At 50.3% G+C, this 51,594-nt stretch carries 53 protein-coding genes, 1 pseudogene and 1 riboswitch; of the genes and pseudogenes, 30 read left to right on the forward strand and 24 right to left on the reverse strand.

Annotated elements, in window-relative coordinates; all coding sequences use genetic code 11:
- Nucleotides 1-119: 119 nt before the first annotated feature.
- The gene (locus QZF50_RS05010; RefSeq protein ID WP_001472298.1) at nt 120-1,781 is read right to left on the reverse strand and encodes a flotillin family protein; all 1,662 of its coding nucleotides are present in this window, start codon (nt 1,779-1,781) and stop codon (nt 120-122) included.
- Between the two features lie 26 nt (nt 1,782-1,807).
- Nucleotides 1,808-2,437: an OB-fold-containig protein gene (locus tag QZF50_RS05015; RefSeq protein WP_000599947.1), complete on the reverse strand. Its 630-nt coding sequence runs from the start codon at nt 2,435-2,437 to the stop codon at nt 1,808-1,810.
- A gap of 268 nt (nt 2,438-2,705) precedes the next feature.
- On the opposite strand from QZF50_RS05015, the gene glgS reads away from it, so the two are divergent.
- The gene (gene glgS / locus QZF50_RS05020; protein ID WP_000350095.1) at nt 2,706-2,906 is read left to right on the forward strand and encodes a cell surface composition regulator GlgS; all 201 of its coding nucleotides are present in this window, start codon (nt 2,706-2,708) and stop codon (nt 2,904-2,906) included.
- A gap of 42 nt (nt 2,907-2,948) precedes the next feature.
- Here glgS and QZF50_RS05025 read toward each other — a convergent pair whose 3' ends face one another.
- From QZF50_RS05025 to ubiK, 5 genes are all read right to left on the reverse strand, one after another.
- Nucleotides 2,949-4,013 carry a fimbrial protein gene (locus QZF50_RS05025; RefSeq protein ID WP_001269793.1) on the reverse strand — a complete coding sequence of 355 codons (1,065 nt, stop codon included), beginning with the start codon at nt 4,011-4,013 and terminating at the stop codon, nt 2,949-2,951.
- Between the two features lies 1 nt (nt 4,014).
- A complete protein-coding gene (locus QZF50_RS05030) occupies nt 4,015-4,764 on the reverse strand; it encodes a molecular chaperone (RefSeq protein WP_001269825.1) in 750 nt (249 codons plus the stop codon).
- Nucleotides 4,765-4,779: 15 nt separating this feature from the next.
- On the reverse strand, nt 4,780-7,284 hold the full coding sequence (locus QZF50_RS05035; protein ID WP_000277116.1) for a fimbria/pilus outer membrane usher protein: 2,505 nt from the start codon (nt 7,282-7,284) through the stop codon (nt 4,780-4,782).
- A 59-nt stretch (nt 7,285-7,343) separates the two neighbouring features.
- Complete coding sequence (locus tag QZF50_RS05040; RefSeq protein WP_001272149.1) at nt 7,344-7,895, reverse strand: fimbrial-like protein; 552 nt, start codon at nt 7,893-7,895, stop codon at nt 7,344-7,346.
- A 282-nt stretch (nt 7,896-8,177) separates the two neighbouring features.
- On the reverse strand, nt 8,178-8,468 hold the full coding sequence (ubiK, locus tag QZF50_RS05045) for a ubiquinone biosynthesis accessory factor UbiK (RefSeq protein WP_001297598.1): 291 nt from the start codon (nt 8,466-8,468) through the stop codon (nt 8,178-8,180).
- Nucleotides 8,469-8,589: 121 nt separating this feature from the next.
- A riboswitch (FMN riboswitch) is annotated at nt 8,590-8,738 on the forward strand.
- Nucleotides 8,739-8,841: 103 nt separating this feature from the next.
- Here ubiK and ribB point away from each other — a divergent pair.
- Together ribB and yqiD are read left to right on the forward strand one after the other, a co-directional pair.
- Nucleotides 8,842-9,495: a 3,4-dihydroxy-2-butanone-4-phosphate synthase gene (ribB, locus tag QZF50_RS05050; RefSeq protein WP_001076997.1), complete on the forward strand. Its 654-nt coding sequence runs from the start codon at nt 8,842-8,844 to the stop codon at nt 9,493-9,495.
- Between the two features lie 260 nt (nt 9,496-9,755).
- Nucleotides 9,756-9,926, forward strand: coding sequence for a protein YqiD (gene yqiD, locus QZF50_RS05055; protein ID WP_000469266.1), 171 nt, complete (start codon nt 9,756-9,758; stop codon nt 9,924-9,926).
- A gap of 57 nt (nt 9,927-9,983) precedes the next feature.
- Here yqiD and zupT read toward each other — a convergent pair whose 3' ends face one another.
- Nucleotides 9,984-10,757: a zinc transporter ZupT gene (gene zupT, locus QZF50_RS05060; RefSeq protein WP_001295627.1), complete on the reverse strand. Its 774-nt coding sequence runs from the start codon at nt 10,755-10,757 to the stop codon at nt 9,984-9,986.
- 142 nt (nt 10,758-10,899) lie between these two features.
- On the opposite strand from zupT, the gene ygiD reads away from it, so the two are divergent.
- Entirely contained in the window at nt 10,900-11,688 is a 789-nt protein-coding gene (ygiD, locus tag QZF50_RS05065; protein WP_001299419.1) for a 4,5-DOPA dioxygenase extradiol, read from the forward strand.
- Between the two features lie 37 nt (nt 11,689-11,725).
- Here the strand turns inward: ygiD and QZF50_RS05070 are convergent, their stop codons facing one another.
- From QZF50_RS05070 to tolC, 3 genes are all read right to left on the reverse strand, one after another.
- Nucleotides 11,726-12,886, reverse strand: a complete 1,161-nt coding sequence (locus QZF50_RS05070) for a glutathionylspermidine synthase family protein (protein WP_000442860.1) — start codon at nt 12,884-12,886, stop codon at nt 11,726-11,728.
- Nucleotides 12,887-12,891: 5 nt separating this feature from the next.
- Complete coding sequence (locus QZF50_RS05075) at nt 12,892-13,563, reverse strand: DUF1190 family protein (RefSeq protein WP_000831543.1); 672 nt, start codon at nt 13,561-13,563, stop codon at nt 12,892-12,894.
- 147 nt (nt 13,564-13,710) lie between these two features.
- Nucleotides 13,711-15,192, reverse strand: coding sequence for an outer membrane channel protein TolC (tolC, locus tag QZF50_RS05080; RefSeq protein WP_000735278.1), 1,482 nt, complete (start codon nt 15,190-15,192; stop codon nt 13,711-13,713).
- Between the two features lie 204 nt (nt 15,193-15,396).
- Here tolC and nudF point away from each other — a divergent pair, with 204 nt between their 5' ends.
- Genes nudF through parE form a run of 5 tightly spaced genes read left to right on the forward strand, consistent with a single transcriptional unit; the run spans nt 15,397 to nt 19,803 of the window.
- Complete coding sequence (nudF, locus tag QZF50_RS05085) at nt 15,397-16,026, forward strand: ADP-ribose diphosphatase (protein ID WP_000917117.1); 630 nt, start codon at nt 15,397-15,399, stop codon at nt 16,024-16,026.
- Nucleotides 16,027-16,449, forward strand: coding sequence for a DUF1249 family protein (locus tag QZF50_RS05090; protein ID WP_000833393.1), 423 nt, complete (start codon nt 16,027-16,029; stop codon nt 16,447-16,449).
- A gap of 24 nt (nt 16,450-16,473) precedes the next feature.
- Nucleotides 16,474-17,301 carry a 3',5'-cyclic-AMP phosphodiesterase gene (gene cpdA, locus QZF50_RS05095; RefSeq protein ID WP_000444747.1) on the forward strand — a complete coding sequence of 276 codons (828 nt, stop codon included), beginning with the start codon at nt 16,474-16,476 and terminating at the stop codon, nt 17,299-17,301.
- Nucleotides 17,301-17,882, forward strand: coding sequence for an esterase YqiA (gene yqiA, locus QZF50_RS05100; protein ID WP_000105733.1), 582 nt, complete (start codon nt 17,301-17,303; stop codon nt 17,880-17,882). The genes cpdA and yqiA overlap by 1 nt, the downstream gene beginning before the upstream one ends.
- A gap of 28 nt (nt 17,883-17,910) precedes the next feature.
- Nucleotides 17,911-19,803 (forward strand): DNA topoisomerase IV subunit B, encoded by a 1,893-nt coding sequence (gene parE / locus QZF50_RS05105; RefSeq protein ID WP_000195296.1) that lies wholly within the window; start codon nt 17,911-17,913, stop codon nt 19,801-19,803.
- Between the two features lie 47 nt (nt 19,804-19,850).
- Here parE and QZF50_RS05110 read toward each other — a convergent pair whose 3' ends face one another.
- On the reverse strand, nt 19,851-20,165 hold the full coding sequence (locus tag QZF50_RS05110) for a putative quinol monooxygenase (RefSeq protein ID WP_000958598.1): 315 nt from the start codon (nt 20,163-20,165) through the stop codon (nt 19,851-19,853).
- A 30-nt stretch (nt 20,166-20,195) separates the two neighbouring features.
- Nucleotides 20,196-20,777 (reverse strand): NADPH:quinone oxidoreductase MdaB, encoded by a 582-nt coding sequence (gene mdaB, locus QZF50_RS05115; protein WP_290388830.1) that lies wholly within the window; start codon nt 20,775-20,777, stop codon nt 20,196-20,198.
- A gap of 318 nt (nt 20,778-21,095) precedes the next feature.
- On the opposite strand from mdaB, the gene QZF50_RS05120 reads away from it, so the two are divergent.
- The gene (locus tag QZF50_RS05120) at nt 21,096-21,428 is read left to right on the forward strand and encodes a DUF2645 family protein (protein ID WP_000912120.1); all 333 of its coding nucleotides are present in this window, start codon (nt 21,096-21,098) and stop codon (nt 21,426-21,428) included.
- 45 nt (nt 21,429-21,473) lie between these two features.
- Here QZF50_RS05120 and qseC read toward each other — a convergent pair whose 3' ends face one another.
- Nucleotides 21,474-22,823 carry a quorum sensing histidine kinase QseC gene (gene qseC, locus QZF50_RS05125; protein ID WP_000673354.1) on the reverse strand — a complete coding sequence of 450 codons (1,350 nt, stop codon included), beginning with the start codon at nt 22,821-22,823 and terminating at the stop codon, nt 21,474-21,476.
- Nucleotides 22,820-23,479, reverse strand: coding sequence for a quorum sensing response regulator transcription factor QseB (gene qseB / locus QZF50_RS05130; RefSeq protein WP_001221502.1), 660 nt, complete (start codon nt 23,477-23,479; stop codon nt 22,820-22,822). The genes qseC and qseB overlap by 4 nt, the downstream gene beginning before the upstream one ends.
- A gap of 151 nt (nt 23,480-23,630) precedes the next feature.
- Between qseB and ygiW the strand changes: the two genes are divergently transcribed.
- From ygiW to QZF50_RS05160, 6 genes are all read left to right on the forward strand, one after another.
- The gene (gene ygiW, locus QZF50_RS05135) at nt 23,631-24,023 is read left to right on the forward strand and encodes an OB fold stress tolerance protein YgiW (protein ID WP_000712658.1); all 393 of its coding nucleotides are present in this window, start codon (nt 23,631-23,633) and stop codon (nt 24,021-24,023) included.
- 52 nt (nt 24,024-24,075) lie between these two features.
- Nucleotides 24,076-24,558, forward strand: coding sequence for a GyrI-like domain-containing protein (locus QZF50_RS05140; RefSeq protein ID WP_000183494.1), 483 nt, complete (start codon nt 24,076-24,078; stop codon nt 24,556-24,558).
- Between the two features lie 545 nt (nt 24,559-25,103).
- The gene (gene parC / locus QZF50_RS05145; protein WP_001281881.1) at nt 25,104-27,362 is read left to right on the forward strand and encodes a DNA topoisomerase IV subunit A; all 2,259 of its coding nucleotides are present in this window, start codon (nt 25,104-25,106) and stop codon (nt 27,360-27,362) included.
- A 233-nt stretch (nt 27,363-27,595) separates the two neighbouring features.
- Complete coding sequence (gene plsC / locus QZF50_RS05150) at nt 27,596-28,333, forward strand: 1-acylglycerol-3-phosphate O-acyltransferase (RefSeq protein WP_000965712.1); 738 nt, start codon at nt 27,596-27,598, stop codon at nt 28,331-28,333.
- 74 nt (nt 28,334-28,407) lie between these two features.
- On the forward strand, nt 28,408-29,820 hold the full coding sequence (gene ftsP / locus QZF50_RS05155; protein ID WP_000059395.1) for a cell division protein FtsP: 1,413 nt from the start codon (nt 28,408-28,410) through the stop codon (nt 29,818-29,820).
- Between the two features lie 110 nt (nt 29,821-29,930).
- Nucleotides 29,931-32,150 (forward strand): YgiQ family radical SAM protein, encoded by a 2,220-nt coding sequence (locus QZF50_RS05160; RefSeq protein ID WP_061892535.1) that lies wholly within the window; start codon nt 29,931-29,933, stop codon nt 32,148-32,150.
- Nucleotides 32,151-32,192: 42 nt separating this feature from the next.
- On the opposite strand, the gene yqhH is transcribed toward QZF50_RS05160, so the two are convergent.
- The 4 genes from yqhH to yqhD form a co-directional block, all read right to left on the reverse strand.
- On the reverse strand, nt 32,193-32,450 hold the full coding sequence (yqhH, locus tag QZF50_RS05165; protein ID WP_000848528.1) for a lipoprotein YqhH: 258 nt from the start codon (nt 32,448-32,450) through the stop codon (nt 32,193-32,195).
- 50 nt (nt 32,451-32,500) lie between these two features.
- Nucleotides 32,501-33,427: a YbjP/YqhG family protein gene (locus QZF50_RS05170; RefSeq protein WP_000691598.1), complete on the reverse strand. Its 927-nt coding sequence runs from the start codon at nt 33,425-33,427 to the stop codon at nt 32,501-32,503.
- A 199-nt stretch (nt 33,428-33,626) separates the two neighbouring features.
- A complete protein-coding gene (gene dkgA / locus QZF50_RS05175) occupies nt 33,627-34,454 on the reverse strand; it encodes a 2,5-didehydrogluconate reductase DkgA (RefSeq protein ID WP_000013149.1) in 828 nt (275 codons plus the stop codon).
- 104 nt (nt 34,455-34,558) lie between these two features.
- Nucleotides 34,559-35,722: an alcohol dehydrogenase gene (gene yqhD, locus QZF50_RS05180; protein ID WP_001058807.1), complete on the reverse strand. Its 1,164-nt coding sequence runs from the start codon at nt 35,720-35,722 to the stop codon at nt 34,559-34,561.
- Nucleotides 35,723-35,915: 193 nt separating this feature from the next.
- Between yqhD and yqhC the strand changes: the two genes are divergently transcribed.
- Nucleotides 35,916-36,815, forward strand: a complete 900-nt coding sequence (gene yqhC / locus QZF50_RS05185; protein WP_001298382.1) for a DNA-binding transcriptional regulator YqhC — start codon at nt 35,916-35,918, stop codon at nt 36,813-36,815.
- 39 nt (nt 36,816-36,854) lie between these two features.
- Here the strand turns inward: yqhC and yghB are convergent, their stop codons facing one another.
- Both yghB and metC read right to left on the reverse strand, forming a co-directional pair.
- Nucleotides 36,855-37,514 carry a DedA family general envelope maintenance protein YghB gene (gene yghB / locus QZF50_RS05190; protein ID WP_000268414.1) on the reverse strand — a complete coding sequence of 220 codons (660 nt, stop codon included), beginning with the start codon at nt 37,512-37,514 and terminating at the stop codon, nt 36,855-36,857.
- Between the two features lie 139 nt (nt 37,515-37,653).
- On the reverse strand, nt 37,654-38,841 hold the full coding sequence (gene metC, locus QZF50_RS05195) for a cystathionine beta-lyase (RefSeq protein ID WP_000763933.1): 1,188 nt from the start codon (nt 38,839-38,841) through the stop codon (nt 37,654-37,656).
- Nucleotides 38,842-39,091: 250 nt separating this feature from the next.
- On the opposite strand from metC, the gene exbB reads away from it, so the two are divergent.
- Both exbB and exbD read left to right on the forward strand, forming a co-directional pair.
- Nucleotides 39,092-39,826 carry a tol-pal system-associated acyl-CoA thioesterase gene (gene exbB / locus QZF50_RS05200; protein WP_000527844.1) on the forward strand — a complete coding sequence of 245 codons (735 nt, stop codon included), beginning with the start codon at nt 39,092-39,094 and terminating at the stop codon, nt 39,824-39,826.
- Between the two features lie 6 nt (nt 39,827-39,832).
- Nucleotides 39,833-40,258, forward strand: coding sequence for a TonB system transport protein ExbD (exbD, locus tag QZF50_RS05205; protein WP_001240712.1), 426 nt, complete (start codon nt 39,833-39,835; stop codon nt 40,256-40,258).
- A gap of 271 nt (nt 40,259-40,529) precedes the next feature.
- On the opposite strand, the gene yghA is transcribed toward exbD, so the two are convergent.
- Nucleotides 40,530-41,414 carry an NADP(+)-dependent aldehyde reductase gene (yghA, locus tag QZF50_RS05210; protein ID WP_000018758.1) on the reverse strand — a complete coding sequence of 295 codons (885 nt, stop codon included), beginning with the start codon at nt 41,412-41,414 and terminating at the stop codon, nt 40,530-40,532.
- A gap of 190 nt (nt 41,415-41,604) precedes the next feature.
- Here yghA and QZF50_RS05215 point away from each other — a divergent pair, with 190 nt between their 5' ends.
- Entirely contained in the window at nt 41,605-42,099 is a 495-nt protein-coding gene (locus QZF50_RS05215) for a TIGR00645 family protein (protein ID WP_000439331.1), read from the forward strand.
- Nucleotides 42,100-42,138: 39 nt separating this feature from the next.
- On the opposite strand, the gene gpr is transcribed toward QZF50_RS05215, so the two are convergent.
- Nucleotides 42,139-43,179, reverse strand: a complete 1,041-nt coding sequence (gene gpr, locus QZF50_RS05220) for an L-glyceraldehyde 3-phosphate reductase (protein WP_000262156.1) — start codon at nt 43,177-43,179, stop codon at nt 42,139-42,141.
- A gap of 156 nt (nt 43,180-43,335) precedes the next feature.
- Here gpr and yghX point away from each other — a divergent pair, with 156 nt between their 5' ends.
- The 10 genes from yghX to hybG all read left to right on the forward strand — a co-directional run bounded on the left by yghX (nt 43,336) and on the right by hybG (nt 51,363).
- Entirely contained in the window at nt 43,336-44,223 is an 888-nt protein-coding gene (gene yghX, locus QZF50_RS05225; protein ID WP_001297303.1) for a YghX family hydrolase, read from the forward strand.
- Nucleotides 44,224-44,341: 118 nt separating this feature from the next.
- Entirely contained in the window at nt 44,342-44,629 is a 288-nt protein-coding gene (yghW, locus tag QZF50_RS05230) for a DUF2623 family protein YghW (RefSeq protein ID WP_001059136.1), read from the forward strand.
- 188 nt (nt 44,630-44,817) lie between these two features.
- Nucleotides 44,818-45,936 carry a hydrogenase 2 small subunit gene (hybO, locus tag QZF50_RS05235; RefSeq protein ID WP_000145410.1) on the forward strand — a complete coding sequence of 373 codons (1,119 nt, stop codon included), beginning with the start codon at nt 44,818-44,820 and terminating at the stop codon, nt 45,934-45,936.
- A 2-nt stretch (nt 45,937-45,938) separates the two neighbouring features.
- A complete protein-coding gene (hybA, locus tag QZF50_RS05240; protein ID WP_001081870.1) occupies nt 45,939-46,925 on the forward strand; it encodes a hydrogenase 2 operon protein HybA in 987 nt (328 codons plus the stop codon).
- Nucleotides 46,915-48,093, forward strand: coding sequence for a Ni/Fe-hydrogenase cytochrome b subunit (gene hybB / locus QZF50_RS05245; protein WP_000017680.1), 1,179 nt, complete (start codon nt 46,915-46,917; stop codon nt 48,091-48,093). The genes hybA and hybB overlap by 11 nt, the downstream gene beginning before the upstream one ends.
- Nucleotides 48,090-49,793: a hydrogenase 2 large subunit gene (hybC, locus tag QZF50_RS05250; protein WP_061892534.1), complete on the forward strand. Its 1,704-nt coding sequence runs from the start codon at nt 48,090-48,092 to the stop codon at nt 49,791-49,793. Before hybB ends, hybC begins: the two co-directional genes overlap by 4 nt.
- Entirely contained in the window at nt 49,793-50,287 is a 495-nt protein-coding gene (locus QZF50_RS05255; protein WP_001221953.1) for a HyaD/HybD family hydrogenase maturation endopeptidase, read from the forward strand. The genes hybC and QZF50_RS05255 overlap by 1 nt, the downstream gene beginning before the upstream one ends.
- Nucleotides 50,280-50,768, forward strand: a complete 489-nt coding sequence (gene hybE / locus QZF50_RS05260; RefSeq protein ID WP_000134014.1) for a hydrogenase-2 assembly chaperone — start codon at nt 50,280-50,282, stop codon at nt 50,766-50,768. Before QZF50_RS05255 ends, hybE begins: the two co-directional genes overlap by 8 nt.
- Nucleotides 50,761-51,102: a hydrogenase maturation nickel metallochaperone HypA gene (gene hypA, locus QZF50_RS05265; RefSeq protein ID WP_000544952.1), complete on the forward strand. Its 342-nt coding sequence runs from the start codon at nt 50,761-50,763 to the stop codon at nt 51,100-51,102. Before hybE ends, hypA begins: the two co-directional genes overlap by 8 nt.
- Nucleotides 51,103-51,114: 12 nt before the next feature.
- Nucleotides 51,115-51,363, forward strand: a complete 249-nt coding sequence (gene hybG, locus QZF50_RS05270) for a hydrogenase maturation factor HybG (protein WP_000334896.1) — start codon at nt 51,115-51,117, stop codon at nt 51,361-51,363.
- Between the two features lie 121 nt (nt 51,364-51,484).
- Here the strand turns inward: hybG and QZF50_RS05275 are convergent.
- Nucleotides 51,485-51,594, reverse strand: a pseudogene (locus tag QZF50_RS05275) (IS110 family transposase); the annotation flags it as partial.

The raw sequence follows: 51,594 nt of genomic DNA on the forward strand, positions 1-51,594 counted from the left end.
TGCCTTCCCCGAGCGGTCACGCAAAACGTTGCAACGACCTGATCATTTGCAGTTTTTAGCGGAACGCAGATATAAAAAATCCCCGGCTTTTTGTGCCAGGGACGTTCATAGCTGAAAATTTATTCTACGTTTTCGGCGACGGGAGTTGTTGAGGTTAAGGGTGAAGTCAATGCCGCCAGTGAGCCGCCTGAAACGCCAATTTCATTGAGCAAGGAGTCAATCAGCGGTGCCTGTGTGCGGTAAGAGAGAGCGGCTGATAATGCTTGTTCCGCCAGGTTTCCGCCCCCCACATTACCCGTGTTTGCATCACCCGCAGCGCTGCCACGATTCAGACCATCGACCTGAATAATCTTGATACCGTCAATAGATTTCATCGGCTCAACGGATTTTTCTATTACCGCAGGTAGCGCCTGCAACAAGGCCAGTTTGAATTTAAGGCTGGTTTGTTCATCAGAAAGTACGTTGATAGCATCGTTCAGCGCACGTTGTGCTTCTGCTTCCGCCAGACCCTTTTTACGTGTAGCTTCGGCTAACTCAACGATAGCCGCCGCCTGCATCTCTGCGGCTTCTTTTTCTGCTTTCGCCCGCACGGTCAGTTCAACCGCTTTGGTTTCTGCATCCTGCGCGGCAGCGATTAGGGCAACTTGTTTAGCACGATCGGCTTCTGCGGTCTGGCGAGTGGTTTCTACGTTTTGTTGCGCACTTACTGCTTCTGCGAGTGCAAGGTTAGCACGCGCTTCTGCCTGGGACTGTTGTTCCGATTTGGCGGCAATAGCGATCGATTTCGTCTGGTTGGCGATTTCGGTGACCTGCTGTTGTTCGATCTCTTTAATACGAACTTCACGTTCAGCCTCAACCTTTCTTGAGCGGACGGCCTGCTCGCGCTCGATCTCCGTTTCCTGAATTTGTCGTTGAGCCAGAATTCGCGTCTGCTCTGCTTCACGACGACGTTCAGCTTCAAAAGCCGCAATACGTGCATTCTGTTCGGCAGTACGGGTTTTAACCTGCTGCTCCTGCTCAAGCGTCATAAACGCTTCTTGTTGTTCAATCTCCAACTTGCGCGAAAGTGCATCACGGTTTTTCTCACGCACCGCAACTTCTACATCCTGTTCAACTTCGTTACGTTCGCGACGACGGCGCTCCGTCTCCTGAGTCAGTTTGGTTAAACCTTCGGCGTCAAAGGCATTGTTCGGATTGAAATGTTCTTTCGAGGTCTGGTTAAAGTTGGTAAGTGAAACGCTTTCCAGCTCAAGACCGTTTTTCGACAGGTCTTCTGCGACAGTATTTTGTACTCCCTGCACGAAGTTCTCGCGGGTATCCTGTAACTCATGCATGGTCATTTGTGCAGCTGTTGCACGGAGGGCATCGACAAATTTATCTTCAACCAACATACGTAAGTCTTCTGGTGATAGCGTGCGTTGCCCCAACGTCTGCGCCGCAGTGGCGATGCCTTCTACAGACGGTTTTACCCGTACAAAGAAAGCGACTACTACATCAACACGCATACGATCTTTCGTAATCAGGCTATCAATGGTTGAGCGGCTGACTTCCAGCTTCAGAGTATTCATATTGATGGGGATTATTTCATGAAAGATCGGCATCACGATTGCGCCACCGCTCATCACCACTTTTTGCCCACCTAAACCAGTACGAACAAAAGCTTGCTCTGCCGAAGCGCGACGATAGAGCCTGGCGAAAATAATTCCAATAATAAACAGAATGCATACGGCAATAATCGCGGTAAACATCCAGGAGGGCACAGAATTAACAATATCATCCATTATTAAATTTCCTTTTGATTAATAAATTACAATATTTGTGGCCAGGGATTGTTTTCCGCCAAATATCGCGTTGCAGAAAGTCGGCAAATAATTAACACTTTGTCTCCTTTAGTGAAAAATTTTCCTTCTTCAGGCTCCAGTAGTAAATAATGTATTTGGCCAAATTGATCGGTGAGTTTTCCTTCGCAGGGATTACCTGAAGTGGCTTGATGACCGGTAATTAATGCCATGCTACCAATATATTCTTCTTCTGTAATAGCTGAACTATGGTCGCGTGGAATCCAGGGCGCAACTATTTTACCGGTATAATGCACCGCAATAATCGTAAACAGTAAACTGACAGGAACCACGAACAGGTTCGACAGTGGTGATTGCCAGACCATGATGCAGGCATGCTGCAACAGGATGCCAATAAGACCAAAAAAACCAGCCAGCAAGCAGAGAACGACGAGAGCTGGCAATCTTCCGATATTGAGATAATGAAGTGCCTGGCTAATATGACCTGTGGTTATGGAATCATAATGGTCAAGATGTGCATCAAGAGCACCGGAGAGCATGTGACCGCAGATAAGCGCTAAAATTTCTAAAAGGCCGATCAACAGTACAAAGGAAATAGCGAAAAGATAAGGGGTATTATAGTCGGCGAATAAAATCATATGTCACTCCAATGTCCATTTAGTGACGCAATATTTACTTTGGGATAGTTTCCTTGCTTACATTTATCTTTGTTAATAATAACACATGTTAGAGAAGTTCTGGAAGAGAAAGTTTTTTAATATGGTTTTTTATTTTTCACTAAAAAGTGTGATCGGGGACAATATATTTACGCACGTTATGTTTAAAGGCACTACACTGATTGGGGAATACTGAAATCAGAAAAAGCATATGGCCTTAAAAGGTATGCGATAACCGGAGGATGTGCTTATGGATCATAGTCTTAATTCTTTAAATAATTTCGATTTCCTGGCGCGTAGTTTTGCCAGAATGCACGCAGAAGGTCGCCCGGTCGATATTCTTGCCGTTACTGGTAACATGGATGAAGAACATAGAACCTGGTTTTGCGCACGTTATGCCTGGTATTGTCAACAGATGATGCAGGCAAGAGAGCTGGAGTTAGAGCACTGATATAACGGGCCTGATGGCCCGTTTTAGTGTTTGTATTAGATGCTAGTTATAGGTGATTTTGAGGATGACGTCTTTACTAAACGGTCCCTCAACAACAGTCTCTGCCGGATTCGCACTAAGTTCTGCCCTGAATGGTGCGGTGACCGAAGGTGCACTAGACGATGAAAAAGAAGCAAATTGTGAGAAGCGGTTAAATTCCGTTGCTGTTCCATCTTTATGAAATATCTTCAATAGCAGTCCATTACCCATATCCAGATGGCTATAATCACTCAAAATATCCGTAGTGAAAAAGCTCCCTAAAATATTGAATTGCTCAGTACAGGCCGCACCAGGATCTTTTGTCATGACTACACTAAACGTCTCACTAACGCTGGTATTTTTAATTGTTCGGGAATTTATTTTACCAAAGTCAACAACGCCATCAGCTGGTTCCAGTGCGACATTAACAAAGCAGTCAAGGACATGAATATTATTTAATCCACGAATCCTGAAGGTCAAATTTTTGTCTACTTCTATAGCTCCTGCGCCACTCATACCTTTAAACTCTAGAGCGATATATTCATCAGGTAACACCAGGTTTTTATTAACTCTATTGGCATTTTTTGCTAATTTAATATAGAGTTGTACGCGAGCTGGAAAGGTTACTGATAATTGAGGCTCAGGACCTCCACTACAGACAGCGGGGTTTTTATAGTGATTATTAAAGGTACCCGCTCCTTTTATATCAATGCATTCTGGTGCTGCGATAGCATTAGGGGCAGTCGAATCATAATCAACTCCATTGTATGTTACGCCAAAAATATAGGAGTTCTGATTATAAAAGTCCTGACCGCCTGGTAAAAACATCATTATATTAGTCCAGGCTGATGGGTATTCTTCTCCAGGTGATGGGGCAGGTAATGCATTATTACAGAAGACATTCATAAAATACTCACTGCTTTGCCAGATCTTATCACCTTTTTTACCATTACTGGGGATAGAAATTCTTGGTACGTAACCAATGACTACGGTATTTCCCCCTTCATGTTCAGCATAGCAGTCCATTGCCCATACAGGTAATGCACTAAAACCTATAATAAATATAATTACAATTAATAAGTAGCGCATATTATTTATCTCGTTTGGCTACGGAAACATTACAAGAGTTATTAACCGTCGGGCAGTTTATTTCATAAAAACTTAATCCACCAAAATCATTGATATAACCAACCTGAAAAGCTGACGGAACATTTTTAAACTGCGTATCTGCATGGCTATAAGGGGTTACCATTAAACTTTGCGTTTGTGGCAACATTGTGATTCCGTTTGTTCCGATATAACCCAGCGTAACGTGATAAGGCATCTTATTGTTAAAGCGGATCGAACCATCATTTCTACGGATGATTTCAACTTTTTCGTAAGACATTACCCCATCATCTTCTAATTCAATAGCTTTTGGTCGCCAGAATAGTTTCAATGCGTGCTGCATAGTGACTTGCATCACATTTTTTTTATCTGTTTTTGGCGGTATTTCTCGCACGTTAAAATAGAAGAGCGTTTCTCTGTCATTAGGCAGTTGAGCAATTTTTTCCTGACTTATCATTCTTATTTGAATTTGCTCACTGGGATTTAAACGTACCATAGGGGGAACCGTGACAATAAAGTCACGTGATTTATTGCCTTTCGTATCTTCTATCCATGTTTGCGCCAGATAGGGTAGATTTTTGCTTTGATTAGTAAGTTTTAATGCTTCCCCTTTATCTGACTCATTCATTATGATACGGGTACGGTCCGGGATGATGGCACCCCAGGCAATGCTGCTCATGCAGGCGAGTAATACTCCTGCTGCAATGAGATTCTTTGTGTTTAAGTAGCGCATTAGTTTCATCCTGAATTAATTTTGGCTAATACACGGTAAAATAACCGTTCCGGTGGTTAAGTTGCTGCTATTGGGTGGTTGAATAAAACAGGATTTATCACCCCAGCGTAAAGTAAGTTTGCTGTCATCCTGAATGCCGTTGAGGTATACAAAGCCGCCATCAGCAACCAGTCCTAATTCTTTATGGCTGGTTTTATCTTTTACGCTAATCCCCAGTGGTGGGTGACTACCATCTGCCAGGCGAATAACCCCCATGATTTGATAGCCCTTGCGGGTATCAAGTTTGGCGTAGCCAATAGCACCTTCGGTTAAGGTGGTGGTGATAACCGAGTTTTCGATATCCACATTTTCTGGAAGATTTCGGGTATCAACGCTTAATGATGTTGTTATGTAACTGCTGACTGATGGAATAACTCCGATGCCATACCGATTAGTTACCGCGCGTTTATTGTTCAACGGAATATCTTCTGCACCATCTGCGTCGATCATAAAACGCGAGTCAGCACTACCACTATAGTCATGGAAAGCGGCTCCGTGACGAGTCGCCGTGAATGAACCATTCCAACTGGCATTCAGAGAATAATAATTGTCTCGCTGTGATGTCCCGGAGAGATAGAGACGACCGTTCTCGGTATTATGCTGATAACTGGCGCGTAGTGACGCTTTCATATCTTTGAATTCATCATTGTCGCCTGAAGCAGAAACGCTCCAGGAATTATTTCGATCGGAAGAGTCATACCACGAAGCAGTATGCGAAATCTTGTTATCCTGATTTCGTTGCATACCATAGCTCAATGTTCTACTGGTTCCCCAGGGAATCGAAATATTTAGGTACAGTTGATCCTGGTTGTCTTCTTCCCAGTTTATTCGGCTAAATGTTAGAGAAGTGGAGACGTTTTTTAATGGCCCGATATCAAAATCGCGGCTAAGTGAAAATGAATAATTCACATTACTGCTGGCGTCCCAGTAAGTATTACGAGCCAAACTTACGTATGTATTTAACCTTAATGATTCAAGATACTGGTTAAACGTGACAATATAACTCTCTTTTTCATTCTGATAATTCGTGTAATGGTTAGTGTCATTGATATATTCATTCATTGTCACAAAGTTTTTATCAGAGAAACGGTAACCAGCGAAAGTGAGCTGGCTACCGGTAGATTCAAAACGTTTTGAATAGTTAGCGCGGTAGCTATAACCCGTTTCTTTATCCTGATTATGCAACTGAGCATCAGATCGTGTGACATCAAAAGATAATGAACCCAATGAGTTAAGGTTAAAGCCAACGCCGGCAGCCAGAGATTGATAATCACGGTTTGTTAAAACTGAACCACCATACAGGGATACATTGTTCAGCCAACCCCATGAGAATTCACCAGTCCAGAAGAAGGGTTGTTGTAAGGAATCACCACCAACGCTGGTCGGTTTACCCATAGCAGTGGTGTAGCGAATCTGCCCTTTACGCGTCAGATAAGGAATACTATTAGATGCAACTTGCCATTGCGTGACTTGCCCGTCCTCTTCTTCAACCTTGACGTCCAGTTGCCCCTGTAATGTATTGAATAAATTAGTAATAGCAAATGGGCCAGGAGGAACATTTTCTTGATAAATAATACGGTTGTTCTGTGAGACAGTGACCTTTGCATTCGTTTGTGCAACACCCGTGATTTGCGGTGCGTAACCACGTAGATCAGGCGGCAACATATTCTCATCGCTTTTCAACGAAACGCCAGAAAAATGGAAAGAGTCGAAAATAGAGGATTCAGTATCGTATTGACCTATAGTTAGTTTTGCATTAATTGCTGGGATTGGGCGAAACAAATAAATACGCGGAAAATCCAGGTTGTTCGCCTGGCTTTTGCCATTGTTAAATGACTGATCGTACTGGTAATCAGTACGCAGGCGCCAGGCCCCAAGATTAACCCCAGCCTGCCCATAGGAACTTATATTTTGTGAATTATCGCCCTGATGTGGTGCATAATGAGAGGCATATAAATTGTAGTCAAGAAATGCCCCAGCAATACCATGATCCCAAAGTTCAGGAGGCGTCCAGTTTGCATCTTTGTATTTTAACCATGCCTGAGGTGCAGATATGGATAATTGCATTTTCCCTTTATCGAGATAAGTTGTAATTTGTTTTTCTTTTTCGATAGGGTAACAACCATCGATCAGGTTTTGCTGAGCCTCTTCAATAATCTCATCAGTAAAGCCTAATAATGTTAATTGCTCTGGAGTCAGACAAACTGCAGTTTGGTTATCAATTAATACCCATTGCAGGTCCAGATGGATTGGCGTCCTTTTATTATTAATAAGAGCGTTTAATGAGTATTTACCTACGGGTAATTGGCCATCAGTTTCAAATTGGGAAAGGTTAACGTTTTCACGATCTTCGGCTTCGATTAAATCTTTGTTGAATTCAACGGCATAAGCTGACGCACAACCAATGATGAGAACGGATAATGAACAATAAATATTTTTAATCAATTCGCTTATTGTGGTTAATTTTAATTTTTTATACATCTGTTCCACTTATCATTAATCCGTTAATGATGTGGCCGGGCGAACCCGGCCTAATGTGATTACTCGTAAGCAATCTTATAGTCAGCCTGAGCGTAAACGTTGCCCGGGGTAGCATCTTTGCTTGGGGATTCCATACGAGCTTTGAAGTTCAGTTCCTGATAGCTGTTAGTATTGTTGAATGTAATTACTACCGGAGTACCTAAAGTCACTTCGCCGCTCTGGCTATCCAGAATACGTACGCCAACGCCTGTGGCACCACCGATTTCAGTTTCTTTGGTGTTTTTCAGCAGGTCAGTCTGACCCGTCATAGTATTCGCTGTGGTGAAAGTAACCTTCGCTTTTGAATAAGTGGTTCCACCCTGGCTCAACATGCAGTCTTGCAGGTGAATAGTGAAAGGCTCAGCCAAAGATTTCTGGTCGCTTTTCAGAACGGTATCTGCTACTTCACCCAGATTTACAGTTAAGTCTTCGTCACCTGGTTTAATTGAACATGGAGCAGAGATAACTTCACCTTTAAATTTAACAATGCCGTGACCTTCGTCAGCAAATACGTTATTGGAAAGAATCATTGCTACGCCAGCAACAAGAAGTGACTTTTTAAAAGCAGACATAATATTCCTTTATATAAATATAAGTAGAAAATGAATGATTAGTAACTGTTATTTAAGGATTGCTAATCATTCAAATATTATATTTTACTTTTCGGGTTTTATGAAATTAGTTTATCTAAATATGGATTAAGTAAAACTTAAAAAATACATAACAATTATATTTTCAATTGCACTCATTCATTTTTGTGATGATATTCTGAATGGAATTAAGCGATAAGGTAATAGAAAGCACTGTAAATTAGAGGATTAATTCATAATTTACAGTGCATTAAAGACAAATGTTTACAGCGTTGGGGGGAGAGTCTCTGGATCTGGCTGCTTTTTAATCTCAGTACTGCGATTTTCCAGTTCGCTCATTCTTTGTTCAAGCAGCGCCAGTTTCTCACGAGTCCGTAACAGGACTTGCGTTTGGACGTCGAACTCTTCACGGCTTACAAGGTCGAGGCGCGTCAGCTGAGCTTGTAGGGTTTGGCGGATTTTTTTCTCCACATCTTCCCCGAACTCCCTGATTCCTTTAGGCATTGATTCGTGAACCTGGCGAGCGATTTGCTCAATTTTTTTCGGGTCAATCATTGTAGTTTCCCTGTACTGATAGGTGTTGAGTACCATTGTAGTGCGATAAGGGTAAGTCATAAACCAGAATTATGTGAAGCTATGCGTTGCTGCCGCTAATCATTAGCGTTATAGTGAATCCGCTTATTCTCAGGGCGGGGCGAAATTCCCCACCGGCGGTAAATCAACTCAGTTGAAAGCCCGCGAGCGCTTTGGGTGCGAACTCAAAGGACAGCAGATCCGGTGTAATTCCGGGGCCGACGGTTAGAGTCCGGATGGGAGAGAGTAACGATTCTGTCGGGCATGGACCCGCTCACGTTATTTTGGCTATATGCCGCCACTCCTAAGACTGCCCTGATTCTGGTAACCATAATTTTAGTGAGGTTTTTTTACCATGAATCAGACGCTACTTTCCTCTTTTGGTACGCCTTTCGAACGTGTTGAAAATGCACTGGCTGCGCTGCGTGAAGGACGCGGTGTAATGGTGCTTGATGATGAAGACCGTGAAAACGAAGGCGATATGATCTTCCCGGCAGAAACCATGACCGTTGAGCAGATGGCGCTGACCATTCGCCACGGTAGCGGTATTGTTTGCCTGTGCATCACTGAAGATCGCCGTAAACAACTTGATCTGCCAATGATGGTAGAAAATAACACCAGCGCCTATGGCACCGGTTTTACCGTGACCATTGAAGCGGCTGAAGGTGTGACTACCGGTGTTTCTGCCGCTGATCGTATTACGACCGTTCGCGCAGCGATTGCCGATGGCGCAAAACCTTCTGATCTGAATCGCCCGGGCCACGTTTTCCCACTTCGCGCGCAGGCAGGTGGTGTACTGACGCGTGGCGGTCATACTGAAGCGACTATTGATTTGATGACGCTGGCAGGCTTTAAACCGGCTGGTGTGCTGTGTGAGCTGACTAATGACGATGGCACGATGGCGCGTGCACCAGAGTGCATTGAGTTTGCCAATAAACACAATATGGCGCTCGTGACTATTGAAGACCTGGTGGCATACCGTCAGGCACATGAGCGTAAAGCCAGCTGAAAACCGCTGCTTAATTACTGCCTTAATCAAGAAACCGAAGTTGTAGCTGGCTTCGGTTTTTATTTTGCCCCGCTATGCAAGATGTTAATTCCGCTTCTCTTTCTATGAGAAAATTTCATTAATATCAGGCATTCTTTTTCATTATGATCAAAATCATATAATTGTTCCGTTATTATGCGACCATATGAATATATCCGAAAAAGGATATGTGAAATTTATGCGCTAAATGTTTAGTATTGTTAAATATTAAGGGTAAAAGGATGTTTATCGCCTGGTACTGGATTGTATTGATTGCTCTGGTTGTGGTGGGTTATTTCCTGCATTTGAAACGTTATTGTCGGGCGTTTCGCCAGGACAGAGACGCACTGCTTGAAGCGCGGAACAAATACTTAAACAGTACGAGAGAAGAGACAGCCGAAAAGGTAGAATAAGGCTTTCGTGAAGCTGGCAGAAGTTGTCCATGTGCTGGACAACTTCTGATGTTGTTTTTAACCAATTCCCGCCGTTTGTAGCAGCACTAAACTGAATCCCATCACTGACATTCCACATAGTACGCCATAGCTGGGGTTATTATTAGGGTCAATCTCTTTGGCGAGCGGCATTAATTCATCAACCGAGAGCGCCACCATAATTCCTGCAACCGCCGCCATGATTGCCGCCATGACCACCGGGGAAATCATGCTACCGAGGATTAACCACGCCAGCACACCACCAAGAATTTCTGCTAGTCCAGAAATCCCCGCCCACAGAATCGCGGTGCGTTTAGACCCCGTTGCCGCATAAACCGGGCCTGCCACTGCCAGACCTTCAGGGATATTGTGCAAAGCGACGGCCAGTGCGATGCCAAATCCCAGCTCCAGGTTGCTGCTCGCCGTGACAAAGGTGGCAATCCCTTCCGGGAAGTTATGCAGACTGATGCCGAGAGTGAGCAGAATGGCTGTGCGCTTGATCGATTTTGGCAACGGCTGCACCGATTTTTGCATTAAATCCTGCGGATGCGCATGTGGCAACATGCGGTCCAGGCCAAAATAGCCAAGCAGACCGAAGATAAACATTCCATAACCCAACACAGGCGACATTCCTTCAGCTGCTAGTGCGGCAGGAAGCATTTCCATTAATGAGATGAGCAACATGATCCCCGCCGCAAATCCTAGCGAAAACGCCAGTAAGCGGTTCGAGGGTTTTTGCCCGAGAACGCCGAGAAACGCGCCAATAAACGTGGCTGCCCCCGCCAGTATGGTCAGAATGAGAGGTACTGACATCGACAACTCCTTATAAATCTTCACCTTCAGGCAGATCGTCAAAATAACTGATGATCATCATCATTGTTATCCGGGTTCTTACTCCGCCGAACAAGCGTATTGTGAGGATATCAAAATGACACCTTTAGTTAAGGATATCATCATGTCTTCAACACGTATGCCAGCATTGTTTTTAGGTCACGGTAGTCCGATGAACGTGCTGGAAGATAATTTGTATACCCGCAGCTGGCAGAAGTTGGGGATGACATTGCCACGCCCGCAAGCGATTGTGGTGGTTTCGGCTCACTGGTTTACCCGTGGAACAGGAGTGACCGCGATGGAGACGCCGCCCACGATTCATGACTTTGGTGGCTTCCCGCAGGCGCTGTACGATACGCATTATCCTGCTCCGGGTTCGCCTGTGCTGGCACAGCATCTGGTTGAGCTGTTAGCGCCGGTCCCGGTGACGCTGGATAAAGAAGCCTGGGGCTTTGACCACGGTTCCTGGGGCGTGCTGATTAAGATGTATCCTGACGCCGATATCCCGATGGTGCAGTTGAGTATCGACAGTAGCAAACCTGCCGCCTGGCATTTCGAAATGGGGCGCAAACTGGCAGCGCTGCGAGATGAAGGAATAATGTTGGTCGCCAGTGGCAACGTGGTGCATAACCTGCGTACAGTGAAGTGGCACGGTGATAGTTCACCATATCCTTGGGCGATGTCGTTTAATGAGTATGTGAAAGCGAATCTGACGTGGCAAGGGGCGGTAGAGCAGCATCCTCTGGTGAATTACCTCGACCATGAAGGTGGCGCGTTATCGAACCCAACGCCGGAGCACTATCTGCCGTTGTTGTATGTCTTAGGTGCGTGGGATGGGCAGGAGCCAATTACCATTCCGGTCGATGGTATAGAAATGGGCAGCCTGAGTATGCTGTCGGTGCAGATAGGTTAACAATTACCGGATGGCGAATGCCATCCGGCATCATTGATTACTCAACAAAAATATGTGGATAAAACCGAGACATATCCTGGGTGATCAATGCACGGTCTTCACGAATGCCAATTCCGGCGGGTTGATCGTTCACCAGCCAGCTACCAATCAGCATATAGCTGTCGCCGAATTTCGGTAACGGGTGGAATTGCTGAACAATCATCCCTTCTTCGCCATACGGACCTTCCGCTGCTTCAATGGTTTTGCCGTTTTCAATGATCGACACGTTTGCGCCTTCACGGGAGAAGATCGGTTTAACCACATATTTTTCCATTTGCGGATGATCATCTTCCGCAAAATAAGCGGGCAGCAGGTTCGGGTGATTCGGGAACATCTCCCACAGTAGCGGTAGAAGTGCCTTGTTGGAGATAATGCTCTTCCACGCCGGTTCCAGCCAGCGTACGCCTGCATCCTCCAGCTTGGTGGAAAACATCTCACGCAACATAAATTCCCACGGATACAGCTTGAACAGGTTGGAAATTACCTGATCCTGTAAATCCGTGAACTGACCTTTTTCACCTAACCCGATATCATCGATGTAGAGGAACTCAGTAGCAATTTCAGCTTCCGTTGCGCAGTCCTGCAAATACTGAATGGTTCCGCGATCTTCCACCGTGTCGCGACAGCAGGTGAGATGCAGCAACTGGAAGCCATACTGTTCACGCAGCTCAACGAAGCGATCGATCAGTTTTTCTTGCAGACTGTTAAACTGGTCGCTGCCCTCCGGCAAGTTACCGGCGTTAAGCTGATCTTCCAGCCAGATCCACTGAAAGAACGCCGCCTCGTATAGTGACGTTGGCGTATCGGCGTTATTTTCCAGAAGTTTAGGTTCGCCAGTGCCATCCCACGCCAGATCAAGACGCGAATAAAGCGATGGCTGGTGCGTCAGCCATGACTGGCGCACAAAACTCCAGGTGTGTTTTGGAATGCGGAATTTGGTCATCAGCTCATCGCTGGCGATCACTTTTTCCACCACTTTCAGGCACATCTGGTGCAGTTCGGCGGTGACTTCTTCCAGCTTTTCAACCTGGGCGAGGGTCAACTTGTAGTAAGCATCTTCACACCAGTACGGCTCGCCGTACATGGTGTGAAAATTGAAACCGTATTCGTGGGCTTTCTCACGCCAGTCCGGGCGCTCGGTAATACTGACTCTTTCCATCGGTATCAGCCACCCATTGAACGAGAAGAGGTGCCAGTTGCGCTACGCTGCATAGTGCTTTGTTTGGCAACAGATTCACCAAAACCGCCACGGGTAACGGTAGTGGTGGTCGCCGGTTTTGGTGCCATGGCTGTCTTCGGTACGGTCATGGTGCGGCCTGGCTGGGCTGCGCCATAGTTTTTACCCGTCGCGTCGGTATATTTACCGTAAGCCGGGCTGGCTGGGTTTTTCGAGGAGAACAGCGGCTGCTGTGCAAATCCCGCGCCGCCGCCCATCAGACGCCCCATCATGTAACCGGCCATCAGCGGCATCCAGAAACTCCCGCTGGATTGCTGGGCCTGCGCCTGGTTTTCTGGTGCCATGCCAGCCTGGGCTGGTGCCTGCTGGCACTGACCTTCACCAAATTCAGCAACACAGTCTTCACGGGTGGCGTATTTCGGCGCAGTACGTTCGGCTTCTTTCAGCGCATTGTTGTACGCGGTGGTACATTCGGCGCTTTTGCCTGGGTTTGCAGCTGAACAGTCGTCAGCATTTTGATAGAGAGACACCGTTTCATCACTCTTTTCACAGCCAGCCAGCATAAAAACAGTGGCAACCGCGAGAGCGACTGGTGTCAGATGGCGCGCGCTCCAGTTTTTGCGGAACGATGCGTGGCGTATGGATTTTGTCCGTTTCATTTTTGTCTTCCGGGACCAGTGGTAAATACCCATCAGAATAGAGGATGGCTGGTCGAAATTGAAGCGAGAAGGGGGAAGAATGCGGCAGATAACCCGTATCTTTACGTTGCCTTACGTTCAGACGGGGCCGAAGCCCCGTCGTCGTCATCAGTTACGGAAAGGGTTATGACCGTTACTGGTGGTAGTGCGTGCGGATGTTTGCTGAACGACGGGTGCCGGGCTATCAGGCGCATAACCATCAGCAATAGCATTCTGTTCCGGCGTTTGCGGGGCAACGTTTTCCGGATTAGTGGAAACCGGTTTGCTCAGCGCATTGTTCAGTGCCAGCAGATCCTGCTCGTTCAACGTACCCAGGGCTGACTTAATATTCAGCTGATTAATCAGGTAGTTATAACGCGCATTTGCCAGCTCTTGCTTAGCGTTGTACAGCGTGGTGGTTGCATCCAACACATCAACAATGGTACGCGTACCGACCGAGTAGCCCGCTTCCATCGCGTCTAATGAGCTTTGAGCGGAAACTACGGCTTGTTTGTAGGCGTTAATGCTACTGATAGATGCATTAATGTTGTTGAAGGAGGAACGTACGGTTTGCACGACGCTACGATGCGCGCTTTCCAGTTGCTCGCTGGCACCGACAAAGTTGTACTGTGCCTGTTTCACCTGCGAGTTAACCATTCCGCCCTGATAAATCGGCAGCGAGAAGCTCAGGCCCACTTTGTTCTGGCCCATATTGCTGTCGTCATACTGGGTACCAGCGGCACCACGGGTTTTCGAACCGCTATAAGAGGTGTCAGAAATCCCGGTAGAAGCCGTTAAATCCAGCGTCGGTAAGTGACCATCCTGCGCCTGGCGAATTTGCTCGCGCGCCAGGTCCTGGCTCAAGCGTGCCTGTAACAGCGACAGGTTGCGTTTTTCGGCTTCTTTCAGCAGCGCGTTAACCGGCTGTGGTTTGTCGGTTTTAAAGTTTTCGACATTCAGCGCTGCCAGTTCTGGATAGTAGTTACCGGTGATCTGGCGCAGCTGCTCTACCGCGTTATCAAGGTTATTACGTGCGGTCACTTCGTTCGCCAGCACGGTATCGTACTGCGCGCGGGCGTTCTGCACGTCGGTTATCGCTACCAGGCCCACGTTAAAACGTTGGGTGGTTTGATCTAATTGACGGTAGATCGCTTCTTTTTGTGCCTGTGTATAGGAAAGAACGTCAATAGCATTCAACACGTTAAAATAAGCGGTCGCGGTGTTGAGGATCAAGGTTTGCTGATCGGTCTGATATGTGACGTCCTGAATCCCTGCTGCTTTTTCCTGCAGCGTTAACGCACGCCATTTCGACATATCAAAAATGGATTGAGTTAACTGCAGGGACGCACTGGTCGCGTTAGAGTTGATGCCGTTCGCGTCGCGGTAGCCGTTGCTATAGGTGTAATCTGCACCTAAACCTAGCTGTGGCAGTAATGGACTGCGCGCTTCATTAATTTTTTCAAAGGCAGCATCACGATCGGCGGCAGACTTACGCAATTCCGGGTTACTAAGGCGTGCTTGCTGATAAACTTGCATCAGGTTCTCGGCCTGGCTCAACGAACTGAACCCAGAAAGGCTCAGGCCGATAAGAATGGGGAGCAATTTCTTCATTTGCATTCCTTGTGGTGAAGCAGTATTTAGCGCGATCAAACTGTAAAATTATTGCGGATTCTAGCAGAAGCCGCTACCGCAAAAGGTTGGCGTTACGTGCCATAGGGCGTTAATGTGCCTCAATTTAACACATGACTGCTCAAACGGCAGTCAAACGTCGCTGAAATTCACATTTAATTCACTATTAGTGCCAGGACATTAACAATGCTTAAGCCAGACAACCTGCCCGTTACATTTGGCAAAAACGATGTAGAAATTATTGCACGAGAAACACTTTATCGCGGCTTTTTTTCATTAGATCTTTATAGATTTCGTCATCGTTTATTCAACGGGCAAATGAGTCATGAGGTACGGAGGGAAATTTTTGAGCGCGGTCACGCCGCAGTCTTGCTACCCTTTGACCCAGTGCGTGATGAAGTTGTGCTGATTGAGCAGATTCGGATTGCCGCATACGACACCAGTGAAACCCCCTGGCTACTGGAGATGGTTGCCGGGATGATAGAAGAGGGTGAAAGTGTGGAAGATGTTGCCCGTCGCGAAGCGATTGAAGAGGCGGGACTGATAGTCAAACGGACCAAACCGGTGTTAAGTTTCCTGGCAAGCCCGGGGGGCACCAGTGAGCGTTCGTCAATTATGGTGGGCGAAGTGGACGCCACGACCGCAAGCGGTATTCATGGTCTGGCTGATGAAAACGAAGATATTCGCGTTCATGTGGTAAGCCGGGAACAGGCATACCAGTGGGTAGAAGAGGGGAAAATCGACAACGCAGCGTCGGTCATCGCTTTGCAATGGCTGCAGCTGCATCATCAAGCGTTAAAAAATGAGTGGGCATAAATGAAGCGTTACACACCTGACTTTCCTGAAATGATGCGCCTGTGCGAGATGAACTTTTCACAATTGCGCCGTTTGTTACCGCGCAATGACGCACCCGGCGAAACTGTAAGCTATCAGGTGGCAAACGCACAATATCGGCTGACGATTGTGGAATCGACCCGATACACTACCCTGGTGACAATAGAACAGACTGCGCCCGCGATCAGTTACTGGAGCCTTCCGTCAATGACGGTGCGTCTGTATCATGACGCGATGGTGGCTGAAGTGTGTTCAAGCCAGCAGATTTTTCGCTTCAAAGCGCGGTATGATTATCCTAATAAAAAGTTGCATCAACGCGACGAAAAGCATCAAATTAACCAGTTTTTAGCGGACTGGTTGCGATACTGTTTAGCACATGGAGCGATGGCGATTCCGGTTTACTAGCGTCGTGAAACCTAAGGACACCATTTGGAAAGCCTGTTAACCCTTCCTCTGGCTGGTGAGGCCAGAGTCAGGATTTTACAAATTACCGATACTCACCTGTTTGCACAAAAGCACGAAGCCCTGTTAGGGGTAAACACCTGGGAAAGCTACCAGGCGGTGCTGGAGGCGATTCGTCCACATCAGCACGAATTCGACCTGATTGTCGCGACAGGTGATTTAGCGCAGGATCAATCCTCTGCGGCCTATCAGCATTTCGCTGAAGGCATCGCAAGTTTTCGTGCGCCCTGCGTCTGGCTGCCGGGCAACCACGATTTCCAGCCCGCGATGTACAGCGCGTTACAGGATGCGGGTATCTCCCCGGCGAAGCGCGTGTTTATTGGTGAGCAATGGCAAATCCTGTTGCTGGATAGCCAGGTGTTTGGCGTGCCGCACGGTGAGCTGAGCGAGTTTCAGCTTGAGTGGCTGGAACGTAAACTGGCCGATGCGCCAGAACGCCATACGTTGCTGCTGCTGCATCATCATCCGCTACCTGCGGGTTGTAGTTGGCTCGATCAACACAGTCTGCGTAACGCGGGCGAACTGGATACCGTGCTGGCGAAGTTTCCGCACGTCAAATACTTGCTGTGCGGTCATATTCATCAGGAGCTGGATCTCGACTGGAACGGTCGCCGCCTGCTGGCAACGCCGTCGACCTGTGTGCAGTTTAAGCCGCACTGTTCCAACTTTACGCTGGACACCATCGCGCCCGGCTGGCGTACTCTCGAGTTACATGCTGATGGCACGCTGACCACCGAGGTGCATCGCCTGGCGGACACACGTTTCCAACCTGATACCGCTTCAGAAGGCTACTGATGTCTACGCTTCTTTATTTACACGGTTTCAACAGCTCGCCGCGCTCTGCAAAAGCGAGCTTGTTAAAAAACTGGCTGGCGGAACATCACCCTGACGTTGAGATGATCATTCCGCAGTTGCCGCCGTATCCTTCCGACGCGGCAGAGCTGTTGGAATCCATTGTCCTGGAACATGGCGGCGATTCGCTGGGTATTGTCGGTTCGTCACTGGGGGGATATTACGCCACCTGGTTGTCGCAATGTTTTATGCTGCCCGCAGTGGTGGTAAACCCGGCGGTACGCCCGTTTGAACTGCTGACGGACTATCTCGGTCAGAACGAGAACCCCTACACCGGGCAGCAATATGTGCTAGAGTCACGCCATATTTACGATCTCAAAGTCATGCAGATTGACCCGCTGGAAGCGCCGGATTTGATCTGGCTGCTGCAACAGACGGGAGATGAAGTGCTGGATTACCGCCAGGCGGTGGCGTACTACGCTTCCTGCCGCCAGACTGTCATAGAAGGCGGCAACCACGCATTCACGGGCTTCGAAGATTATTTCAACCCGATCGTCGATTTTCTTGGTCTGCACCATCTCTGACGATCAACTCGAATTGCTAACTTAAACCATGACGCAAACTTATAACGCTGATGCCATTGAGGTACTCACCGGGCTTGAGCCGGTTCGCCGCCGTCCGGGGATGTATACCGATACCACTCGCCCTAACCATTTGGGGCAAGAAGTTATTGATAACAGTGTCGATGAAGCACTGGCGGGTCACGCAAAACGCGTGGATGTAATCTTACATGCTGACCAGTCGTTAGAAGTTATTGACGATGGGCGCGGGATGCCGGTGGATATTCACCCGGAAGAGGGTGTACCGGCGGTTGAACTGATTCTTTGCCGTCTGCATGCAGGCGGTAAATTCTCTAACAAAAATTACCAGTTCTCTGGCGGCCTGCATGGCGTGGGGATTTCGGTGGTTAACGCCCTGTCGAAGCGCGTAGAAGTTAACGTGCGCCGCGATGGTCAGGTTTATAACATCGCCTTTGAAAATGGCGAAAAGGTGCAGGATTTACAGGTTGTCGGCACTTGCGGTAAACGCAATACCGGTACCAGCGTGCACTTCTGGCCGGATGAAACCTTCTTTGACAGCCCGCGTTTTTCTGTTTCACGCCTGACGCATGTGCTGAAGGCCAAAGCAGTACTGTGCCCCGGCGTTGAGATTACCTTTAAAGATGAGATCAACAACACCGAACAGCGCTGGTGCTATCAGGACGGTCTGAATGATTACCTGGCGGAAGCGGTAAACGGTTTACCGACGCTGCCAGAAAAACCGTTTATCGGTAATTTCGCTGGCGATACTGAAGCTGTGGACTGGGCGCTACTGTGGCTGCCGGAAGGCGGTGAACTGCTGACCGAAAGCTACGTCAACCTTATCCCAACGATGCAGGGCGGTACCCATGTTAATGGTCTGCGTCAGGGCCTGTTGGACGCGATGCGTGAGTTCTGTGAATACCGCAACATTCTGCCGCGCGGCGTGAAGCTGTCGGCGGAAGATATCTGGGATCGCTGCGCCTATGTTCTGTCGGTGAAAATGCAGGATCCGCAGTTTGCCGGGCAGACCAAAGAGCGTCTCTCTTCGCGTCAATGCGCGGCATTCGTTTCAGGCGTGGTGAAAGATGCCTTTATCCTGTGGCTGAACCAGAACGTTCAGGCGGCGGAGCTGCTGGCGGAGATGGCGATTTCCAGCGCCCAGCGCCGTATGCGTGCGGCTAAAAAAGTGGTGCGCAAAAAGCTGACCAGCGGCCCAGCACTGCCTGGCAAACTGGCTGACTGTACCGCGCAGGATCTTAACCGTACCGAACTGTTCCTTGTGGAAGGTGACTCCGCAGGCGGATCTGCCAAGCAGGCGCGCGATCGCGAATATCAGGCGATCATGCCACTGAAAGGTAAGATCCTTAACACCTGGGAAGTTTCTTCCGACGAAGTGCTGGCCTCGCAGGAAGTGCATGATATTTCGGTAGCGATCGGTATCGATCCTGACAGCGACGATCTGAGCCAGCTTCGTTATGGCAAAATCTGTATCCTCGCGGATGCGGACTCTGATGGTCTGCACATTGCCACGCTGCTCTGCGCTTTGTTCGTAAAACACTTCCGCGCGTTGGTGAAACACGGTCACGTTTACGTCGCACTGCCACCGCTCTACCGTATTGATCTCGGGAAAGAGGTTTATTACGCGCTGACGGAAGAAGAGAAAGAGGGCGTACTTGAGCAATTAAAACGCAAGAAAGGCAAGCCGAACGTCCAGCGTTTTAAAGGTCTGGGGGAAATGAACCCGATGCAATTGCGTGAAACCACGCTTGATCCGAACACTCGCCGTCTGGTGCAGTTGACTATCGATGATGAAGACGATCAGCGTACTGACGCGATGATGGATATGCTGCTGGCGAAGAAACGCTCGGAAGATCGCCGCAACTGGTTGCAAGAGAAAGGCGACATGGCGGAGATTGAGGTTTAAAGGAAAGAACATTGCCCGGTCAGGATGGCCGGGCAAACAAGGCAGGTTTAAATCCCAGGTTGCAGGATGCGGATATTCATCTCCAGCACGTCGCCTTTTACGGCTTCGCTGTACGCCTTCATGTGCGGGGTTTGCAGATGCGCTTCAAGATGCGCGATGCTTTCCCACTGCTCAATCATCACGATAGAATCCGGTGCCATAGACTGGAAACTCACGCCAGCAGCGCAATCCACCATTGGCGCATAGCCGTGGCAACCTTCTTCTTTCAGTACGGTTGGAACGATTTTAGCAAACTGATCCAATACCGCCTGACGGTGATGTTGACCAGGACGAGTACGGATTTCTGCGATTACGGTAAGCATGGTTAACTCCTTCTAAAGCCTGAGCTCTAGTTAACCAAAAATTTCCACAAGATGCTTGCGATATTCTTCAGTATAGCGGGGAACATCAGGCATTTTTATCACGTCATTAGCGATAAATGTCGGCAGCGGGTCCATGCCAAGGAATTGGTTTGCTTTATGGAACGGCAGATACACACCGTCGACGCCAACGCCGTGGAAGAATTGATCTTTTTCGGTGAAGGCTTCCATTGGTGCGTTCCAGGTCAGAGAAAGCATATATTTTTTGCCCTGTACCAGGCCGCCGGAACCGTATTTTTTTGACGGATCTTTGCGGGTACGGCCATCGCTGGCATACAGCGTTCCATGACCTTCGGTGAATACATCATCAATATATTTTTTCACTGTCCACGGCGCGCCCATCCACCAGCCTGGCATCTGCCAGATCACCACATCAGCCCAGAGAAAGTTTTGTACTTCCGCTTTGACATCGTAGTCGCTGTCGGCGCGAACGATGCGGACATCATGCCCGAGGTCGCGCAGTGTGCCATCAGCGACTTCGGTCAGGGTGTCGTTCAGTTGACCATTGGAGTGGGCGAATTTTTTCGCGCCGTTGATAATCAGGATGTTGCTCATTTTTTAACCTCAAGGTGAGACGTTTGCCGACTATAGTACGTCACAGAGCGGTACGGTGAAATTAGCAAAATGTGCAAAGTCTTTTGCGAATTTAGCAAAAGTCTGATCTTGCTCTGACTCACCGATGCAGGATAAATATTTTCTGAAAATGACAATACTGATAGCCATTCCTCATAATTCTTACTCGCACCGGAATAATTTACACGTTTGGTTCGGTTTTTTTTGGGATTGAAAATATGGCTTTGAATAAGTAAAAGATGAAAATATCAACGTGTCATGTTGATAATTATAAATGGATTTTTATGAGCGTACTGATATATGTTAAAGCATAAAATTCAAACAATATTTGAAGCTCTGTTATACATAATGCTTACTTATTGGTTAATAGATGCTTTTTTTGCTTTCAATAAGTATGACTGGATGCTTGAGTCGGGAGACAATATTTGCAGTATACCTTCCGTTTCAGGCGAAGATCGTATATTGCAAGCAATGATTGCAGCATTTTTTCTTCTTACGCCACTTATTATTCTTATCTTAAGAAAACTCTTTATGCGGGAAATGTTCGAGTTTTGGGTATATGTATTTTCGCTCGGTATTTGTCTGGTTTGTGGTTGGTGGCTTTTTTGGGGACGGTTTATATTTTGCTATTAGTAAAATCTATGAGAGTCGTTTTAACGGCTCTCATAGACAGAGAAGTTACCAGCTTACCTTCGCCTCAAATCCACCTTGTTCCGCATTCCCAAACTCAACATTCATGCCATGCAATTTGGCGATTCGCTGGACAATCGATAGCCCAAGTCCACTGCCGGTAGCGGTTTGTCCGGGGGGGCGATAGAAGCGTTCGCCAATTCGCGCCAGAGCCTCTGGCGTCACACCGGGGCCGTTATCCCTCACGATGAAATTATCAGCATTCAGCGTGACGTCTATCACGCTGCCCTGTGGACTGTAGCGCACGGCGTTATCCAGCAAATTTCGCACCAACAAACTTAGCAATAGCGGTTGTCCGGTGCGTTTGATGCCGTGGGCATTGAGTGTCAGTCGCACGTCAATTTTCGCCTGCTGCGCCGTGTGGTAAATATCCATCACCGACGATTGCAGGAGATCTTCAAGCGGGATCTCCGCGACGTCCTGAAGGTTATCCAGTGAGTCCAGCCGCGATAGAGTGAGCAGTTGATCAACCAGACGAGTAGCGCGATCGATCCCGTAATGTAATTGAAGCAGCGCTTTTTTCCGCGCTTGCGGATCATCGTCAGAAAGCTGCGCAACTTCGGTTTGCACTTTCAGCGCCGTTAACGGGCTACGTAGTTCGTGAGCTGCGTCGGAGGTAAAGCGTCGTTCACGAACCATCATCGCATGTGTGCGGGCGAACAGTTGATTTAGCGACTCAACCAACGGACGCACTTCGCTGGGTACGCCAGTCGCGTTTAGTGGTTTTTCCGAGTCAGGGTCACGCATACGCAGCGCCAGCGCCAGTTTGTTCAGCGGCGCGAGTTCACGACCCAATAGTACCATCATGATGATTAACATAATCGGCAGTGCGACCAGCCACGGGATCAATTGCCCGGCAACAATCGCCAGCGCCATGTCTTCACGGTATTCCCATTCCTGACCAACAACGATGCGATATTTGCCATCAGGTGAGGTCATCCAGACAAAACGCCATTGATCTTTATCGCCCACCAGTTGCCCGTCAGCAAAACCTTCCCGTTGATAGCTATAAGGAATATCTTCTCCGTTATCGCCATCGTTAAGGACCATTCTGCCGTCGTGGGTAAAGATGGCAAAGGTCAGCGCATCGTCATCAACATGACCGTGTTTTAATTTATTTGGCGTCTGTGCCATGCGATCCGCCGCGTTGATTTCGTTGAGATCGAGCGTACTTAACCGCTTGGCAAACAGCATCAGTTGGGTGTCGAACAATTCATCGACGTTATCCGTTGTTTGTTTCCAGGCGACAAAGCTGGAAAGCAGCCAGGTCACCGAGGCCAGAATTAAAAAGATTAGCGTCAGCCTGACGCGCAGACTAAGACGTTGGGTAAATTTCATTTCTCACCTAATGTGTAGCCAATACCATGCACGGTACGAATAAAATCACTACCGAGTTTGCGTCGCAGATGATGCACATGCACTTCAACGGCATTACTGGTGACCTCTTCGTCCCAGGTATACAGTTTCTCTTCAATCAGTTTGCGCGGCAGTACCCGACCAGCGTTACGCATCAGTAATTCCAGCAGGGCAAATTCTTTTGGTTTCAGTGTTAAGGGTTCGCCAGCCAGCGTGGCGATACGTTTGCCGGGGTCGAGCATGACGTTACCGTGGCGCAGCTCGTTGCTGGCCTGGCCGTTGGTTCGGCGCATCAGAGCTTCCAGCCTGGCGGCGACTTCTATCAACGCAAAAGGTTTACACAGATAATCGTCAGCTCCCAGACGCAGCCCTTCTACACGTTCCTCCAGCGCATCGCGCGCGGTCAGGATCAGTACCGGCTCACGCTGACCTTTTTCTCGCCATTCGCGCAAAATATCGCGACCATCCATGCCTGGTAAGGTTAAATCCAGGATCACCGCATCATAAGGCGCGCTATAAAGCGCCTCTTTTCCCTGACGACCTTGTGTAAACCAGTCGACGCTAAAACCCATTTTACTAAGGCCCGTTTTGATGCCGTCGCCAATCAGCATGTCATCTTCTATCAGTAAAATTCGCATTTTTTCATCCCTGCGATAACCGTATTTGCTGCCAGTAAACCGTGTTGTAACGCGCTCTGTACAGCACTAAATTTTATTTTTTTCCCTTAAGAAGTTGTTAAGGACTATCTTGTTAAATGCTCGGAAACAGACATTAAAGGGAGTAATAAACATGAAAAAATTCGCAGCAGTAATCGCAGTAATGGCCCTGTGCAGCGCACCGGTGATGGCAGCAGAGCAGGGCGGTTTTTCTGGCCCATCGGCAACGCAAAGTCAGGCCGGAGGATTCCAGGGGCCGAACGGCAGCGTAACGACCGTAGAAAGCGCAAAATCCCTGCGTGACGACACCTGGGTAACCCTGCGCGGCAATATCGTTGAACGCATCTCTGACGATCTCTACGTGTTTAAAGATGCCAGCGGTACTATCAATGTTGATATCGACCACAAACGCTGGAACGGTGTGACGGTGACGCCGAAAGATACGGTTGAGATTCAGGGTGAAGTCGATAAAGACTGGAATTCTGTTGAAATTGACGTCAAACAGATCCGCAAAGTAAATCCGTAATTGTTACCGCTCCCGGGACGCGTTCCCGGGAATAATTTCGCAGGGAGGCAAAATGACAAACCTGACACTGGATGTAAACATTATCGATTTCCCATCAATCCCTGTGGCGATGTTGCCGCACCGCTGTAGCCCTGAGTTGCTCAACTACAGTGTGGCGAAATTTATCATGTGGCGTAAAGAGACGGGGCTTTCTCCTGTTAACCAAAGCCAGACTTTTGGCGTCGCCTGGGACGACCCTGCCACCACCGCACCGGAAGCGTTTCGCTTTGATATCTGCGGCAGCGTTAGCGAACCGATTCCCGATAATCGTTATGGTGTGAGCAATGGTGAACTTACCGGTGGACGTTATGCCGTGGCCCGCCACGTTGGCGAGCTGGACGATATTTCACACACGATATGGGGCATTATTCGCCACTGGCTGCCTGCAAGCGGCGAGAAAATGCGTAAAGCACCGATTCTGTTTCACTACACCAATCTTGCCGAAGGGGTGACAGAGCAGCGACTGGAAACGGATGTTTATGTGCCGTTGGCGTGATGGGGAATCTTTACCGGAGTGTGAGCCAAATCACTCGCGATAAGTTTGAGCGAACAATGCCACAGGCGTATTGTTGTTGGGCTTATAATTTCTCCGGTAAGGAATACCATGTATACGCGAAATTTATTATCCGGTGCGCCGTAAGCCGTCTCGGGGGTATCCATGAGCAAGCCGCACTTATGGCAGGAGGCGCGGGGCACTGGTGGAGACACAGCTAAACTGGGCTGAACCGTATACTTACAGTCGACTACTTTGATGCTTTAGGCTTCCCTGGACTCGCATAACCTCAACTTCTCGAATCGCCCGGAGCGGACCCCCATGCCGAGTGGTGTGGCATGGGCGCAACCTTGTGCTGCCCTCTATGCCGATCAAGTCTACAGCAAAGAGTTGTATATCAAGGCACATTGATGCCTTTATCGCCGTCGGAGCACGTCCGGCGGCGCTATTCACGCTGATCTCCTGTGACTCGACGCGGCAGATAATGTAGTATCTCCGGCAATATTGCCCCTTTGAAGGCTGGCGAATAAGTTGAGGAATCAGAATTAATGAGCGATATGGCAGAGCGCCTTGCGCTACATGAATTTACGGAAAACGCCTACTTAAACTACTCCATGTACGTGATCATGGACCGTGCGTTGCCGTTTATTGGTGATGGTCTGAAACCTGTTCAGCGCCGCATTGTGTATGCGATGTCTGAACTGGGCCTGAATGCCAGCGCCAAATTTAAAAAATCGGCCCGTACCGTCGGTGACGTACTGGGTAAATACCATCCGCACGGCGATAGCGCCTGTTATGAAGCGATGGTCCTGATGGCGCAGCCGTTCTCTTACCGTTATCCGCTGGTTGATGGTCAGGGGAACTGGGGCGCGCCGGACGATCCGAAATCGTTCGCGGCAATGCGTTACACCGAATCCCGGTTGTCGAAATATTCCGAGCTGCTATTGAGCGAGCTGGGGCAGGGGACGGCTGACTGGGTGCCAAACTTCGACGGCACTTTGCAGGAGCCGAAAATGCTGCCTGCTCGTCTGCCAAACATTTTGCTTAACGGCACCACCGGTATTGCCGTCGGCATGGCGACCGATATTCCACCGCATAACCTGCGTGAAGTAGCTCAGGCGGCAATCGCATTAATCGACCAGCCGAAAACCACGCTCGATCAGCTGCTGGATATCGTGCAGGGGCCGGATTATCCGACTGAAGCGGAAATTATCACTTCGCGCGCCGAGATCCGTAAAATCTACGAGAACGGACGTGGTTCAGTGCGTATGCGCGCGGTGTGGAAGAAAGAAGATGGCGCGGTGGTTATCAGCGCATTACCGCATCAGGTTTCAGGTGCGCGCGTACTGGAGCAAATTGCTGCGCAAATGCGCAACAAAAAGCTGCCGATGGTTGACGATCTGCGCGATGAATCTGACCACGAGAACCCGACCCGTCTGGTGATTGTGCCGCGTTCCAACCGCGTGGATATGGATCAGGTGATGAACCACCTCTTCGCTACCACCGATCTGGAAAAGAGCTATCGCATTAACCTCAATATGATCGGTCTGGATGGTCGTCCGGCGGTGAAAAACCTGCTGGAAATCCTCTCCGAATGGCTGGTGTTCCGTCGCGATACCGTGCGCCGCCGACTGAACTATCGTCTGGAGAAAGTCCTCAAGCGCCTGCATATCCTGGAAGGTTTGCTGGTGGCGTTTCTCAACATCGACGAAGTGATTGAGATCATTCGTAACGAAGATGAACCGAAACCGGCGCTGATGTCGCGGTTTGGCCTTACGGAAACCCAGGCGGAAGCGATCCTCGAACTGAAACTGCGTCATCTTGCCAAACTGGAAGAGATGAAGATTCGCGGTGAGCAGAGTGAGCTGGAAAAAGAGCGCGACCAGTTGCAGGGCATTTTGGCTTCCGAGCGTAAAATGAATAACCTGCTGAAGAAAGAACTGCAGGCAGACGCGCAAGCCTACGGTGACGATCGTCGTTCGCCGTTGCAGGAACGCGAAGAAGCGAAAGCGATGAGCGAGCACGACATGCTGCCGTCTGAACCTGTCACCATTGTGCTGTCGCAGATGGGCTGGGTACGCAGCGCTAAAGGCCATGATATCGACGCGCCGGGCCTGAATTATAAAGCGGGTGATAGCTTCAAAGCGGCGGTGAAAGGTAAGAGCAACCAACCGGTAGTGTTTGTTGATTCCACCGGTCGTAGCTATGCCATTGACCCGATTACGCTGCCGTCGGCGCGTGGTCAGGGCGAGCCGCTCACCGGCAAATTAACGTTGCCGCCTGGGGCGACCGTTGACCATATGCTGATGGAAAGCGACGATCAGAAACTGCTGATGGCTTCCGATGCGGGTTACGGTTTCGTCTGCACCTTTAACGATCTGGTGGCGCGTAACCGTGCAGGTAAGGCTTTGATCACCTTACCGGAAAATGCCCATGTTATGCCGCCGGTGGTGATTGAAGATGCTTCCGATATGCTGCTGGCAATCACTCAGGCAGGCCGTATGTTGATGTTCCCGGTAAGCGATCTGCCGCAGCTGTCGAAGGGCAAAGGCAACAAGATTATCAACATTCCATCGGCAGAAGCCGCGCGTGGAGAAGATGGTCTGGCGCAATTGTACGTTCTGCCGCCGCAAAGCACGCTGACCATTCATGTTGGGAAACGCAAAATTAAACTGCGTCCGGAAGAGCTACAGAAAGTCACTGGCGAACGTGGACGCCGCGGTACGTTGATGCGCGGTTTGCAGCGTATCGATCGTGTTGAGATCGACTCTCCTCGCCGTGCCAGCAGCGGTGATAGCGAAGAGTAATATGCCGGGGAGGGCGCTGTTTCCTCCCGCTTGCAAGGAACGCCGGATGAAACGTTAAGTCGTCATCCGGCAGCGTATTCAACCCCCGGAAACGATAAAAATTCCCTTGAAACCGTTGTTTATTCATGCGTTGCGATTAACAATACGCTTTTCCAGAGAGCGGCTTTTAACAATGCCCTAACCTGATTTCAGGTGACGTACAATGCCAGTCTCTCAGACCTTCAGAGGGTGTTATGCTATATATCTTTCGTCTTATTATTACCGTGATTTACAGCATCTTAGTCTGTGTATTCGGCTCCATTTACTGCCTTTTCAGCCCGCGTAACCCGAAACATGTGGCCACCTTTGGGCATATGTTTGGCCGTCTTGCGCCGCTGTTCGGCCTGAAAGTTGAGTGCCGCAAACCTGCAGATGCTGAAAGCTACGGCAATGCTATCTATATCGCTAACCACCAGAACAACTATGACATGGTGACAGCATCGAACATTGTGCAACCGCCGACGGTGACGGTAGGTAAAAAGAGCTTGCTGTGGATCCCCTTCTTCGGGCAGTTGTACTGGTTAACCGGCAACTTATTGATCGACAGAAACAATCGCACTAAAGCTCACGGCACCATTGCGGAAGTCGTGAATCATTTCAAAAAACGCCGTATTTCCATCTGGATGTTCCCGGAAGGAACCCGCAGCCGTGGTCGCGGCCTGCTACCGTTCAAGACTGGAGCATTTCACGCGGCAATTGCGGCGGGCGTCCCGATTATTCCCGTGTGCGTCTCTACAACTTCGAATAAGATTAATCTTAATCGACTGCACAACGGTCTGGTGATTGTCGAAATGCTGCCGCCAATTGACGTCAGTCAGTATGGCAAAGATCAGGTTCGTGAGCTGGCTGCCCATTGTCGTTCGATAATGGAACAAAAAATCGCCGAGCTCGATAAAGAAGTCGCAGAACGCGAAGCCGCCGGAAAAGTTTAAGTCGGCAATCTGTATTTTTGCGGGGAACACTTTCCTGCACGGTATTACTTTAGCCAGTTTTACATGGAGCAAATATGTCACTCAGTCGGCGTCAGTTCATTCAGGCATCGGGGATTGCACTTTGTGCAGGCGCTGTTCCCCTGAAGGCCAGCGCAGCCGGGCAACAGCAACCGCTACCCGTTCCGCCGCTGCTTGAATCTCGCCGTGGGCAACCGCTGTTTATGACTGTACAACGTGCGCACTGGTCATTTACGCCAGGGACACGCGCGTCGGTCTGGGGAATCAATGGTCGTTACCTGGGGCCGACTATCCGCGTCTGGAAGGGCGACGATGTTAAGCTTATTTACAGCAACCGCCTGACAGAAAATGTCTCAATGACGGTAGCCGGGCTACAGGTACCAGGCCCGCTGATGGGCGGTCCGGCACGGATGATGTCGCCAAACGCTGACTGGGCACCCGTACTGCCTATTCGCCAGAACGCAGCTACTCTGTGGTATCACGCCAATACTCCCAACCGCACGGCTCAGCAGGTCTATAACGGCCTTGCCGGAATGTGGCTGGTGGAAGATGAAGTCAGCAAGTCGCTGCCTATCCCCAACCATTATGGTGTGGATGATTTTCCGGTCATTATTCAGGATAAACGGCTGGATAACTTTGGTACGCCAGAATACAACGAACCGGGAAGCGGCGGCTTTGTTGGTGATACGCTGCTGGTTAACGGTGTACAAAGCCCGTACGTTGAAGTCTCGCGTGGCTGGGTGCGCTTGCGCCTGCTGAACGCGTCGAACTCTCGTCGTTATCAACTACAGATGAGCGATGGTCGCCCGTTACATGTGATTTCTGGCGATCAGGGATTCCTGCCTGCTCCTGTATCGGTGAAGCAACTTTCGCTGGCACCGGGCGAGCGCCGCGAGATTCTGGTGGATATGAGCAACGGCGATGAAGTGTCGATCACCTGTGGCGAAGCGGCGAGCATTGTTGATCGTATTCGTGGCTTCTTTGAGCCATCCAGCATTCTGGTTTCTACCCTGGTGCTAACGCTGCGCCCAACCGGCCTTCTGCCGCTGGTCACAGACAGTCTTCCGATGCGCTTGCTGCCAACTGAAATCATGGCCGGTTCGCCGATTCGCAGTCGCGATATCAGTCTGGGTGATGACCCGGGTATTAATGGACAACTGTGGGACGTCAACCGTATTGATGTCACCGCGCAGCAAGGAACGTGGGAACGCTGGACGGTACGCGCGGACGAGCCGCAAGCGTTCCATATTGAAGGCGTAATGTTCCAGATCCGTAACGTGAATGGCGCGATGCCGTTCCCGGAAGACAGAGGCTGGAAAGATACCGTTTGGGTTGACGGACAAGTGGAGCTGCTTGTTTATTTCGGTCAGCCTTCCTGGGCGCACTTCCCGTTCTACTTCAACAGTCAGACGCTGGAAATGGCGGACCGTGGCTCGATAGGGCAACTTTTGGTCAATCCGGTACCGTAATCTTCATACTCGCCCGAGGAGGGCGAGTATGGAATACCTTTCGATTTCTCTTTCGTTCCGGCTTATAATCCCCGGCCTTTGATTATTTTTTTATCATTTCTGGAAGCAAAATGAGCTCTATCTCCCTGATCCAACCGGATCGCGACCTGTTCTCCTGGCCGCAGTACTGGGCCGCCTGTTTTGGACCGGCACCGTTTTTGCCGATGTCTCGTGAAGAGATGGATCAACTTGGCTGGGATAGCTGCGACATCATTTTGGTTACTGGCGACGCGTATGTCGATCACCCAAGCTTCGGGATGGCGATTTGCGGTCGTATGCTGGAAGCACAGGGCTTTCGCGTCGGGATCATCGCCCAGCCAGACTGGAGCAGCAAAGACGATTTCATGCGTCTGGGTAAACCGAATCTGTTTTTCGGTGTTACTGCTGGCAACATGGATTCGATGATCAACCGTTATACCGCCGATCGCCGTTTACGTCATGACGATGCCTACACGCCGGATAACGTCGCGGGTAAGCGCCCGGATCGCGCCACACTGGTTTATACCCAGCGTTGTAAAGAGGCGTGGAAAGATGTACCGGTGATCCTCGGCGGTATTGAGGCTAGTCTGCGCCGTACCGCACATTATGATTACTGGTCCGATACCGTGCGCCGTTCCGTGCTGGTGGATTCGAAAGCCGACATGCTGATGTTTGGTAACGGTGAGCGTCCGCTGGTGGAGGTGGCGCACCGTCTGGCGATGGGCGAGCCGATTAGTGAAATCCGCGATGTGCGTAATACCGCGATTATCGTGAAAGAGGCGCTGCCTGGCTGGAGCGGCGTGGATTCCACCCGTCTTGATACCCCTGGAAAAATCGACCCAATCCCGCATCCGTATGGTGAAGATTTGTCGTGCGCGGATAACAAACCGGTGGCACCGAAAAAGCAGGAAGCCAAAGCCGTAACCGTGCAGCCACCGCGCCCGAAACCGTGGGAAAAAACCTACGTGTTGCTGCCTTCTTTCGAGAAAGTGAAGGGCGATAAAGTGCTGTACGCCCATGCTTCGCGCATTCTGCACCACGAAACCAACCCAGGCTGTGCCCGCGCATTGATGCAAAAACACGGTGACCGCTATGTGTGGATCAACCCGCCTGCTATCCCGCTTTCTACCGAAGAGATGGACAGCGTTTTTGCGCTGCCGTACAAGCGCGTGCCACATCCGGCCTATGGCAATGCCCGTATTCCGGCTTACGAAATGATCCGTTTTTCGGTCAACATTATGCGCGGCTGCTTTGGCGGCTGTTCTTTCTGTTCTATTACCGAGCACGAAGGGCGCATTATTCAGAGCCGTTCGGAAGATTCGATCATTAATGAGATCGAAGCGATCCGCGACACCGTTCCAGGTTTTACGGGCGTGATTTCCGATCTCGGTGGGCCAACTGCCAACATGTATATGTTGCGCTGCAAATCGCCACGCGCTGAACAAACTTGTCGCCGTTTGTCGTGCGTTTATCCGGATATTTGTCCGCACATGGACACTAACCACGAACCGACGATCAACCTCTATCGCCGTGCGCGTGATCTGAAAGGCATTAAAAAAATCCTCATCGCCTCAGGCGTACGTTATGACATCGCCGTGGAAGATCCGCGCTATATCAAAGAGTTGGCGACCCATCACGTCGGCGGTTATCTGAAGATTGCCCCGGAACATACCGAAGAAGGGCCGTTATCGAAGATGATGAAGCCGGGCATGGGCAGCTATGACCGCTTTAAAGAGCTGTTCGATACTTACTCAAAACAGGCAGGTAAAGAGCAGTATCTGATCCCCTATTTCATCTCCGCGCACCCCGGTACGCGTGATGAAGATATGGTGAATCTGGCGCTGTGGCTGAAAAAGCATCGTTTCCGTCTCGACCAGGTACAGAACTTCTACCCATCGCCGCTGGCGAACTCAACCACCATGTATTACACCGGGAAAAACCCGCTGGCGAAGATTGGTTATAAGAGCGAAGACGTCTTCGTACCGAAGGGCGACAAACAGCGTCGTTTGCATAAAGCGTTGTTGCGTTACCACGATCCGGCAAACTGGCCGTTAATCCGCCAGGCGCTGGAAGCGATGGGCAAAAAGCATCTGATTGGCAGCCGTCGCGATTGCTTAGTGCCTGCGCCAACCATTGAAGAGATGCGTGAAGCTCGTCGCCAGAACCGCAATACCCGTCCGGCGTTGACGAAACATACGCCGATGGCGACCCAGCGTCAGACGCCTGCTACGGCAAAAAAAGCGTCGTCTACGCAATCTCGTCCGGTGAATGCTGGTGCGAAGAAACGCCCTAAAGCGGCGGTTGGACGTTAAAAAAAATCCCCGGCAACTGACATGCTGCCGGGGATTTTTTTATCATTCTGCGTACATACGCAAGCAGCGCAGGCAATCAAAATAGTCCTGAGCATCAAGACGCGTATTGGCTCTGTTAGCTTCGGATTTGGCAGCATAGATTTGTGGGCGTAGTGCTTTCATATCCTGCTCAAGCCGGGCGATTTTGGCATTTAATGTTTGCACATTGCTCGCCAGCTGATTGACCTTTTGCTCATTGACGCAGCCACTGAGCAAGCAGGTTGCCAGAACAACAGCTCCCACGGTGAAAATCGTTTTCATATAGTGTTCCCTTTTATTTATTGTTCCGGCTAATTGTTATTTAATTCAGCTCATTGCTTTAATCTGGCGGCGGTTTTTGCCTCAATCTGCTTAAGTAGGCTGCCGCTGTTCGGGCGGATAAAATCAGCGATTTCCCACTTGCCTTCGCGCCGCTGTAAAACCAGTTCTTGCTCTTCGTTGTTGCCATTGGTCAGCGTAAAACGAACATGAATGCGGGCGGAATCGGCGGTTTTCTCCAGGACTCGAATTTCATCAACGCGTGAAAATAGCGACTCTTCGCCAAAACAGATCGGATTGTCGTAAATAAATTGCCGTTCTATTTGCATATCTTCATCGGGATTATTGGCCGTCTTGAAGGTGGTTTTATAGAAGGCATTAACCGCCTGGCGGTAAGAGTCGGAAACCACCCACGTCCACGGCCAGCTATAATCAGCAATATGTTCAAAGAGTTCGGCAACAAAGGCTTCCGGCTGTTCTTTTTGCAACGAAGCTAAAGCGGCCAGCGTTTTTTCATTCTCGCTATTAACTGCTTGTAAGACGCTGCCATGATTGCTGACAATATCGTCAATGACCCAACGACCATTTTCCGCCACCATTTTCAGTGTCTGCGTGGTCTTTTCTTTATCATCTTTAAAGATACGAAAGCGCACAACGGCATCGGCATGATCGGCGTCAGTTTGGGTTATCGCAACGCTTTCTAGCACCAGATCGCCAAAATCCTGACAATCACAAACCGGATCATAATCCAGCCAGCCAATATTGCCCGGCAGCGTAAGATTGTCGTTCAGGGTAAGCGCCTGTTGAATACGCGCAGAAGTTATCGCCCGCTCTCCGGTTTCACCAAAATAAGGGGCAGTGGCATCTGATTTATAGTTCTGATAAATATGCCGGACTGTTTGTTCTACGGTCAGTGAGGGGGGCTGTGCGTGTACGGTAAAACTTGCCAGGGCTGCTAAAAACAGAAGTATTATTTTCATCTGTTTTTCACCTCTCCGTTGCGTTTATCCCGGATATAGATGAGTTGTTCTTTTAAGAGCTTCCGGCTCTGCATGATGATGTCCTTATATTTGGCATTCCTGAACAAGGAAGAGTAACAACGGGCGGGACGCGAGGGGAATAAATGATTTCTGAAAAGTCCGGTAGCGGAACATTACCGCCACCGGGAGAATTTGCATGTTAGCCGCCGAACTGGTCAGGATCGGGACCGAGACGCTTGCCCTGATCGAGTTTTGCAATTTCGCCGAGTTCGTCTTTGTCGAGACGGAAATCCCAGACATCAAAGTTTTCGGCAATACGTGAAGGTGTGACCGATTTCGGGATCACCACCAGGCCGCTATCCAGATGCCAGCGGATAACAATCTGCGCCGGGGTTTTGCCGTATTTATCTGCCAGATCGCGAATGACTTTCTGATCGAAAACGCCTTTCCCTCCTTGCGCTAATGGGCTCCAGGATTCGGTCTGGATTTTGTGTGTCGCGTTCCAGGCGTGTAGCTGGCGTTGTTGCATCAGCGGATGAAGTTCGATCTGGTTTATCACAGGCGTCACGCCAGTTTCATCAATCAGGCGTTGCAGGTGATGGATCTGGAAGTTGCACACGCCGATGCTTTTGATTAATCCCTCTTTTTGCAATTCGATCATGCCTTTCCATGCTTCGACATAATGGTCGATAGCGGGAACGGGCCAGTGCATTAAGTAGAGGTCGATATAATCAAGCTGGAGTTTTTTCAGGCTGTCGAGCAGGGCTTCGCGGGGGCGCTTGTGGTCGTCGTTCCACAGCTTAGTGGTGATGAACAGTTCTTCTCTGTTGACTGAGGCATTTTTCAGGGCTTTGCCGACACCTTCTTCGTTCTTGTAGGCCGCGGCGGTATCAATCGAGCGATAACCCACTTCTAACGCTTTTTGAATGGCGGTGATTACTTCCTCATTACTTGCTTGCCAGACGCCCAGTCCCAGCTGGGGCATGACATTGCCATCCTGTAGCTTAATAACGGTTGGATTAGCCATACGTTCCTCCTTTATATGAACTCACCGGAGCAGGCTCCGGTGAGGTGTTGTGAACTTAAGTCTGGACGAAATGCCCGAAAACGAAAGTTTGAGGCGTAAAAAGCTTAGCGGGCGGCTTCGTATATACGGCGGCTGACATCCAGCGTAATGTCATGATTTTCGCCCAGTTGGGTCATGCCGTGCTCTTCCAGTTTTTTCAGCAAAGCCGGGATGGAGCTGCCGTCCAGACCGTAGTCGGAGAGGTGGGTCGGCACGCCTAATTGCTCAAAGAAATTGCGGGTTGCGGCAATCGCGGCGTCAATACGCTCATCGTCGGAACCTTCAGTGATGTTCCAGACGCGTTCAGCATATTGCAGCAGCTTAGCGCGCTTGGTCTCGCGTTTTTCATTCCACAGTGCAGGCAGGACGATAGCCAGTGTTTGCGCGTGATCCAGACCGTGCATCGCAGTCAGTTCGTGGCCCAGCATATGCGTTGCCCAGTCCTGCGGTACGCCAGCGCCAATCAAACCGTTCAGCGCCTGAGTCGCCGCCCACATGACGTTGGCGCGCACATCGTAGTTTTCTGGCTCTTTCAGGGCTTTCGGACCATCTTCGATTAGCGTCAGCAAAATGCCTTCTGCGAAACGGTCCTGAATTTTGGCATCAACCGGTTTGGTAACATACTGTTCCACGGTGTGTACAAAGGCGTCCACTACGCCGTTAGCCACCTGACGCGGCGGCAGGGTGTAGGTATAAACCGGATCGAGCACGGCAAATACCGGCTGAACATGGGCAGAATGGAACGCCTGCTTGTCGCCTGTGGTTTTACGGGAGATCACCGCGCCTGCGTTGGATTCTGAACCGGTTGCTGGCAGCGTCAGCACACAGCCCATCGGGATGGCGCTTTTAATCTCTTTACCGCCCGTTTGCAGAATGTGCCACGGATCGATATTTTCCGGATAGTTAGCCGCTGCGGCGATAAATTTGGTGCCGTCCAGTACAGAACCGCCGCCAACCGCCAGCAGGAAAGTCACTTTCTGTTCGCGAACCAGTTTCACGGCGTTCATCAGCGTTTCATAAGCCGGGTTTGGCTCAATACCGCCAAATTCCAGCACGTCCATGCCTTTCAGGGCATCCAGAACTTGATCGAGAACGCCGGTTTTTTTCACGCTGCCGCCACCGTAGGTAATCAATACGCGAGCATCGTGAGGAATTTGTTCGCGTAAACCAGCGATTGCGCCTTTACCAAACAGAATGCGGGTTGGGGTGTGCAGATTAAAGTTGTTCATTACTTGCTCCCTTTGCTGGGCCAATATGAGGGCAGAGAACGATCTGCCTGATGTTTTTCATTGTGATCGCCAGCGCCCTGGCTCTCAATGCTCATTTCTGCCAATGTCTTGCCTATTTCTCCAGAGTGCTGGAGAAATGCTACAAAATTGCGCACAATCAAATTGCCGCATTATTCCTAAGAAATTACGCGATATGAAACGTGAAGAGATTTGCCGCTTGCTGGCGGATAAAGTTAATAAACTGAAAAATAAAGAAAATAGTTTGTCAGAACTGTTGCCCGATGTGCGTTTGTTGTATGGCGAGACGCCTTTCGCACGTACACCGGTGATGTACGAGCCTGGCATCATAATTCTCTTTTCCGGGCATAAAATCGGTTATATCAATGAACGCGTGTTTCGTTATGATGCCAATGAATACCTGCTGCTGACGGTGCCGTTGCCGTTTGAGTGCGAAACCTATGCCACGTCAGAGGTGCCGCTGGCAGGGTTGCGTCTCAATGTCGATATTTTGCAGTTACAGGAACTGTTGATGGACATTGGCGAAGATGAGCATTTCCAGCCGTCGATGGCAGCCAGCGGGATTAACTCCGCCACGTTATCAGAAGAGATTTTATGCGCGGCGGAGCGGTTACTCGACGTGATGGAGCGACCACTGGATGCGCGTATTCTCGGCAAACAGATCATCCGCGAAATTCTGTACTACGTGCTGACCGGACCTTGCGGCGGCGCGTTACTGGCGCTGGTCAGTCGCCAGACTCACTTCAGTCTGATTAGCCGCGTGCTGAAACGGATTGAGAATAAATACACCGAAAACCTGAGCGTCGAGCAACTGGCGGCAGAAGCCAACATGAGCGTATCGGCGTTCCACCATAATTTTAAGTCTGTCACCAGCACCTCGCCGTTGCAGTATTTGAAGAATTACCGTCTGCATAAGGCGCGGATGATGATCATCCATGACGGCATGAAGGCCAGCGCAGCAGCGATGCGCGTCGGCTATGAAAGCGCATCGCAATTTAGCCGTGAGTTTAAACGTTACTTCGGTGTGACGCCGGGGGAAGATGCGGCAAGAATGCGGGCGATGCAGGGGAATTAAATACGTTCCCGGTACAGCAGCCGGGAACGGGGAAAATCGTCAGGCGTTACAGTATTTTTTTTTAATCACCACAAACAGCGTGCCTAACAAGCCAGCGGTTAACAAGGCAATTGGCAGGATCATCAGGAACGTCATTACCTGATCTTCATGGCGTTTAACGAACGGAATCATACTTAAGGCATAGCCAAAACTGATTACCACGCTGACCCACAGCAATCCACTTAACCAGTTGAAAAACTGGAAGCGGCGGTTTGGCAGACCGGAAATTCCCGCCATGGTTGGCAGCAGCGTACGGACAAATGCAAGAAAACGTCCAGCCAGCAGCGCCAGCAGACCGTGGCGGTCAAACATGCAGGTGGCGCGCTGGTGATATTTAGCAGGAAGCTGTGCCAGCCAGCCTTTCACCGTTTTGGTATTCCCTAACCAGCGCCCCTGAATATAACTTAGCCAGCAGCCCAGACTTGCTGCGGCGGTCAGAATCGCAATCGTAGGCAGAAAATCCATAACCCCTTGGGCAATCAATGCGCCTGCCAGTATCAACAAGCTGTCGCCTGGCAAAAATGAGGCGGGCAGCAGGCCGTTTTCTAAAAACAGCGTGGCAAACATGACAAAGTAAACAACGCTAACAATATGAGGATCCGCCAGCGCGGCAAAGTCGTGTTGCCAGAGCGCAGCGATGATATCTTGAATAACAGCCATGGACTTTCCTGTGGAACAGCGTTTAAGCCTTTATCTGCCTATTGTACTCCTGATTCGTCCGGGACGCCTTGATCCCGGACGCAACAATTTAAGACTTTTCACAATTAAATGTCTGCAAAATTGTCCAAAAGTGGCAATGTTATACAATTCGCGCAAAACCGGCGTCCAGATCGGCAATCAGATCGTCGACATCTTCCAGACCAATATGCAGGCGAATCAAGGTCCCGCTAAAATCGATCTCGCCTTGTGGGCGAATGGCGGCGATATGTTCTGGTTGATTCGCCAGGATCAACGATTCATACCCGCCCCACGAGTAGGCCATGCTGAATAAACTGAAGTTATCCAGATAGTTCGCCAGCTCTTCATTACTGAGTTTTTTCTTAAGCACAAAGGAAAATAGCCCGCTGCTGCCTGTAAAGTCTCGTTTCCAGAATTCGTGGCCTTTACTGCCAGGCAGAGCAGGGTGGTTAACTCGCGCAACTTGCGGATGTTCTGCCAGCCATTCAGCCACTTTCAGACTGCTTTCATGATGTTGACGCAAACGCACACCTAATGTGCGCAGGCCACGGCTGGTTATATAGGCGGTATCGGCATCGACCATCTGGCCCATCAGATAGGCGTTTTCCCGTAGCTGCTCCCAGCAACGGGCATTGCACACGGCAGTGCCAATCATCGCATCTGAATGCCCAACCAGATATTTGGTGGCGGCTTGAATAGAAACATCGATGCCAAAATCCAGCGCCTTAAACAGCACACCGGCTGCCCAGGTGTTGTCGATCATAATGATGGCATCCGGCGCCACACTGCGTACGGCGGCAACAATCGCCGGAACGTCGTGGACTTCCATGGTGATGGAGCCTGGCGATTCCAGAAACACGATTTTAGTGTTTGGCTGCAGATGCTTAACGATATCGGCACCAATCAGCGGATCAAACCACGATGTCGTTACGCCCAGTTTGCTGAGGATTTTGCTACAGAAATCCTGACTCGGTTCATAGGCGGTGTTGGTCATCAGCACATGATCGCCCTGTTCGACAAAAGCAAGAATGGAATTAGCAACCGCCGCCGCCCCGCAGGGAAATAGCACGCAGCCTGCGCCACCTTCCAGTTCACACATCGCTTGTTGTAAGGAGAAATGGGTTAACGTTCCACGCCGTCCATAGAACAACTCACCATTGGCGCGATTGCGCGTCGCGTGTTTTTTGGCTTCCACACTGTCAAAGACCAGCGAAGAAGCGCGCTGAATCACGCTATTTACCGCGCCGAGAGTGTATTTTTTGCTGCGTCCTGCATTCACCAGTTGAGTATCAAGCTTTTTGTCCGCCATCTCGGGATTCCTGTTTTTATACGTCTGGATGTCTAAACTAGCATGAATATTTGCGGGCGCATCCTGAAGAATTGGCATAAAGCAGAAAATTTTCGCAAATGGCGTGCTGGTGACTTTTTACTGCGTAAACGCAAGGAAAAGAAAGCAAAGGTACGGCAGTATGCAAATAGTAATGAGAACGACTATCAATTCGACGTCGTTTTGATATTATTATGCGCAGATTTTGTGACTTGCGTCCTGGAGATACACAGTGGGTAATAATTTAATGCAGACGGACCTTTCCGTCTGGGGTATGTATCAGCACGCCGATATTGTCGTTAAGTGCGTGATGATTGGGCTTATTTTGGCCTCCGTAGTCACCTGGGCAATCTTCTTCAGTAAGAGCGTAGAGTTCTTCAATCAGAAGCGTCGCCTTAAGCGCGAGCAGCAACTGCTGGCTGAAGCGCGTTCCTTAAACCAGGCCAACGATATCGCCGCTGATTTTGGTAGCAAAAGCTTAAGCCTGCATTTGCTCAATGAAGCGCAGAATGAGCTGGAACTGTCAGAAGGCAGCGACGATAACGAAGGTATTAAAGAACGTACCAGCTTCCGTCTGGAGCGTCGGGTCGCCGCAGTGGGTCGTCAAATGGGCCGCGGTAACGGCTATCTGGCAACCATCGGCGCGATTTCTCCGTTCGTTGGTCTGTTTGGTACGGTCTGGGGCATCATGAACAGCTTTATTGGTATCGCGCAAACGCAGACCACTAACCTGGCAGTCGTTGCGCCGGGTATCGCAGAAGCTCTGTTAGCAACGGCAATCGGCCTCGTGGCAGCGATTCCTGCGGTCGTTATCTATAACGTATTTGCACGCCAGATTGGCGGCTTTAAAGCGATGCTGGGTGATGTTGCAGCGCAGGTATTGTTGCTGCAAAGCCGTGACCTGGATCTGGAAGCCAGCGCCGCTGCGCATCCGGTTCGTGTCGCACAAAAATTACGCGCAGGATAATGTCCGATGGCAATGCATCTTAACGAAAACCTCGACGATAACGGCGAAATGCATGATATCAACGTGACGCCGTTTATCGACGTGATGTTGGTTCTGCTGATTATCTTTATGGTGGCGGCACCGTTAGCGACGGTAGATGTGAAGGTGAACTTGCCTGCTTCTACCAGCACGCCGCAGCCGCGCCCGGAAAAACCGGTTTATCTGTCGGTGAAGGCAGACAACTCGATGTTTATCGGTAACGATCCGGTCACCGATGAAACAATGATTACGGCGTTGAATGCGTTAACCGAAGGCAAGAAAGACACCACCATCTTCTTCCGAGCGGATAAAACCGTCGATTACGAGACGTTGATGAAGGTAATGGATACGCTGCATCAGGCGGGTTACCTGAAGATAGGTCTGGTCGGCGAAGAAACCGCCAAAGCGAAGTAAAGTAGAATTGCCTGATGCGCTACGCTCATCAGGCCTACAATATCTATTGCAACATGTTGAATCTTCGTGCGTTTGTAGGCCGGATAAGGCGTTCACGCCGCATCCGGCATTAGGTGCTCAATGCCTGATGCGCTACGCTTATCAGGCCTATAAAATCTATTGCAACATGTTGAATCTTCATGCGTTTGTAGGCGGATAAGGCGTTTTCGCCACATCAGGTAAGAGTGAATTCACAATGATGCCCGGTTGCTTTTCACAACCGGGCATTTTTTTAACCTAAATGCTCGCCGCCGCACACACCGTGCACTTCTGCGGTGACGTAGCTCGACTCCTGACTTGCCAGATAAACATATACAGGGGCCAGTTCCGCCGGTTGCCCCGCACGCTTCATCGGCGTTTTCTGACCAAACTGCGGGATCTTATCCTGCGTTTGTCCGCCGGAAATTTGCAGTGCTGTCCAGATCGGGCCTGGCGCGACAATATTCACCCGAATACCTTTCTCCGCGACCTGTTTTGCCAGGCCACGGCTGTAGTTCAGAATCGCCGCCTTCGTAGCCGCATAGTCCAGTAAATGCGGACTTGGCTGGTATGCCTGGATTGACGAAGTGGTGATGATACTTGCACCTTTCGGTAGCAGGGGGATCGCTTCCTGGGTTAGCCAGAACAGCGCGAAAACGTTAATGGCAAAGGTCTTTTGAAACTGTTCGCTGGTGAGGTCTGCAATATCCGGAATGGCAACCTGTTTCCCGGCGACCAGCGCCATAATATCCAGCCCGCCTAACGCCTTGTGCGCTTCGTGAACCAGCGAACGGGCGAATTTCTCATCGCTTAAATCGCCTGGCAGCAGAACGGCTTTGCGTCCGCATTCTTCAATGATCTTTTTCACATCCTGAGCGTCTTCTTCTTCCACGGGAAGATAACTGATCGCCACGTCAGCCCCTTCACGCGCGTAAGCGATGGCGGCAGCGCGACCTATTCCGGAATCGCCCCCTGTCACCAGTGCTTTACGATCTTTCAGGCGACCGCTACCAACATAGGTTTTCTCGCCGCAATCCGGTACCGGTGTCATCTTCGCCTGGATGCCTGGCGTCGGTTGTTTCTGTTTGGGATATTCACCAGTGTAATACTGCGTGGTCGGGTCTTTTAAATGAGACATCGTTTTTCTCCCTTCAGGTTCAACGTCCTTTAAGGGTAGACGCTCTCGATGCGTTGATAAGGGAACCAGGAAGATCCCTAAACCTCAGAATTATGCGACAAAGGTTTAACGTATATGTTGATTTGCTGTTGCGTGCTGTTTACTCAATTGCGATATACTGTTGCCCGTTTTAACTACACGACAGGAATGTATGGAACGTTTTCTTGAAAATGCAATGTATGCTTCTCGCTGGCTGCTTGCCCCCGTGTACTTTGGCCTTTCGCTGGCGTTAGTTGCCCTGGCGCTGAAGTTCTTCCAGGAGATTATTCACGTACTGCCGAATATCTTCTCGATGGCGGAATCAGATTTGATCCTCGTGTTGCTGTCGCTGGTGGATATGACGCTGGTTGGCGGTTTGCTGGTGATGGTGATGTTTTCCGGTTATGAGAATTTCGTCTCACAGCTGGATATCTCCGAGAACAAAGAGAAGCTGAACTGGCTGGGGAAAATGGACGCAACGTCGCTGAAAAACAAAGTAGCAGCGTCGATTGTGGCAATTTCTTCCATTCACCTACTGCGCGTCTTTATGGATGCGAAAAATGTCCCGGATAACAAACTGATGTGGTACGTCATTATCCATCTGACGTTTGTGCTTTCTGCATTTGTGATGGGCTATCTTGACCGACTGACTCGTCATAATCACTGATCTGATTCGGGCGCGGTTCGCGCGCCCGTTATTAACAGGTCATTTATCGGACGACGCCTGCCACAGATTCAGCTCGCCATCGGCGATATGCTGATCAATCTGCGCCAGCTCCTCGGTGCTAAATGTCAGATTATTCAGCGCCTGCACGTTCTCCTCAAGTTGCTCCGCGCGGCTGGCACCAATCAATACCGACGTCACTCGCTCATCTTTCAGCAACCAACTTAACGCCATTTGCGCCATTGATTGTCCACGCTGCTGTGCCATTTCATTCAATAAGCGCAGGCTGTTGAGGTTGGCTTCGGTAAGCATTTTCGGTGTCAGACCACGAACTTTATTCCCTTCACGATACATCCGTGAATCTTGCGGAATGCCGTTGAGATATTTTCCGGTCAGCAATCCCTGAGCCAGAGGAGTAAAGGCAATACAGCCCACGCCGTTATTTTGCAGGGTATCCAGCAGGCCGCTTTTATCCACCCAGCGGTTCAGTAAATTGTACGAAGGTTGATGAATTAAAAGCGGAATTTTCCACTCGTGCAGCAACTCGACCATTTTTTGCGTCCGCTCTGGCGAGTAAGAGGAGATCCCGACATACAGCGCCTTACCGCTTTGTACCGCATGAGCCAGCGCAGAGGCGGTTTCTTCCATCGGCGTATTTTCATCGACGCGATGAGAGTAAAAGATATCGACATACTCAAGCCCCATACGCTTCAGGCTTTGGTCGAGGCTGGCGAGCAGGTATTTACGTGAACCGCCAGAGCCGTAAGGGCCGGGCCACATATCGTAGCCAGCCTTGGTAGAGATAATCAGTTCATCGCGATAAGCGGCAAAATCCTCCCGCAGCAGGCGACCAAAGTTCTCTTCTGCGCTTCCTGGAGGCGGCCCGTAATTGTTGGCTAAATCAAAGTGCGTAATGCCCAAATCAAACGCTTTACGCAGGATCGCACGCTGTGATTCCAGCGCGTTAACGTGACCGAAATTGTGCCATAAACCGAGCGATAACGCGGGCAGGCGTAAACCGCTTTTTCCGCAATAGCGGTATTGCATCTGCCCGTAACGTTCGGGATTCGCTAACCAGACCATGACCTCTCCTTTCCACCGTTCAATTTCGAAACAATGTTTCTAGTTTAGCGATTCGCCAGCGCGTATCCCGTAGTCTGGCTCACAGAGTGACGAAAAACTGGGCAAAAACACGTGCTTATGCTTTGCTTAAAAAAACACCAGTTGAGGAGTGCAACGATGCCGCGTTTAACCGCCAAAGATTTCCCACAAGAGTTGTTGGATTACTACGACTATTACGCTCACGGGAAAATCTCGAAACGTGAGTTCCTCAACCTTGCGGCGAAGTATGCGGTGGGCGGGATGACGGCATTAGCGTTGTTTGATTTGCTCAAGCCAAATTATGCGCTGGCGACTCAGGTAGAGTTTACCGACCCGGAGATTGTTGCTGAGTACATCACGTATCCTTCGCCAAATGGTCACGGCGAGGTACGGGGTTATCTGGTGAAACCCGCAAAAATGAGCGGCAAAACGCCAGCCGTGGTAGTGGTGCATGAGAATCGTGGACTGAATCCGTATATCGAAGATGTGGCACGGCGAGTGGCGAAGGCGGGGTATATCGCCCTGGCACCTGACGGCTTAAGTTCCGTTGGAGGTTATCCGGGAAATGATGATAAAGGTCGTGAGCTGCAACAGCAGGTTGATCCAACCAAACTGATGAATGATTTCTTTGCCGCAATTGAGTTTATGCAACGCTATCCGCAAGCGGCAGGCAAAGTGGGTATTACCGGATTTTGCTATGGCGGTGGCGTATCGAACGCGGCGGCTGTCGCGTATCCGGAACTGGCCTGCGCGGTGCCGTTTTATGGTCGTCAGGCACCCACTGCCGATGTGGCGAAGATTGAAGCGCCTTTACTACTCCACTTCGCGGAACTGGACACCCGAATCAACGAGGGCTGGCCTGCTTACGAGGCGGCGTTGAAAGCCAATAATAAGGTTTATGAGGCGTATATCTATCCGGGGGTTAATCACGGATTCCATAATGATTCCACGCCCCGTTATGACAAATCTGCCGCCGATCTTGCCTGGCAAAGGACACTGAAATGGTTCGATAAATATCTCTCCTGATAGGTTTATCTCTTACTGGATTACGTCTTAAACAAGCATGAAAAAATAGCGTGCGCAAAAGTCGTTCTTTGCCTAAAATATCGCTATATATGGCGATATATAGCGAATGAGGTGAACGATGAATAACCATTTTGGTAAAGGCTTAATGGCGGGATTAAAAGCAACGCATGCCGACAGTGCGGTTAATGTGACAAAATTCTGTGCCGATTATAAACGCGGTTTTGTATTAGGCTACTCACACCGGATGTACGAAAAGACCGGAGATCGCCAGCTTAGCGCCTGGGAAGCGGGTATTCTGACGCGCCGCTATGGACTGGATAAAGAGATGGTAATGGATTTCTTTCGTGAGAATAATTCCTGTTCTACGTTGCGCTTTTTTATGGCCGGTTATCGCCTCGAAAATTGATCAAACATACGTATTATCTTGCTTTAATTAATTACACTAATGCTTCTTCCCTTCGTTTTAGCGCCCCGCCGCAGTATCATGATATCGATAACCATAATAAATGTGTGGTAAATGGCGCATCGATCGCATTATTGATTTTGCGATTGAGGCAAAATATATGCCAGGTCTTCGCAACGGAATAACTATAAATGACTGGAGATAACACCCTCATCCATTCTCACGGCATTAACCGTCGTGATTTCATGAAGCTTTGTGCAGCATTAGCCGCCACCATGGGGTTAAGTAGCAAAGCCGCTGCAGAGATGGCCGAATCGGTTACTAACCCGCAGCGTCCGCCAGTTATCTGGATTGGCGCGCAGGAGTGCACCGGTTGTACGGAATCTCTGCTTCGTGCAACGCATCCAACGGTAGAAAACCTCGTGCTGGAGACTATCTCTCTGGAGTATCACGAAGTGCTTTCCGCCGCCTTCGGTCATCAGGTCGAAGAGAACAAACATAACGCACTTGAGAAGTACAAAGGGCAGTATGTGTTGGTTGTGGATGGTTCCATCCCATTAAAAGATAACGGTATTTATTGCATGGTTGCTGGTGAGCCGATTGTGGATCACATCCGCAAAGCGGCAGAAGGCGCAGCAGCGATTATCGCTATCGGTTCCTGCTCTGCGTGGGGCGGTGTTGCCGCAGCTGGAGTTAACCCAACTGGCGCAGTCAGCCTGCAAGAAGTTCTGCCAGGCAAAACCGTTATCAATATTCCGGGCTGCCCGCCGAACCCGCACAACTTCCTCGCTACCGTTGCGCACATCATCACTTACGGCAAACCGCCGAAACTGGATGACAAAAATCGTCCGACCTTCGCCTATGGCCGTCTGATTCACGAACACTGCGAACGTCGCCCGCACTTCGATGCTGGTCGTTTTGCCAAAGAGTTCGGTGATGAAGGCCACCGTGAAGGCTGGTGCCTGTACCACCTCGGCTGTAAAGGGCCAGAAACTTACGGCAACTGCTCAACGCTGCAATTCTGCGATGTTGGCGGCGTGTGGCCGGTAGCGATTGGTCACCCATGCTATGGCTGTAACGAAGAAGGTATCGGCTTCCATAAAGGCATCCATCAGCTTGCCAACGTCGAAAATCAGACTCCGCGTTCACAGAAACCGGATGTTAACGCTAAAGAGGGCGGCAACGTCTCTGCAGGCGCTATTGGTTTGCTCGGCGGTGTGGTTGGGTTGGTTGCCGGTGTCAGCGTGATGGCGGTGCGTGAACTGGGTCGTCAGCAAAAGAAAGATAACGCTGACTCACGGGGAGAATAACCGTGAACAGACGTAATTTTATTAAAGCAGCCTCCTGCGGGGCATTGCTGACGGGCGCGCTGCCGTCTGTCAGTCATGCGGCTGCTGAAAACCGCCCGCCAATTCCGGGATCGCTGGGGATGTTGTACGACTCGACCTTGTGCGTAGGCTGCCAGGCTTGCGTCACCAAGTGTCAGGATATCAATTTCCCTGAACGTAACCCGCAAGGGGAACAGACCTGGTCGAACAACGACAAACTGTCGCCGTATACCAATAACATCATTCAGGTGTGGACCAGCGGCACAGGGGTCAACAAAGACCAGGAGGAGAACGGCTACGCGTACATTAAGAAACAGTGTATGCACTGCGTCGATCCGAACTGTGTCTCTGTGTGCCCGGTCTCTGCACTGAAAAAAGATCCGAAAACCGGCATTGTCCATTACGACAAAGACGTGTGCACCGGTTGCCGTTACTGCATGGTCGCCTGTCCGTACAACGTGCCGAAGTACGACTACAACAACCCGTTTGGTGCGCTGCATAAGTGCGAGCTGTGCAACCAGAAAGGTGTGGAACGTCTCGATAAAGGCGGTCTGCCTGGCTGCGTAGAAGTGTGCCCGGCGGGCGCGGTGATTTTCGGTACGCGTGAAGAGCTGATGGCGGAGGCGAAAAAACGTCTGGCGCTGAAGCCTGGCAGCGAATACCACTATCCGCGTCAGACGCTGAAATCTGGCGACACTTACCTGCATACGGTGCCGAAATATTATCCGCATCTGTACGGCGAGAAAGAGGGCGGCGGTACTCAGGTTCTGGTACTGACGGGTGTGCCTTATGAAAATCTCGACCTGCCGAAACTGGACGATCTTTCTACCGGTGCGCGTTCCGAAAATATTCAACACACCCTGTATAAAGGCATGATGCTACCACTGGCTGTGCTGGCGGGCTTAACCGTGCTGGTTCGTCGCAACACCAAAAACGACCATCACGACGGAGGAGACGATCATGAGTCATGATCCAAAACCGCTGGGCGGCAAAATCATCAGTAAACCGGTCATGATTTTTGGACCGTTAATCGTCATCTGTATGCTCCTGATTGTGAAGCGTCTGGTGTTCGGTCTGGGCTCTGTCTCCGACCTGAACGGCGGCTTTCCGTGGGGCGTGTGGATCGCGTTTGACCTGCTGATCGGCACTGGCTTTGCCTGTGGCGGCTGGGCGCTGGCGTGGGCGGTATACGTCTTTAACCGTGGGCAATACCATCCGCTGGTGCGTCCGGCGCTGTTGGCGAGTCTGTTTGGTTACTCACTGGGTGGCTTGTCGATCACTATCGACGTGGGTCGCTACTGGAACCTGCCGTACTTCTACATTCCGGGTCACTTCAACGTGAACTCGGTACTGTTCGAGACGGCGGTCTGTATGACCATCTACATCGGCGTGATGGCTCTGGAGTTTGCTCCGGCACTGTTTGAACGTCTGGGCTGGAAGGTGTCGCTACAGCGTCTGAACAAGGTGATGTTCTTCATCATCGCGCTCGGTGCGTTGCTGCCGACCATGCACCAGTCTTCAATGGGGTCGCTGATGATCTCGGCGGGCTACAAGGTGCATCCGCTGTGGCAGAGCTATGAAATGTTGCCGCTGTTCTCGCTGCTGACGGCGTTCATCATGGGCTTCTCGATTGTCATCTTTGAAGGTTCACTGGTGCAGGCGGGTCTGCGTGGCAACGGTCCGGATGAAAAGAGCCTGTTCGTCAAGCTGACCAACACCATCAGTGTGTTGCTGGCGATTTTCATCGTGCTGCGCTTTGGCGAGCTTATCTATCGCGACAAGCTGTCGTTAGCGTTTGCCGGTGACTTCTACTCCGTGATGTTCTGGATTGAAGTCCTGCTGATGCTCTTCCCGCTGGTCGTTCTGCGTGTGGCGAAGCTGCGTAATGATTCCCGCATGCTGTTCCTGTCAGCACTGAGCGCACTGTTAGGTTGTGCAACCTGGCGTCTGACCTATTCGCTGGTGGCATTCAACCCGGGCGGCGGTTACGCCTACTTCCCGACCTGGGAAGAACTGTTGATTTCTATTGGTTTTGTGGCTATTGAGATTTGCGCTTACATCGTACTCATTCGTCTACTGCCGATACTTCCTCCTTTAAAACAAAACGATCATAATCGTCATGAGGCGAGCAAAGCATGAGCCAGAGAATTACTATTGATCCGGTAACCCGTATTGAGGGGCATTTACGCATCGATTGCGAAATCGAAAATGGCGTCGTTTCGAAAGCATGGGCTTCCGGTACCATGTGGCGCGGCATGGAAGAGATCGTGAAAAACCGCGATCCGCGCGATGCATGGATGATTGTGCAACGTATCTGTGGCGTATGTACTACCACTCACGCGCTGTCTTCCGTTCGTGCGGCAGAAAGTGCGCTGAATATCGACGTTCCGGTTAACGCGCAATACATCCGTAACATCATTCTGGCTGCGCACACCACGCATGACCATATCGTTCATTTCTATCAGCTTTCGGCGCTGGACTGGGTGGATATCACTTCTGCACTGCAAGCTGACCCAACCAAAGCCTCCGAAATGCTGAAAGGCGTTTCGACCTGGCATCTGAACAGCCCGGAAGAGTTCACCAAAGTTCAGAACAAGATCAAAGATCTGGTTGCCAGCGGTCAGTTGGGTATTTTCGCTAATGGCTACTGGGGTCACCCAGCGATGAAACTGCCGCCGGAAGTGAACCTGATTGCGGTAGCGCACTACCTGCAGGCGCTGGAGTGCCAGCGTGACGCTAACCGCGTCGTGGCGCTGCTGGGCGGTAAAACGCCGCACATTCAGAACCTGGCAGTGGGTGGTGTCGCGAACCCAATCAACCTCGACGGGTTGGGCGTGTTGAACCTTGAGCGCCTGATGTACATCAAGTCTTTCATCGACAAACTGAGCGACTTTGTTGAGCAGGTTTATAAGGTTGATACCGCGGTTATCGCCGCGTTCTACCCGGAATGGCTGACGCGCGGTAAAGGTGCGGTGAACTACCTGAGCGTGCCGGAATTCCCGACCGACAGCAAAAACGGCAGCTTCCTGTTCCCGGGCGGCTACATTGAGAATGCGGATCTGTCCTCGTATCGTCCGATCACTTCTCATTCCGATGAATACCTGATCAAAGGCATTCAGGAAAGCGCGAAGCACTCCTGGTATAAAGACGAAGCGCCACAGGCGCCGTGGGAAGGTACCACCATTCCGGCTTATGATGGTTGGTCTGACGACGGGAAATATTCCTGGGTGAAATCACCGACTTTCTACGGCAAAACGGTAGAAGTGGGTCCGCTGGCTAATATGCTGGTGAAACTGGCGGCAGGTCGAGAATCTACCCAGAACAAACTGAATGAAATCGTTGCGATTTATCAGAAACTGACTGGTAACACGCTGGAAGTGGCGCAACTGCACTCTACGCTGGGCCGTATTATTGGTCGTACCGTTCACAGCTGCGAATTGCAGGATATCCTGCAAAACCAATACAGTGCACTGATCACCAATATCGGCAAAGGCGATCACACCACCTTCGTGAAACCGAACATTCCGGCAACGGGTGAGTTCAAAGGTGTTGGCTTCCTCGAAGCGCCGCGCGGTATGCTCTCTCACTGGATGGTGATCAAAGACGGTATCATCAGCAACTACCAGGCAGTTGTTCCATCAACCTGGAACTCTGGTCCGCGTAACTTCAATGATGACGTCGGTCCTTACGAGCAGTCGCTGGTGGGTACACCGGTTGCTGATCCGAATAAACCGCTGGAAGTGGTGCGTACCATTCACTCCTTCGACCCGTGCATGGCCTGTGCGGTACACGTAGTGGATGCTGACGGCAACGAAGTGGTTTCAGTGAAGGTTCTGTAATGCGTATTTTAGTCTTAGGGGTCGGCAATATTTTGCTGACCGATGAAGCCATCGGTGTGCGGATTGTTGAAGCGTTAGAGCAACGATACATTCTGCCGGATTATGTTGAGATCCTCGATGGCGGCACGGCGGGAATGGAGCTGCTTGGCGACATGGCAAATCGCGATCATCTGATTATTGCGGATGCCATTGTGTCGAAGAAGAGCGCGCCGGGAACGATGATGATCCTGCGGGATGAAGAAGTTCCGGCGTTGTTTACCAACAAAATCTCTCCGCATCAGCTTGGCCTGGCCGACGTCTTGTCGGCCCTGCGCTTCACCGGCGAGTTTCCGAAAAAGCTGACCCTGGTCGGCGTGATCCCGGAATCGCTGGAGCCACACATCGGCTTAACGCCGACGGTTGAAGCAATGATTGAACCTGCGCTTGAGCAGGTTCTGGCTGCGCTGCGCGAATCAGGCGTGGAAGCCATCCCACGGGAGGCGATTCATGACTGAAGAGATAGCAGGTTTCCAGACCTCCCCGAAGGCGCAAGTACAGGCAGCGTTTGAAGAAATTGCCCGGCGTTCGATGCACGATCTCTCTTTTCTGCATCCTTCAATGCCGGTGTATGTTTCTGATTTTACGCTGTTCGAAGGTCAGTGGACGGGGTGTGTGATCACCCCGTGGATGCTGAGTGCAGTTATCTTCCCCGGCCCGGATCAACTCTGGCCGCTGCGCAAAGTGAGTGAAAAAATTGGTCTGCAACTGCCGTATGGCACCATGACCTTTACCGTTGGCGAACTGGACGGTGTTTCGCAATACCTCTCCTGTTCGCTGATGTCACCGCTTTCGCACAGTATGTCGATTGAAGAGGGCCAACGCCTGACGGATGACTGCGCACGAATGATCCTTTCGCTGCCAGTCACGAATCCGGATGTACCACACGCAGGGCGTCGCGCCCTGCTGTTTGGTCGCAGGAGTGGCGAAAATGCATGAGTTGTCGCTTTGCCAGAGCGCCGTTGAAATTATCCAACGGCAGGCGGAGCAGCACGATGTTAAGCGCGTCACCGCCGTGTGGCTGGAAATTGGCGCGCTCTCCTGCGTTGAGGAGAGCGCCGTCCGTTTTAGTTTTGAAATTGTCTGCCACGGAACGGTGGCGCAAGGGTGCGATTTACATATCGTCTATAAACCCGCCCAGGCCTGGTGCTGGGATTGCAGCCAGGTGGTGGAGATTCATCAGCACGATGCGCAGTGTCCGATCTGTCATGGCGAGCGGTTGCGTGTCGATACCGGCGATTCGCTGATCGTCAAAAGTATTGAAGTTGAATAACCGGAGTTAATAATGTGTATTGGCGTTCCAGGCCAGGTGCTGGCTGTCGGTGAAGATATTCACCAGCTTGCGCAGGTTGAAGTATGTGGTATCAAGCGCGACGTGAATATCGCCCTGATTTGTGAAGGTAACCCTGCCGATCTGCTGGGCCAGTGGGTGCTGGTACACGTCGGATTTGCCATGAGCATCATCGACGAAGATGAAGCCAAAGCCACATTAGACGCACTGCGCCAAATGGATTACGACATTACCAGCGCGTGATGATTAGCTTTCGTAGATACTGTTATGGCCTGCAAGTTTTTTCCTGGTCCGGTTTCCCGGATTGCAGGCATGCCAGACACAGCGCCGTCAGGCGCTGTTTTTTTCATCCCTTCCGCGATTTTTACGCCGCTACCGGATTATGCCGTGACGCATCGAACGCCACGCCTGACTTCAGCACTCCATACGCCACCTGTGCCAGCTTGCGCATCATCGCGCCGAGAATCACCTTTC

Origin of the sequence: uncultured Escherichia sp. (assembly GCF_948475835.1) — a bacterium.
Classification (GTDB): domain Bacteria; phylum Pseudomonadota; class Gammaproteobacteria; order Enterobacterales; family Enterobacteriaceae; genus ECMA0423.

Bases quoted from the DNA above. Each gene is read 5' to 3' on its own strand.
- QZF50_RS05170 (WP_000691598.1), bottom strand. From the start codon at position 33,427: ATGAAAATAATACTTCTGTTTTTAGCAGCCCTGGCAAGTTTTACCGTA.
- ftsP (WP_000059395.1), top strand. From the start codon at position 28,408: ATGTCACTCAGTCGGCGTCAGTTCATTCAGGCATCGGGGATTGCACTT.
- QZF50_RS05030 (WP_001269825.1), bottom strand. From the start codon at position 4,764: ATGCGCTACTTAAACACAAAGAATCTCATTGCAGCAGGAGTATTACTC.
- parE (WP_000195296.1), top strand. From the start codon at position 17,911: ATGACGCAAACTTATAACGCTGATGCCATTGAGGTACTCACCGGGCTT.
- ribB (WP_001076997.1), top strand. From the start codon at position 8,842: ATGAATCAGACGCTACTTTCCTCTTTTGGTACGCCTTTCGAACGTGTT.
- exbD (WP_001240712.1), top strand. From the start codon at position 39,833: ATGGCAATGCATCTTAACGAAAACCTCGACGATAACGGCGAAATGCAT.
- yghX (WP_001297303.1), top strand. From the start codon at position 43,336: ATGCCGCGTTTAACCGCCAAAGATTTCCCACAAGAGTTGTTGGATTAC.
- QZF50_RS05035 (WP_000277116.1), bottom strand. From the start codon at position 7,284: ATGTATAAAAAATTAAAATTAACCACAATAAGCGAATTGATTAAAAAT.
- qseB (WP_001221502.1), bottom strand. From the start codon at position 23,479: ATGCGAATTTTACTGATAGAAGATGACATGCTGATTGGCGACGGCATC.
- ygiW (WP_000712658.1), top strand. From the start codon at position 23,631: ATGAAAAAATTCGCAGCAGTAATCGCAGTAATGGCCCTGTGCAGCGCA.
- QZF50_RS05075 (WP_000831543.1), bottom strand. From the start codon at position 13,563: ATGAAACGGACAAAATCCATACGCCACGCATCGTTCCGCAAAAACTGG.
- yqiD (WP_000469266.1), top strand. From the start codon at position 9,756: ATGTTTATCGCCTGGTACTGGATTGTATTGATTGCTCTGGTTGTGGTG.
- plsC (WP_000965712.1), top strand. From the start codon at position 27,596: ATGCTATATATCTTTCGTCTTATTATTACCGTGATTTACAGCATCTTA.
- yqiA (WP_000105733.1), top strand. From the start codon at position 17,301: ATGTCTACGCTTCTTTATTTACACGGTTTCAACAGCTCGCCGCGCTCT.
- QZF50_RS05090 (WP_000833393.1), top strand. From the start codon at position 16,027: ATGAAGCGTTACACACCTGACTTTCCTGAAATGATGCGCCTGTGCGAG.
- gpr (WP_000262156.1), bottom strand. From the start codon at position 43,179: ATGGTCTGGTTAGCGAATCCCGAACGTTACGGGCAGATGCAATACCGC.
- ubiK (WP_001297598.1), bottom strand. From the start codon at position 8,468: ATGATTGACCCGAAAAAAATTGAGCAAATCGCTCGCCAGGTTCACGAA.
- qseC (WP_000673354.1), bottom strand. From the start codon at position 22,823: ATGAAATTTACCCAACGTCTTAGTCTGCGCGTCAGGCTGACGCTAATC.
- nudF (WP_000917117.1), top strand. From the start codon at position 15,397: ATGCTTAAGCCAGACAACCTGCCCGTTACATTTGGCAAAAACGATGTA.
- zupT (WP_001295627.1), bottom strand. From the start codon at position 10,757: ATGTCAGTACCTCTCATTCTGACCATACTGGCGGGGGCAGCCACGTTT.
- QZF50_RS05010 (WP_001472298.1), bottom strand. From the start codon at position 1,781: ATGGATGATATTGTTAATTCTGTGCCCTCCTGGATGTTTACCGCGATT.
- hypA (WP_000544952.1), top strand. From the start codon at position 50,761: ATGCATGAGTTGTCGCTTTGCCAGAGCGCCGTTGAAATTATCCAACGG.
- parC (WP_001281881.1), top strand. From the start codon at position 25,104: ATGAGCGATATGGCAGAGCGCCTTGCGCTACATGAATTTACGGAAAAC.
- dkgA (WP_000013149.1), bottom strand. From the start codon at position 34,454: ATGGCTAATCCAACCGTTATTAAGCTACAGGATGGCAATGTCATGCCC.
- QZF50_RS05255 (WP_001221953.1), top strand. From the start codon at position 49,793: ATGCGTATTTTAGTCTTAGGGGTCGGCAATATTTTGCTGACCGATGAA.
- QZF50_RS05015 (WP_000599947.1), bottom strand. From the start codon at position 2,437: ATGATTTTATTCGCCGACTATAATACCCCTTATCTTTTCGCTATTTCC.
- hybE (WP_000134014.1), top strand. From the start codon at position 50,280: ATGACTGAAGAGATAGCAGGTTTCCAGACCTCCCCGAAGGCGCAAGTA.
- yghW (WP_001059136.1), top strand. From the start codon at position 44,342: ATGAATAACCATTTTGGTAAAGGCTTAATGGCGGGATTAAAAGCAACG.
- QZF50_RS05215 (WP_000439331.1), top strand. From the start codon at position 41,605: ATGGAACGTTTTCTTGAAAATGCAATGTATGCTTCTCGCTGGCTGCTT.
- hybC (WP_061892534.1), top strand. From the start codon at position 48,090: ATGAGCCAGAGAATTACTATTGATCCGGTAACCCGTATTGAGGGGCAT.
- mdaB (WP_290388830.1), bottom strand. From the start codon at position 20,777: ATGAGCAACATCCTGATTATCAACGGCGCGAAAAAATTCGCCCACTCC.
- ygiD (WP_001299419.1), top strand. From the start codon at position 10,900: ATGTCTTCAACACGTATGCCAGCATTGTTTTTAGGTCACGGTAGTCCG.
- QZF50_RS05160 (WP_061892535.1), top strand. From the start codon at position 29,931: ATGAGCTCTATCTCCCTGATCCAACCGGATCGCGACCTGTTCTCCTGG.
- hybG (WP_000334896.1), top strand. From the start codon at position 51,115: ATGTGTATTGGCGTTCCAGGCCAGGTGCTGGCTGTCGGTGAAGATATT.
- QZF50_RS05120 (WP_000912120.1), top strand. From the start codon at position 21,096: ATGTTAAAGCATAAAATTCAAACAATATTTGAAGCTCTGTTATACATA.
- QZF50_RS05140 (WP_000183494.1), top strand. From the start codon at position 24,076: ATGACAAACCTGACACTGGATGTAAACATTATCGATTTCCCATCAATC.
- QZF50_RS05025 (WP_001269793.1), bottom strand. From the start codon at position 4,013: ATGCGCTACTTATTAATTGTAATTATATTTATTATAGGTTTTAGTGCA.
- yqhH (WP_000848528.1), bottom strand. From the start codon at position 32,450: ATGAAAACGATTTTCACCGTGGGAGCTGTTGTTCTGGCAACCTGCTTG.
- yqhD (WP_001058807.1), bottom strand. From the start codon at position 35,722: ATGAACAACTTTAATCTGCACACCCCAACCCGCATTCTGTTTGGTAAA.
- tolC (WP_000735278.1), bottom strand. From the start codon at position 15,192: ATGAAGAAATTGCTCCCCATTCTTATCGGCCTGAGCCTTTCTGGGTTC.
- glgS (WP_000350095.1), top strand. From the start codon at position 2,706: ATGGATCATAGTCTTAATTCTTTAAATAATTTCGATTTCCTGGCGCGT.
- hybB (WP_000017680.1), top strand. From the start codon at position 46,915: ATGAGTCATGATCCAAAACCGCTGGGCGGCAAAATCATCAGTAAACCG.
- yghB (WP_000268414.1), bottom strand. From the start codon at position 37,514: ATGGCTGTTATTCAAGATATCATCGCTGCGCTCTGGCAACACGACTTT.
- yghA (WP_000018758.1), bottom strand. From the start codon at position 41,414: ATGTCTCATTTAAAAGACCCGACCACGCAGTATTACACTGGTGAATAT.
- QZF50_RS05070 (WP_000442860.1), bottom strand. From the start codon at position 12,886: ATGGAAAGAGTCAGTATTACCGAGCGCCCGGACTGGCGTGAGAAAGCC.
- yqhC (WP_001298382.1), top strand. From the start codon at position 35,916: ATGAAACGTGAAGAGATTTGCCGCTTGCTGGCGGATAAAGTTAATAAA.
- metC (WP_000763933.1), bottom strand. From the start codon at position 38,841: ATGGCGGACAAAAAGCTTGATACTCAACTGGTGAATGCAGGACGCAGC.
- hybO (WP_000145410.1), top strand. From the start codon at position 44,818: ATGACTGGAGATAACACCCTCATCCATTCTCACGGCATTAACCGTCGT.
- QZF50_RS05040 (WP_001272149.1), bottom strand. From the start codon at position 7,895: ATGTCTGCTTTTAAAAAGTCACTTCTTGTTGCTGGCGTAGCAATGATT.
- QZF50_RS05110 (WP_000958598.1), bottom strand. From the start codon at position 20,165: ATGCTTACCGTAATCGCAGAAATCCGTACTCGTCCTGGTCAACATCAC.